Annotated in this window: 41 protein-coding genes, 2 tRNA genes and 1 pseudogene (1 of these 44 running past the window's edge); 20 read left to right on the plus strand and 24 right to left on the minus strand. The window is 58.4% G+C overall.

Annotation, left to right across the window (positions count from 1 at the left end):
- The first annotated feature begins 472 nt into the window (after positions 1 to 472).
- The 5 genes from BM234_RS15720 (at position 473) to BM234_RS15740 (ending at position 13,159) form a co-directional block, all read left to right on the plus strand.
- Positions 473 to 1,588 carry a TIGR03032 family protein gene (locus tag BM234_RS15720; RefSeq protein WP_092066743.1) on the plus strand — a complete coding sequence of 372 codons (1,116 nt, stop codon included), beginning with the start codon at positions 473 to 475 and terminating at the stop codon, positions 1,586 to 1,588.
- On the plus strand, positions 1,575 to 2,822 hold the full coding sequence (locus tag BM234_RS15725) for a glycosyltransferase (RefSeq protein ID WP_092066745.1): 1,248 nt from the start codon (positions 1,575 to 1,577) through the stop codon (positions 2,820 to 2,822). Before BM234_RS15720 ends, BM234_RS15725 begins: the two co-directional genes overlap by 14 nt.
- A 149-nt stretch (positions 2,823 to 2,971) precedes the next feature.
- Positions 2,972 to 11,278, plus strand: a complete 8,307-nt coding sequence (locus BM234_RS15730) for a Calx-beta domain-containing protein (RefSeq protein ID WP_175501295.1) — start codon at positions 2,972 to 2,974, stop codon at positions 11,276 to 11,278.
- Between the two features lie 58 nt (positions 11,279 to 11,336).
- Positions 11,337 to 11,882, plus strand: a complete 546-nt coding sequence (locus BM234_RS15735; RefSeq protein WP_092066749.1) for a VPLPA-CTERM sorting domain-containing protein — start codon at positions 11,337 to 11,339, stop codon at positions 11,880 to 11,882.
- 137 nt (positions 11,883 to 12,019) lie between these two features.
- A complete protein-coding gene (locus BM234_RS15740) occupies positions 12,020 to 13,159 on the plus strand; it encodes a lytic murein transglycosylase (protein ID WP_092066751.1) in 1,140 nt (379 codons plus the stop codon).
- 9 nt (positions 13,160 to 13,168) lie between these two features.
- On the opposite strand, the gene BM234_RS15745 is transcribed toward BM234_RS15740, so the two are convergent.
- Positions 13,169 to 14,503 carry an extracellular solute-binding protein gene (locus BM234_RS15745; RefSeq protein ID WP_175501296.1) on the minus strand — a complete coding sequence of 445 codons (1,335 nt, stop codon included), beginning with the start codon at positions 14,501 to 14,503 and terminating at the stop codon, positions 13,169 to 13,171.
- A 154-nt stretch (positions 14,504 to 14,657) separates the two neighbouring features.
- On the opposite strand from BM234_RS15745, the gene BM234_RS15750 reads away from it, so the two are divergent.
- Positions 14,658 to 16,589 carry a sensor histidine kinase gene (locus BM234_RS15750; RefSeq protein ID WP_092066754.1) on the plus strand — a complete coding sequence of 644 codons (1,932 nt, stop codon included), beginning with the start codon at positions 14,658 to 14,660 and terminating at the stop codon, positions 16,587 to 16,589.
- Positions 16,586 to 16,966 carry a response regulator gene (locus BM234_RS15755; RefSeq protein WP_092066755.1) on the plus strand — a complete coding sequence of 127 codons (381 nt, stop codon included), beginning with the start codon at positions 16,586 to 16,588 and terminating at the stop codon, positions 16,964 to 16,966. Before BM234_RS15750 ends, BM234_RS15755 begins: the two co-directional genes overlap by 4 nt.
- A gap of 102 nt (positions 16,967 to 17,068) precedes the next feature.
- On the opposite strand, the gene BM234_RS15760 is transcribed toward BM234_RS15755, so the two are convergent.
- Positions 17,069 to 17,458, minus strand: a complete 390-nt coding sequence (locus BM234_RS15760) for a response regulator (RefSeq protein WP_092066756.1) — start codon at positions 17,456 to 17,458, stop codon at positions 17,069 to 17,071.
- Positions 17,459 to 17,757: 299 nt separating this feature from the next.
- Between BM234_RS15760 and BM234_RS15765 the strand changes: the two are divergent.
- Positions 17,758 to 18,565, plus strand: a pseudogene (locus tag BM234_RS15765) (integrase core domain-containing protein).
- A 310-nt stretch (positions 18,566 to 18,875) separates the two neighbouring features.
- On the opposite strand, the gene BM234_RS15770 reads toward BM234_RS15765, so the two are convergent.
- From BM234_RS15770 to iscR, 14 genes are all read right to left on the minus strand, one after another.
- Positions 18,876 to 21,503, minus strand: coding sequence for a calcium-binding protein (locus BM234_RS15770; RefSeq protein ID WP_092066757.1), 2,628 nt, complete (start codon positions 21,501 to 21,503; stop codon positions 18,876 to 18,878).
- 549 nt (positions 21,504 to 22,052) lie between these two features.
- Positions 22,053 to 24,533, minus strand: a complete 2,481-nt coding sequence (locus BM234_RS15775; RefSeq protein ID WP_092066758.1) for a methyl-accepting chemotaxis protein — start codon at positions 24,531 to 24,533, stop codon at positions 22,053 to 22,055.
- 73 nt (positions 24,534 to 24,606) lie between these two features.
- Positions 24,607 to 25,581 carry a 6-bladed beta-propeller gene (locus BM234_RS15780; RefSeq protein WP_092066759.1) on the minus strand — a complete coding sequence of 325 codons (975 nt, stop codon included), beginning with the start codon at positions 25,579 to 25,581 and terminating at the stop codon, positions 24,607 to 24,609.
- 226 nt (positions 25,582 to 25,807) lie between these two features.
- A tRNA-Arg gene (locus BM234_RS15785) sits at positions 25,808 to 25,884 on the minus strand.
- Positions 25,885 to 26,069: 185 nt separating this feature from the next.
- Positions 26,070 to 27,290 (minus strand): cysteine desulfurase, encoded by a 1,221-nt coding sequence (locus BM234_RS15790; protein ID WP_092066760.1) that lies wholly within the window; start codon positions 27,288 to 27,290, stop codon positions 26,070 to 26,072.
- Positions 27,283 to 27,900, minus strand: coding sequence for a YIP1 family protein (locus BM234_RS15795; RefSeq protein ID WP_092066761.1), 618 nt, complete (start codon positions 27,898 to 27,900; stop codon positions 27,283 to 27,285). Before BM234_RS15795 ends, BM234_RS15790 begins: the two co-directional genes overlap by 8 nt.
- A gap of 11 nt (positions 27,901 to 27,911) precedes the next feature.
- Entirely contained in the window at positions 27,912 to 28,415 is a 504-nt protein-coding gene (locus tag BM234_RS15800) for a YIP1 family protein (RefSeq protein ID WP_092066762.1), read from the minus strand.
- Positions 28,415 to 29,701 (minus strand): SufB/SufD family protein, encoded by a 1,287-nt coding sequence (locus BM234_RS15805; protein ID WP_092066763.1) that lies wholly within the window; start codon positions 29,699 to 29,701, stop codon positions 28,415 to 28,417. Before BM234_RS15805 ends, BM234_RS15800 begins: the two co-directional genes overlap by 1 nt.
- Positions 29,701 to 30,456, minus strand: a complete 756-nt coding sequence (gene sufC, locus BM234_RS15810; RefSeq protein ID WP_092066764.1) for a Fe-S cluster assembly ATPase SufC — start codon at positions 30,454 to 30,456, stop codon at positions 29,701 to 29,703. Before sufC ends, BM234_RS15805 begins: the two co-directional genes overlap by 1 nt.
- A 25-nt stretch (positions 30,457 to 30,481) precedes the next feature.
- The gene (locus tag BM234_RS15815) at positions 30,482 to 31,072 is read right to left on the minus strand and encodes a hypothetical protein (RefSeq protein ID WP_092066765.1); all 591 of its coding nucleotides are present in this window, start codon (positions 31,070 to 31,072) and stop codon (positions 30,482 to 30,484) included.
- A 3-nt stretch (positions 31,073 to 31,075) separates the two neighbouring features.
- The gene (locus tag BM234_RS15820) at positions 31,076 to 31,390 is read right to left on the minus strand and encodes a heavy metal-binding domain-containing protein (protein ID WP_092066766.1); all 315 of its coding nucleotides are present in this window, start codon (positions 31,388 to 31,390) and stop codon (positions 31,076 to 31,078) included.
- Between the two features lie 60 nt (positions 31,391 to 31,450).
- Positions 31,451 to 32,974: a Fe-S cluster assembly protein SufB gene (sufB, locus tag BM234_RS15825; protein ID WP_092066767.1), complete on the minus strand. Its 1,524-nt coding sequence runs from the start codon at positions 32,972 to 32,974 to the stop codon at positions 31,451 to 31,453.
- Positions 32,975 to 32,992: 18 nt separating this feature from the next.
- A complete protein-coding gene (locus tag BM234_RS15830) occupies positions 32,993 to 34,036 on the minus strand; it encodes a cysteine desulfurase family protein (RefSeq protein WP_092066768.1) in 1,044 nt (347 codons plus the stop codon).
- A gap of 28 nt (positions 34,037 to 34,064) precedes the next feature.
- Positions 34,065 to 34,523, minus strand: coding sequence for a Fe-S cluster assembly transcriptional regulator IscR (iscR, locus tag BM234_RS15835; protein WP_092066769.1), 459 nt, complete (start codon positions 34,521 to 34,523; stop codon positions 34,065 to 34,067).
- A gap of 152 nt (positions 34,524 to 34,675) precedes the next feature.
- On the opposite strand from iscR, the gene BM234_RS15840 reads away from it, so the two are divergent.
- A complete protein-coding gene (locus BM234_RS15840; RefSeq protein ID WP_092066770.1) occupies positions 34,676 to 35,329 on the plus strand; it encodes an alpha/beta hydrolase in 654 nt (217 codons plus the stop codon).
- A 94-nt stretch (positions 35,330 to 35,423) separates the two neighbouring features.
- On the opposite strand, the gene BM234_RS15845 is transcribed toward BM234_RS15840, so the two are convergent.
- Positions 35,424 to 36,326 carry a collagen-binding domain-containing protein gene (locus BM234_RS15845; protein WP_092066771.1) on the minus strand — a complete coding sequence of 301 codons (903 nt, stop codon included), beginning with the start codon at positions 36,324 to 36,326 and terminating at the stop codon, positions 35,424 to 35,426.
- A 247-nt stretch (positions 36,327 to 36,573) separates the two neighbouring features.
- Between BM234_RS15845 and BM234_RS15850 the strand changes: the two genes are divergently transcribed.
- From BM234_RS15850 to BM234_RS15860, 3 genes are all read left to right on the plus strand, one after another.
- A complete protein-coding gene (locus BM234_RS15850; RefSeq protein WP_092066772.1) occupies positions 36,574 to 37,791 on the plus strand; it encodes an NADP-dependent isocitrate dehydrogenase in 1,218 nt (405 codons plus the stop codon).
- 118 nt (positions 37,792 to 37,909) lie between these two features.
- Positions 37,910 to 38,995, plus strand: a complete 1,086-nt coding sequence (locus BM234_RS15855; RefSeq protein WP_092066773.1) for a Hint domain-containing protein — start codon at positions 37,910 to 37,912, stop codon at positions 38,993 to 38,995.
- 71 nt (positions 38,996 to 39,066) lie between these two features.
- Positions 39,067 to 39,687 (plus strand): YitT family protein, encoded by a 621-nt coding sequence (locus tag BM234_RS15860; RefSeq protein ID WP_092066774.1) that lies wholly within the window; start codon positions 39,067 to 39,069, stop codon positions 39,685 to 39,687.
- Here BM234_RS15860 and BM234_RS15865 read toward each other — a convergent pair whose 3' ends face one another.
- From BM234_RS15865 to BM234_RS15880, 4 genes are all read right to left on the minus strand, one after another.
- The gene (locus tag BM234_RS15865; protein ID WP_092066775.1) at positions 39,688 to 40,275 is read right to left on the minus strand and encodes an HNH endonuclease; all 588 of its coding nucleotides are present in this window, start codon (positions 40,273 to 40,275) and stop codon (positions 39,688 to 39,690) included. It abuts the gene before it with no gap.
- A gap of 268 nt (positions 40,276 to 40,543) precedes the next feature.
- The gene (locus BM234_RS15870) at positions 40,544 to 41,209 is read right to left on the minus strand and encodes an alpha/beta hydrolase (protein WP_092066776.1); all 666 of its coding nucleotides are present in this window, start codon (positions 41,207 to 41,209) and stop codon (positions 40,544 to 40,546) included.
- Positions 41,206 to 41,853, minus strand: a complete 648-nt coding sequence (locus BM234_RS15875) for a DNA-3-methyladenine glycosylase family protein (RefSeq protein ID WP_245752704.1) — start codon at positions 41,851 to 41,853, stop codon at positions 41,206 to 41,208. Before BM234_RS15875 ends, BM234_RS15870 begins: the two co-directional genes overlap by 4 nt.
- Positions 41,838 to 42,572: a precorrin-6A/cobalt-precorrin-6A reductase gene (locus BM234_RS15880; RefSeq protein ID WP_175501297.1), complete on the minus strand. Its 735-nt coding sequence runs from the start codon at positions 42,570 to 42,572 to the stop codon at positions 41,838 to 41,840. The genes BM234_RS15875 and BM234_RS15880 overlap by 16 nt, the downstream gene beginning before the upstream one ends.
- An 84-nt stretch (positions 42,573 to 42,656) precedes the next feature.
- On the opposite strand from BM234_RS15880, the gene BM234_RS15885 reads away from it, so the two are divergent.
- A complete protein-coding gene (locus tag BM234_RS15885) occupies positions 42,657 to 43,862 on the plus strand; it encodes an MFS transporter (RefSeq protein WP_092066778.1) in 1,206 nt (401 codons plus the stop codon).
- Here BM234_RS15885 and BM234_RS15890 read toward each other — a convergent pair.
- Entirely contained in the window at positions 43,859 to 44,743 is an 885-nt protein-coding gene (locus BM234_RS15890) for an ROK family protein (protein WP_092066779.1), read from the minus strand. The genes BM234_RS15885 and BM234_RS15890 overlap by 4 nt on opposite strands.
- Complete coding sequence (locus BM234_RS15895; RefSeq protein WP_092066780.1) at positions 44,740 to 46,050, minus strand: ATP-binding protein; 1,311 nt, start codon at positions 46,048 to 46,050, stop codon at positions 44,740 to 44,742. The genes BM234_RS15890 and BM234_RS15895 overlap by 4 nt, the downstream gene beginning before the upstream one ends.
- Positions 46,051 to 46,095: 45 nt before the next feature.
- Here BM234_RS15895 and BM234_RS15900 point away from each other — a divergent pair, with 45 nt between their 5' ends.
- The 7 genes from BM234_RS15900 to BM234_RS15930 all read left to right on the plus strand — a co-directional run bounded on the left by BM234_RS15900 (position 46,096) and on the right by BM234_RS15930 (position 56,494).
- Positions 46,096 to 47,025: an MBL fold metallo-hydrolase gene (locus BM234_RS15900; RefSeq protein ID WP_092066781.1), complete on the plus strand. Its 930-nt coding sequence runs from the start codon at positions 46,096 to 46,098 to the stop codon at positions 47,023 to 47,025.
- A gap of 59 nt (positions 47,026 to 47,084) precedes the next feature.
- Positions 47,085 to 47,159, plus strand: a tRNA-Asn gene (locus BM234_RS15905).
- 131 nt (positions 47,160 to 47,290) lie between these two features.
- Positions 47,291 to 49,330 carry a tyrosine-type recombinase/integrase gene (locus BM234_RS15910; RefSeq protein ID WP_092066782.1) on the plus strand — a complete coding sequence of 680 codons (2,040 nt, stop codon included), beginning with the start codon at positions 47,291 to 47,293 and terminating at the stop codon, positions 49,328 to 49,330.
- Positions 49,331 to 49,552: 222 nt separating this feature from the next.
- Positions 49,553 to 49,804 (plus strand): hypothetical protein, encoded by a 252-nt coding sequence (locus BM234_RS15915; protein ID WP_139226816.1) that lies wholly within the window; start codon positions 49,553 to 49,555, stop codon positions 49,802 to 49,804.
- Between the two features lie 321 nt (positions 49,805 to 50,125).
- Positions 50,126 to 54,997 (plus strand): DEAD/DEAH box helicase, encoded by a 4,872-nt coding sequence (locus BM234_RS15920; protein ID WP_092066784.1) that lies wholly within the window; start codon positions 50,126 to 50,128, stop codon positions 54,995 to 54,997.
- A 511-nt stretch (positions 54,998 to 55,508) separates the two neighbouring features.
- On the plus strand, positions 55,509 to 56,048 hold the full coding sequence (locus BM234_RS15925; protein WP_092066785.1) for a hypothetical protein: 540 nt from the start codon (positions 55,509 to 55,511) through the stop codon (positions 56,046 to 56,048).
- Complete coding sequence (locus tag BM234_RS15930) at positions 56,045 to 56,494, plus strand: hypothetical protein (RefSeq protein ID WP_092066786.1); 450 nt, start codon at positions 56,045 to 56,047, stop codon at positions 56,492 to 56,494. Before BM234_RS15925 ends, BM234_RS15930 begins: the two co-directional genes overlap by 4 nt.
- A gap of 212 nt (positions 56,495 to 56,706) precedes the next feature.
- On the opposite strand, the gene BM234_RS15935 is transcribed toward BM234_RS15930, so the two are convergent.
- Positions 56,707 to 57,671, minus strand: the 3' portion of a protein-coding gene (locus BM234_RS15935; protein ID WP_092066787.1) for a hypothetical protein. Its footprint extends 64 nt past the window's final position; only the last 965 of its 1,029 coding nucleotides appear in the window; its start codon lies beyond the right edge, outside the window; it ends in the stop codon at positions 56,707 to 56,709.

The following is a 57,671-nucleotide window of genomic DNA, read 5'->3' on the forward strand; positions in this document are numbered from 1 at the left end:
CCGCAAGCAGTTTTTTCCAAAAATCTCACTTTTTTCGAAAAAACACAAATAATGCCCCAAAAACAATCAACTACACGATCACAACCGCTCCAAAACACCCCAACCCAACCCCAAAAACACCCCTCAACACCAACACCTAAACCTTATCCACACACTTACCCACAAAATCACGCCCGAGTCGGAGCAAAGTCAGGACGGTGAGACACGGAAATCCCGAAAAACCCGACATCTGAGTCCGCTACTTCGGAATCATCCCTTAGATGGCCACCTTCTCCTCACGGTTCCCAGCACCCTCTTTGCATTGCTCTGAACGGCGGAGCCCCCTGCCCCACTATCGAGGGCAAATTGGAACGTCCCCGCTTCTCAGCGCACCTGCCCCCTACATCCGCAGCGTTGACAGGTGGGGAGTTCGGCGACAGGCTGACCTGATCGATTTGATACGTAGTTTATTACATAGTGATTGGAGATCCGCGTGCCCGAAGGACAGGACAACGGCGGGGAGCTAGACGAAGCGGCCCCCAAATTCGACATCAAGGCTTCAAGGACATTTGCCCCCTGGCTAAGTTCCGTGGGTGGCACCATCGCCTTCACTACATATCAGGTCGGCAAGCTTTTCATGATCGGCCTTCATCCTGAGACTGGCCGGGTCTCTGTCTTTGAGAGATCCTTCCCTCGATGCATGGGGCTCGGCGTCGACAATCGAGACGGCAAGACCACACTCTGGATGTCTTCTCTCTACCAGCTCTGGAGAATGGAAAATTTCCTCGAACCAGGGGCAAAGACACCGGACGGCTTCGATGCCGTCTTTGTACCGGTGGAAGGACGCACCACAGGCGATATCGACATTCACGACATACACTGCCGCGCCGACAGCCGTCTTCCGACATTCGTGGCGACGCGTTTCAATTGCCTCGCGACGCTGGATAGAGAGCACTCCTTCAAGCCTGTCTGGATGCCTCCGTTCATAGATCGGCTCGCTGCAGAGGACCGATGCCACCTGAATGGTTTCACGATGGAAAACGGCGAGCCAGCCTATGCGACGTGCGTCGCCAAAACCAACGTCGGCGGCGCATGGCGCGATCATCGACAATCTGGCGGAGCGATTATCGATCTGCGCACTGACGAAATCGTGGCTGATGGCTTGAGCATGCCGCACTCGCCCCGCCTCTACGGAGGTAATCTCTACGTCCTTCAATCCGGTATAGGCGAATTTGGTCGGATCGATCGCACAACGGGCCAGTTCCAATCCCTCTGCTTCCTGCCGGGGTTTGTCCGTGGAGTGACCTTTGTTGGGGATCACGCCATCATAGGGGTCTCGCGTCCGCGCAAGGAGGAAACCTTCAAAGGACTGCCCGTCGATGCTCGGCTCGAGGCTGAGGGACGCTCCCCCAAGTCCATGCTGGCGGTGGTAAACCTAAACACGGGCGATATTGAACACACGCTAGAGATAACCGGGGTCATTCAGGAACTTTACGATGTCGCGTTCCTGCCCGGCATCAAGCGCCCCAAGATCCTTGGCTTCAAAACACCTGAGATACGGTTTCAAATCCGCCCAGCCCCCTTCTCTCGATCTGATGAGCCCCGCTAGACCCGCCCGCCGCCGGATCCTGTTCGCCTGGGAACTCGGCGCAAACTACGGTCATGCGGCGCAAATCGATCAGGTTGCCGAGGCGCTTCCAGGGAATGTCGATATATATGTGGCGGCCTCCGACCTCGCAGCGTTTCGCGCCATTGCGCCAAATCCGGATTTGCGCCTGCTGCCGGCCCCCCGAGCATCAGTGCGTCGCCCCACGACCGGGGATACCCCGGCTGTAAACCTGAGCGGGCTCCTCGCCACGGAGGGGTGGGACGATCCCGTCGATCTTGCTACACGGATTGAGGCATGGCGGACGATCTTCCGCCTCACGAGACCCGATGCCATTGTCTGCCAAGCAGCACCCACAGCCATGCTTGCCGCGCTCGGAGGCCCCTCGTTTCGCGTCACTCTCGGGGCGGGCTATGACGTGCCTCCGTCGACGGACCCACTTCCCGCCTTCGACAGAGAGGATGAGACCGCCAAGACTGCCGCGATCGCCGCCGATGCGGTAATGCTGGAGAACATCAATTACGCGCGCGCGCGCGTAGGAGAAGCGCCGCTGGCACGCCTGTCAGAAGTCTTTGATGCCGATCTTACCCTGCTTATGACATGGGAGGTCGCCGATCACTTCGCCCCCCGCTCCGAACTTGAGCCTCACCCGCCCCCCTATCTCGGCGCGCTCGCCACGACACAGACCGGTGCACGCGCCTCATGGCGAGGCGGCACCGCCCCAAAGATCTTTGCATATCTACGCCCAGGAATGCCGGGAACGGCAGCAGCGCTCGGGGCGCTCGATGCCTTGGCCTCATCGGCGGACATCATTCTTGCGATACCAGGCGTTTCCGCCACAGACCTCCAGCGCCTGCAGGCACGCGGGGTGCAGGTCTACGACGGACCGGTACGCCTCAAGGAAATTCTAGCCAAGTGCGATCTTGCCATCACCCACGGCAGCAACGGCCTTGGAACTCTTCTGCTCAGCCATGGCGTCCCGCAAATCTGCCTGCCCGGGCATATTGAACAAACCCTTTTCACCAAAGCGATCGCCAGATCAGGTGCCGGGCTCGGTCTGGGTGGGCAGTACACCTCCGCGACCGTTGCGAAACTTTGCCAAAAGTGTTTGCAGTCAAAGCGTATCAAGCAAAAAGCCGCGGAAATCAGCGCCGAGATCGGGGCCAAGACTCCATCACGCGCGGCCAAACGTGCGGCCGAATCAATCCTTGAATTGGTTAACGCGAAGCGGCCCTGACACCCTGCCTTTCGCAGTCGCAGCATGTGCAAGAAAGCCATAACCATTTGCCGTGGCTAGAAACTTTCTACCCTGCCAAAAACGACAAACAGGTTAAGATTGTTTCTTAGAATTGTATATTTTCGCAGTTATTTTCAAGGTGTATGGTTATGGGAAACTATGGTTCGCGTACAATTGCCGGCGAATCCGGGCAATATGATCAAGCTGGCTACCGCGTCTCGGGTATCGGGGACATCAACGGAGACGGGATAGACGACTTCGCGGTAACTGCAAAACGCGGTGAAAATTACTACGGTCAGGACACAGGTTCCGTCTTCGTGGTGTTCGGTGAAGAAGATGCCGACCTCGACTTTTCCCTCGAAGACATAGACGGCGACAATGGCTTCCAGATCCTCCCCGATTCCGATCTGAACTACGGTTCCTATTCTTCCACATTCGGCTCAAGCATTGTGGGACTGGGCGATGTGAATGGCGATGGCTATGACGACTTCGGAATCGCACACAACGCCACCGCATATGGCAGCTACGGGTACTACGGGTATTACGGGTATTCCGAATACGGCAGCGGCTATGGTGCAGGGCAAGGTGTCGCCTATGTCATTTTCGGTGGTCAGGATTTTTCGGGAACGACCCACATGGTGGACGATCTCGACCATGTCCGGCTTGACGTCGAGGGAGAGATTTCTGACCTGCTCAATCTCGGCGACCTCAACGGCGACGGATTCAACGATATTGGTGTCGTCGAGAGAACGCAGGACCGCGTCGTCGAACAGGAATTCCTCTATGTCTACGACGCCAACGACAATGGGGTCTATGACTACGACCCGGAAGAAAATCCGGACGAATATCTCTCCTGGTCGGATACACGCCAGACCCGCGTGGACACTCTCACAGGATACATCGTCTTCGGCACGAATGAAGACATCGAAAGCGACGACCCCATCGCGGATCAAGGCGGAAGCGATGTTGTATTCGACCTCACCGACCTCTCTTCAGAACGGGGTGCGTCCGTAGAACTCGGCGAACAGGCGAATACATACTACGGTGGATACTACTCTGAAGCCGCATTCACCACGTTCGCGGGCGGCGAGGTAGGCGGATACGACGACGATCCGGCGGGAATGTTCGGGGGTATCGATCTGAACGGCGACGGTTTCGACGACCTCGTGACGCGTCGGGGTAGCGTTTACTACGATACGGACGGAACCGTCTACTACTTCCGCAGCCCCGAATCCGATGGATATTACAGCTATTCCTACAGTTCTGGCGTCGAAAACTTCGGCGATGAGCCGACTGTGACGAGCGGCGACGACCAAGCGCAGGTTTTCATCAACACGCAAATGTCCGTCAACCAAGACATGGATATCCTAGCCGGGCTCGGCAACTTCTCCGGCGACGACGACGCCGAAGAGTTGGCCGTGGGCGGTTTCGCCTATGACGACGACTTCGAAGATTTGCCCGTCTTTACATGGGGCGTCTATGTCCTGAACGGCCGAAGCGACATTTTTGACTCTGCGGAGGTCAATCTCGATCCCACGGCTGTCGAAGCGGGAGAAGCCTCATTCTTCTTCTCGACGCAGACGTACGAGCTCGGCGAAACGGAATATTCCTCGCGGCTTGACGTCCAGATGGTGCTCGGTCTTGGAGACATGAACGAGGACGGCATCGACGATATGTTGATCGCCGGGACACGGTATCTTCCGGATTTTGGTACCCACGTTCAGGCCTACATCGTGCTCGGAACTGAAGCAGAGCGTTCCGGCCTCTTTGATCTGGATGAGATGGTGGACGAAGGGAGTGCCTATGTCATCATCGGCGATACCAGCAATTCATACGATCGTATCTGGATGGCGAACGCTGGTGATGTAAACGGCGACGGCGCTGCCGACATCATTATCGGCGATCCAAGTGACAACAGTGGGAACGGCGTTGCTCTTGTGATCCATGGCGGGGTCGACGCGCTGGAAGCGTCCGACAACGCGGATGGCGATGACGATAACCGGATAGCGAACGAAAATACTCGGGTGGATGTCGAAACCGGCCTCGTTGCAATCCAAATTACCATTCAGGATGGCTACGTCTCCACCACTGAGAAGGACAGCGAACCCAGCGAAGTGACTTTCACCCTCGGTCGGACAGGGGATCTTTCGGGCGAAGTCACCGTTAACTACGCTGTCGAGGGCGGTTCAACCAGCTACTACAGCTATTTGCAGGACGCTTCGGAAGCGGATTTCGAAGGCGGAGCCTTTCCGACTGGAACAGCGACTTTCGCCGCGGGCGAGGCTACGACCACAATCACCGTGCAGATCGCCGGTGATACCTTGAACGAAGGTACCGAAGATTTCTCGGTCGTCTTGTCAGATCCGGAAGCAGAAAGCGGCGCACCGGTCTCGATCGTCGAGGACAGGGGTCAAGCTCTTATCTACGATAACGATCAGCCGGTATCCTTCTACTCGTCTCATTCCTACGTGCTCGAAGGCGACGCAGAGAGTGACAACGTGGTGCTGCGCTTCACCGTCGTCAGGACGGGCAAGCAGGATACCGCAGCCAGCGTCGATTATGTTATTTCGCCTTACAGCGTTCCTTCTATTTCCGCAGACAATGACGACATTGAAGGTGAGTTCACCATTGAGGGAACGCTCGAATTCGCCTCGGGGCAATCGGTCGCCTACATCGACATTCCGATCGCAGAAGACACCCAAGTCGAAAGCACCGAATACCTCACCCTCACACTGAGCAATGCCTACGTCGAGACCGGGACCACGAACTTCACGAGCCGTGAGTACACCGGCGTCATCACCAACGACGATGTCCCTGCGCAATTCTGGGCTTATGACACCAGCGTAACCGAGAGCGACGATGAAACCGTCGATCTCATCTTCGAGATCGTGCGCGGAGGCGACACGACCGTTGATGCAACGGTCGATTACAGGCTGCAAGGGGTCTCCGCCATAGCAGCGGATTTTGAGAGCGGGTTCATCGACCCCGACACGGGGGAGCCCTATGAAGGAACCCTGGAATTTGCAGCAGGCGAAACCTCCAAGTTCGTGACACTCAAGGTCGTGGGTGACCAGTTGGACGAAGGGACCGAGAGGGTCAATCTATACCTCTCCAATGCCACAGCAGATAGCGCGGATCCCGCTGAGATCGTAGACAGTATTGGCAACGGCGATATTTACGACGATGATCAGCCTGTCTATTTCAGCGTGAACGACCCACGGGTAACAGAAGGCGATACCGGAGATGACCGGACACTTACCTTCACCGTTACCCGTTCCGGGGCGACGGAAGTCGCAGCTTCAGTAGAATTTTCTCTGGAGGCTTACGTCTCATCGAACGCGGCAGATGAGGACGACTTTGCCTCCGGGTTCCCGCAGTCGGGTATGTTGGAATTCGCGGCAGGTGAGACCCAGAAGACAGTAACGGCCGTTGTGAGCGGCGACGAGGATGTCGAGCCCGATGAATATGTCCAACTTATCCTGTCAAATCCCGATGCAGATGGAGAAAATGCGGAGATCAGCGATGCCTCGGGCATCGGCTACATCTACAATGATGATCAACCGGTCATCTTCCGTGCGAATGGCGTAACAGTCGACGAAGGCGACGAGGGCGACAGCACCACGATGACTTTGCGGGTTTTCCGCAGCGGTGAAACCGGGGTCGCTGCGACGCTCGACTATGAAATCGTGCCCTATACGTCTTCCCAACAGGCCGATGCGGACGATTTCTCCTCGACCTTCCCGACTGACGGCACCCTTGAATTCGCCGCTGGCGAAACCTTCAAGGATATCACCCTGACGGTTCAGGGCGATGATATTGAGGAAAGCGATGAGTATGCGCAGGTCTTGTTCAGCAACCCTACCGCAGATGGCGTCGCGACACGGCTCGATACAGGCTCAGTAATACTCACCATCCGCAATGACGATGAGCCGGTACATTTCAGCGCCAACTACGCCTCTGCCACCGAAGGCGACGACGGGGCGACCACGCCGCTCACCTTCACCATCTCCCGTACTGGCGACACAGACGTGGCCGCCTCCGTCGGTTATGATCTGACGCCTTACTCCTCTACGAGCTTGACTGCCGAGGCAGGAGATTTCGTCGGGGGGCTCCCGCGCACCGGAACGGTCGAATTTGCCGCTGGTGAGACGTCCAAGTCGCTGACCTTCGACATCATCGACGACAACGTCTTTGAGGGTACCGAATATGTAGAACTGCGCCTGAAGGATCCGAGTGCCCCGGGCCACCCCCAAGGCGCCACGGCGGCGACAAATACCTATCTCGGCTTCATCTCCGATGATGAAATCCCGGTCTATTTCCGCGTCTATCGTGCCACGACGACGGAGCGCGACACTGGCGAGACGTCGACACTCCAATTCCTCGTCCAGCGCAGCGGCGACACAAACGTAGCGGCGACTATCGACTATTCGGTCGACTCCTATCCGTATAGTGGCGCGACCGACGCCGATGTTGTCGGCAACTTGCCGAAAACCGGGACGCTCTCCTTTGCTGCGGGCGAAACATCAAAATATGTCGAAGTCGAAGTCGAAGGAGACGATGCCGTAGAGGGCACGGAATATCTCAAGATTGATATCTCCAACGCCGTTTCGGCCGATCCCAATGCTCTCACCATCATTCAGACGTCTCAATCCTACGGTACGATTATCGACGATGATGTTCCCACCTATTTCCGGGTATCTGGTCAGACTGTCATGGAGGGCGACACGGGCGACAGTAACCAGCTTTCCTTCACCGTGGTTAGGTCTGGCGATGTCTCTGCAGCGGCCAGCGTCAGCTATAACATTGCAGGTGGCACCGCGAACGGAGATGACTTCGACAGCGAATGGCCCACCTCAGGTGTCTTGTCCTTCGCCGCGTTCGAGACATCGAAGACCGTGACGCTTGGCATTTCCGGCGACGAAGACATCGAGGGCGACGAATATACCTACATGACGCTTTCGAACCCGACCTCCGCCGATAGCTCGATCGAAGCGCGACTGTCGAACACCCAAGCCAGTGCGATCATTCGAAACGACGATTTGCCTGCCTATATTTCGGTCAACTCTTCCGCCTACGTCACCGAAGGAAACCCCGGAGAAGCGACCGCACTGACATACACTGTCTCGCGGTACGGGGATACGACCTCAAGTGTCAGCGTGGAGTACAATTTTGCTGGCGATGGATACACGCCGCTTGACACTTCAGACTTCGAAGGCGGGTTGCCCCAAGCGGGAACTCTGACCTTCGCTGCGGGCGAAACGTCGCGCACTCTTTCCTTCGCCATTGCCGAAGACGAGGACATCGAAGGCCATGAGCGAGGGCGTCTCACCCTGTCCGATCCGACTGTGGTAAGCGGTGATCCCGACGCCACTGTGCAAATCACCCGGGCCGTGGGGTACGGCATCGTCTACAATGACGACTTCGCGCCCCGCATCACCATGACCGCAAATGGCTCCACTTGGGGCGCGTCGGTGGCAGAGGGGAATTCCGGCTATACCGACGTTGTCCTCGCATTCGTCCGTGACGGAGACACCGATGGCGAAGTGACGGTGAATTTCGATCTTCTCACTAACACCGGCTCCGTCTTCGCAGCGGACAGCAACGACATAGATGGCTTCCTTCCAAAAACCGGGAATTCCGTCACCATTGCCGATGGTGAGACCACGGCCACCTATACGGTCCGGATCAATGGCGACGGATTGATCGAAGCGAACGAAAGCTTCCGCGCCCAGATCACGTCGGTCGGTGCCGAACCCGGGAAGGAGTACCAACTGGTCAACAGCTCCTCCACCATCACCATTCGCAACGACGATGGCCGCCCGCCAATCCCTGAGCTTCCATTCGATGTGGATGGCGACGGCGTGATCGAAGACGGCGAATTCATCCGCGTCGAAGCGGATGTGTTTGGCGACCCCCATATCGTGACTCTCGACGGGCTTGGCTATGATTTCCAGGCGGTAGGCGAATATGTCCTCGTGGAAACCACCGACGGGGCGACAAACCCGTTCTCCGTTCAGGTTCGCTTCGAAGCCTTCCCGGGCTCCGACCTTGTATCCGTCACAACGCGTATGGCCGTAGAGGTCAAAGGAAAGGTCATCGAGATTGACGCGCTTGACGGAGACACGCCCCTTCTGATCGACGGCGTGCCTGCAAGCCTCACCGATGCCAAGCTATCGGGCATCGATCTGGACGACAGCGATGAGAACGGGCGCGACATCTTTGCCGAGGACGGGGGCAAATTCTTCATCAAGCTCAACGACGCCGGCGAGATGCTGATGGTCGGGCTGCTTGATGGCGCTCTCAACGTCTGCGTCTTCCTTGGCGATCCGGCGAAAGGCGGCAACGCGGGCGCGGTTCGCGGTCTTATGGGCAATGCGAACCAGGATCTCACGGACGACTTCGCCCTTCGCGATGGCTCCGATATCCCGGATTCTGTGATTTCCTTCGACGATGAAGGGGTCCCGAGCCTGACGTTCGACTACATCTACGGCAAAGGCACATGGGAAGGCGCGAGCTATCGCGAAAGCTGGGAATTGACGACGGGCGAAGCGCTCTTCAGCGGGGACACCCCCGACTTCCCAGAGGGCTTCCCGGCCGCACCGCTTTCGCTGGATAATTTGCCAACCAGCGTGCGCGACGCCGCTGAGCAAGCCGCGCGCGACGCCGGGCTAGATCCCGACGATACGGTAATCTTCGAAAGCGCCGTGCTCGACTTTGCCCTCACCGGAATGGGCGCATTCCTTGGGGGGGCGACACAGCTCGCGGCAACCCCCGAGGCGGCGTCGGTTGCGACAGAGGCGCCCGACGTCGGACCGACGGTGAGCGTTGCAGCTGATGCAACATCAATCACCGAAGGCGACGACGGGGTGAGCGAGGTGGCCTTCACCTTCTATCGTGCGGGCAGCAGCGAAGGCGCGCTCGAAGTCGATTACCAGATCGGCGGCGATGTGGATGCCAGCGATCTCGGCGACGATACCCCTATGTCCGGCACGGTCAGCTTTGATGACGGCGAGGACGAAGTGACGCTGACGATCATCGTAAAAGGCGACCTGACGACCGAAGGGTCCGAAGCGCTGAGCGTCGCGATTACCGGCACCAACAACGACGGTGTGCTTGTGGCCGGTGCGCAGGGCGAAACCACCATCGTTACCGACGACTTCGATCCCGAAGCTCAAGATGACGCGGCGTCGGGAGATGCTGGCGAAGAGATCACCGGCAACCTTCTTGATGATAATGGGCAAGGCCCGGATGCCGACGCGGATGACGACACCCTTACCATCTCGCGCGTCTTTATCGGGGCGCTGAGCTATGCGGTCGCCGACGGCGCCATCGCGCTCGGCGACGGACGGTCTCTGTCTGTCGAAAGCGATGGCAACTTCTCCTTCGACACGGGCACTTTCTACAACACCCTCGCAGAAGGTGCCGTAGATACGCTCGTCTTCGATTACGAGGTGCTGGATGGGAATGGCGGGCGGGACACCGCCACCGTGACCCTCTCCGTGTCGGGCACCGCGCAAGAGAATGGCGCGCCTGTGGCAATGGATGACGTCTACGACATCAACGAAGATGATCCGACGTATCTCTACTTCATGGAAAACGACACCGATCCCGACGAGGACGAGCTTGAAGCCACTATTGACGCGGAGCCAAGCAACGGCTCCTTGGTCTTCGATGGCGAGGGATGGATCTACACCCCCGATGCGAACTTCTTCGGCTCGGACAGCTTCACCTATGACATCAGCGATGGAAACGGCGGGGAATCCGGCGCGACCGTCACGATCAATGTCGCCCCCGTGCAGGACGCCCCGGTCTTTGATCCGGTTACGCCGTTCAGTATTGCCGAGAATACATCCGCCGTTGGGTCAGTCTCCGCCACCGATGCTGACCTTGAAGAACTGGTTTTCAGCATCGCGGATGGCGGAGACGGAGAGTTGTTCGACATCAATTCGTCCACAGGGGCCATATCCTTCCGGAATGCCCCGGACTTCGAGGCGCCTCTCGATACGGGCGGAGACAACACCTACGCCTTCGCTGTTGCGGTGACGGACGGCACTGCAGTCGTCACCCAAGCGGTCCAGGTCAGTGTGACCGATGTGGATGACACAGGCCCCGAGATCATCGAGATTGTCGGCACAACTGGACGCGACCTTCTGAGAGGCAGTGCAGAGGATGAGGTTTTCCTCCTCATGGGGGGCGTGGGCGACGTCGCCTATGGTCTCGGCGGGGCAGATGTTTTCGATTTCTCCGACAACCTCACCAACGGGCGACGTGACAATACCCGGATCGTTGATTGGGGAGATGACGACAGTCTGGCCGGGATCGTTCGCTCTGATGTGAATGAAGCGACTTTGCGCCAGTCCGCGACGACCCTGCGGTTCGCCTATGGCGACGATCAGGACATCCTGACAATCACCGGTGATGTTTCAGGGGGTCTGGCTGACATATTCGATCTTTGATCTGCTGCCCTATCGCATGAACCGGGCGCCTCATAGAGTTGTTTAGAAAGGGAAAGTAATGATTTTCAAGAATATTGCCGGCACACTCGCCATACTCTTTGCGTTTACCGGCGCCGCACAGGCTGCGACTTTGTCCAACGTAACACCAACATCGGATATCTACTTCGCCGGCGACGTCGAAGTGGACTACGATCCCGGCTTTTTGGGCTTGTTCATCGGTGATTTGGGGGGGTTACTCTCCGTTTCAGGGCCTGCTCCTTTTGATGGAACTACTAGTTTGGCAATCGTGGACGCAGGCTTCGCGACGGTGGCCAGTGGCACACTTACCGACTATGAGCTTTCCGCTGATGGCGGCGCTGGCGTGGATACGCTGCATATGCTCTTCGAACTGTCGACAGGCAGCCAGCCTTACGCCCTTGCGACATTTATGGGGGATTTCGATGGCGGCGGGACGACCGATTTCTTCACCAATGGTGTCGCCTTTGTCGGGGCAACTGCATCCGTGGTGGGGGCGACCGTGGTTCCCCTGCCCGCTTCGTTGCCGCTTCTGCTCGCAGGACTGGGCGCTGCGGGTTTCATAGGTCGTCGCTCTCGGGCTAGGTGACGTGGCGGCTCTCGCCGTGGGCGGATCCACCGGCGCGGGCGAGCCCACGACATTCGTGAGTTTTTCTTGCGTGTGTGATTGTTCCGCGCCGCTCTTCCGCTAGGTTGCCAACAAACTGGCACCCCGGGGGGAACGAGATGCAATTATCGCGGCGCACATTCGGTTTTGGCATTTTGGCATCGGGACTGGCGGGGTGCTCCATGGCGCCCCCTCAGTTACCCGATGTCGCCCGGTCGGGCCTTGCCGCAGACTTGCGTCCGATCCCAAACACTGGCTACGACTTATGGGTCGCCAGCTTTCTCCCCAGAGCCCGGCAACAGGGGCTGTCCGATGCGACCCTGTCATCCGCGTTCCGCGGCACAGGCTTTTTGCCCGGGGTCGTCACCAGAGACCGCAACCAGACGGAAAGCACCCGGACGCTGGAGGACTATCTATCCATCGCGGCGTCCGATGAACGGGTCGCGAAAGGACGCGCTGCCCTCCTCCGCCATGGCGCTACCCTTAGATCCATAGAGGCGCGCTATGGCGTCCCCGCTGAGGTCGTGACCGCGATTTGGGGGCTGGAAAGCTTCTATGGGGAACGACGCGGCGAAATTCCTGTCGTCTCCTCCACCTCCACCCTTGCATTTGACGGGCGTCGCGGCAGCTTTTTTGAGAAGCAACTCATCGCTGCGCTGCGGATTGTACAGAATGGCGACATCCCCGCGCACCGAATGACAGGGAGTTGGGCCGGGGCCATGGGCCATACCCAATTCATGCCAACCTCCTACGAGGCCTATGCCGTGGATTTCACGGGCGATGGACGGCGCGATATCTGGTCGGACGACCCGACAGACGCGCTGGCCTCGGCTGCGGCCTACCTCTCCCGATCGGGATGGCGAGCCGGGATCCGCTGGGGCGGGCTGGAAGGGACGACTTCGGGCGATAGAATAGTTCAGCCTCAGGATGGTGGGCCAAGATTTGCCGTGACCGGCAACTTTCAAGCCATCAAGCGTTACAACAACTCCGACCTCTACGCGATCGGCGTTGGGCACCTGTCGGACCGGATCGCTGGCGCGGGTCCGCTACAGGTGCAGTTTCCCCCCGACGAGTGGGGCCTTCGCAAGGCCGACCGGATCGCACTGCAGCAGCGATTGACGGCACGAGGGTTCGATACGGGCGGAACCGATGGCGTGGTAGGTCCGATGACCCGCGACGCCATCGCCCGGTACCAGCGCGCAACGGGTCAGACCGCTACCGGCGCGCCCTCTCTCACACTGTTGCGGGGCCTTGGGTGATCGCCCTGCTCAGCCGGTGGAGCGAAGTGCTGCCCACCGGCGCGCCTGTGAATCGCCGCCAAATTCCAGCGTGATGCGCCCCCATTCGATCTGCATCCGCTCAAGCGCGAGATCTTCCGAGAGATCTCCGGTAAGCGCCGCGTGGATATTTTCATTGAGCGCCGCCAGATAGTTTCCGTAGCCCGGAAGATAGATATCATGGCCGGCCGCCAGCATCGCAGAGCGATGCACCTCCAGAAAGGACGGAGAATAGACCTCCTGGATGACAGGATCGGAGTAATGCCGCTCGTGGAAAGGATCGAAATAGCCGTCGATCTGCTGCACTGCGGTGGTCGAAATCTCCGGGTCCATCGCGAGCGCCGAAAACAGGAAGGACAGTTCGGGATAAGGCGCACTCGTGGGGATGACGTATGACCAACCCCAGTTGAAATACCCCCGCCCGCTGCCCTTGCCACGCGGCAGCGCCGAGTAGCGCAGATTGCCCCGCAACGGAGATCCCGGAGCGTTGAAACTCTTCTGCGATCCACCCCAGCCGATATTTGCATAGACCTGATCGGACGTGAACCGATCCCAGTTCTCGAACAAGGTGCCGAAACCCGAGCCCGGGTGCAAATAGCTCGTAGCCTGTATCAAATCGCTCAGAACCTTTACTGCAGCCTCGCCGTTAAACTGGGGGCGGAACTGATCGTCGAAGAGTTGCCCACCTTCGGCCTCAAAGCGCGCAAGAAACTCCCACGCGAGATACCCGGGCGCACGAAACAGTGTCCCGCCATACATCTTTTGCTCGGGGCGATGAAAGAACCGCATCTGACGATCCAGTTCATTCCAGTCGGTTGGAATGTCCAGCGCAGTGCCGAATTGATCGGCATAGGCTTTCCCCTCCTCCGGGTCTTCCATCAGATTCTTGCGATAGAACATCAGGTACACGTCGCCGTCCGTCTGCAACCCGTATGTCTCTCCCTCGAAACGGTTGCCCACGGTGTAGAGATGCCCCTCCTCCGAATAGGCATTGGGACATTTCGCCAAGAACGGCTCCAGAGAAAGCACCGCGTTAGAATACGCCAGATCGGGCAACCCGAAGGTGGCCGGCAAAGCGACATCGTAGTCCGCCGTTTCGAGCAGAAGATCCTCTGCGATGCGAGCGTTGATATCGTCCACATCGCTCAACTCGTGCACGACCTCGAAGCCCGTCATCTTGGTCCAGGCCGCCTTGATCGGGGCCAGATTGGCCTCGCTGCCTTCTGGCAAAAGTAGCCGCAGGACCGTGCCTTGCGGAATATCGAGCTTTGCGACCGCGCGCTGAATTGCCGACATGTGCAAATCCGCAAACAGTGCGCGGGGCATCAGGGTTCCAGCCGCTCCCATTGCAAGCATGCCACGGCGTGAAAAACCTCTGACCGTCATAGTAAACCTCCTCGCACTCGTTGCTCTCATCGTATAGTCGTTCTACTTAACCGAATATACCGCATAGGTTGCAACCGTTGCTGAGCTTTAGTTCATGAGTATTACCAATAAGCTGCGGCTCGCGGTGTGCGGGGTTGCAGTCCTAGCGATCGCCACCGTGATATTCTCTGCATATGTGATCCACTCCCTTGGCAAGGATCGACAGATCCTGACCGAGCGCCAGGTTCCCCTCTTCATCGAAGTTGACGAACTTAACCGCGACACGTTCGAAGAGCTTTCGCTGGCAGCATCTCTCTTCGTAACGGGCCGGACCGGTGCCGACAACGCGTTGGTTGAACTGACCGCCATATCGGACGCGTTCACAGACAAACTCGAAGGACTTGATCGTTTCGGGGATAGCGAGTTCACAGGTGAACTGCTCGTTCGTCAGGAAAACATCCAGCGACAGATCCAGCGCCTGCAAACGCTCAGCTCCAACATCGACGGCGCGCGTGACGCGGCGGTGGCGGCGCTCGCCAGGGCAATTGACGGGATCATGCCCGCGCAGGAATTCCTGCTTCGCGATATCGAAAACTTCAGCATAGCGCCCGAAACACCGGGCGGAGCGCCCGCCATCGCACGTTTGCGGCGCCTTGTCTCAGTCGACTCCGACGTTCGCGCGATCATCGAAGCGCTCGATGAGCTGCGGCAAACCTCAGAAAAGGGCCGGGTGGAGCAAATCAAGTATCTTATGCTTGTGCGTCTGCGCGACATAACCTTTGCCCTGACCCGCTTGGAAGATCGTGAGTTGCGCTCCGCCCTTGCACGGCCAGTCACTTCCCTGCGGCGCGGCATTCTCGATGGCACAACGCTTGGTGCGAAGGAAGAAGAGGCAGGGCTCAACCAGCTTTTCCTCGACACGACCAGCAATCTGGTCGAAGCCCTGAATGAACAGCGCAGTGCCACGGTCGATCTCGTCAATACACAGCGGCTTGAGATCGCCGAGTCCAGCCGCGTGCTGAACGTGCGGACGCAATTGTTCAATACGGTGCTCGTCCTGCTCGCGATCGTCGCCACGCTTCTTAGTGTGAGCATCCTTTATTTCATCATCGAACGGCAAGTCGCAAAGCGGCTGGCAATTGTTGACAGCAACCTGCGAAATATCACGGCTGGCAACCTCGCTCCGTCCCGCGATATCGCAGGCAGCGACGAGATTGCCCGCATCAACCACGCCGTCGACAGTCTGCGTTTGAACACGCTCGTGCGAGAACGGCTCGAGAAGGAACTGCGGGACAAGACCGCTCTGGCCGAAGCGAGCGCCGCGGCCAAGAGCAATTTCCTGTCCATGATGAGCCATGAGGTGCGTACGCCACTAAACGCTATCATGGGGCTGTTCGAGTTGATCGAAGGCGCGGATATCCCAGAGAGACAAAAACGCAGGGCGGTGAACGGACGGCTGGCAGCAGAGGGCCTTTTCGAACTTCTGTCCAAGGTCCTCGACGCAGCCCGTCTTGAGGAGGAGCAAGTCCCCATCGACCGGTCGCAAGTCGAAACGGGAGAACTTCAGGACTTCCTGAGTGGAACCCTCGAAGGGGCTCTGGCCAAACACAGCAAAACCGACACAGTGACCGCCAGCGTAGAGATGGCGCCTGACACGCCGCGAACGGTTCTGACCGACTATGCCCGCGTCAAACAAATTTCCGTCAACCTGATCGACAACGCGGTGCGTTTTACCGATAGCGGCGCGATCAAGATTTCTCTCGCCCCCGGTGTGACCCCGCAACCCTCGCTCGCGCTAACAGTTCGGGACTCGGGGATGGGCATACCCTCCGATCAGTTCAAGCGGATCTTCGAAAGTTTTCAGCAGGTTGACGGAACAATCACCCGTCGCCAGGGCGGGAGCGGATTAGGTCTTGCTATTTCCAAGAATCTTGCGATCCTGCTAGGCGGTGATCTGTTGGTCAAGAGTGCCGTCGGTGAAGGGTCAGAGTTTACCTTGATCCTCCCCGTGAAACCCGTGTCGAATACAAAGGGTATGCAATCATGAGCCTTTCAGTACTAGTCGTAGAAGATGATGCCCAAAGCAGGTTCATGGTCACCGAGATGCTTGATGAGTTGGGATATGAATTCCACGAAGCATGTAATGGCGCTGAGGGAATTGAGCGGTCCTTGGATCTCAGCGACAAGATCGATCTGATCCTGATGGACATTCATATGCCGCTGAAGTCAGGGGATGAGGCCGTCTCCGAGATCCGTACAAGCCTCCAAGATCCGCCCAAGGGCATTCCGATCATCGCTGTGACTGCCGATACCGCTTGGCATAATCGGGACTACGTACAGTCGCGCGGGTTCGATGGCGTCCTGAGCAAACCGGTTTCCCTCTCGCGCTTGCGCTCGACCCTCGAGGCGGTTCGCGCTGCGTAGCGCAAAGGACTCAGCCAACTTCATGCATAAACGACACAAGCCGCTTCGTATGAAGCGGCTTTTTCAGTCTGCGGGGGAAGAAGCAGGTTGGGAAGGTGGTGCTCAGGCTGGGTGCTGAGAAACCTCCCTGCCCGATCGTCCCGCGAGATATTCCGCGACGGCTGCAAGATCTGAGACATTGATCGGCTTGCGCAGGAGCCACGAAACACCGGATGCAACCTGCGTATGGTCACCCTGAGCGAACATGCCGGATCCCGTGACCATAAGTATTGAGGCGCCCGGATGACGGATCGCGATCCAGTCCGACAGGCTCACCGTGTTTCCGTCTTCGACAAAGAGGTCCAGCACGTAAAGATCGTACCGCGCCCTCAGAGCGCACGCAGTGGCTTCCTTGGTGGAAGACACACAAAAGCACTCGAAGCCGGTATCTTCGAGCGTTTCCTTCCATGTGAAGGACAAGTGAGGATCGTCTTCAACTATAAGCGCTTTCATACAACTCGTCCCTACTACGTGTTGAAGCCTCGCAATTGTTCACTAACAAATCGTTACATTACCCCGCCGACCGTGGCTCTGACCTGACGGAAACAGGCAAATTTCTACCTTGTTCGCGCCTAACATGCAAAGGGATCAGGACCGCCCGGCAGAAAAATTGGTTAACGGCGGTTAACTCTTCTCATAACAAGGGAGAGATTTACGGCCTTTTCACTTTCTATCCAGCCGCGAGCCTGTGACCTGCCATGGGATATTTCCTCCGCCGTCGTTTAGAGTCGGCCCCAACTTGAGGACGAACAATCCAGCGATCGAGATTCACGGACGAACTGATCATCGGCAGCTTGGCCCAGCATGAGGCCGGCGCGAAGTGTGCCGACTTGTGCCGTAGAAACGGCATGTCGGAAGGCACTTTCTTCGACAGGAAATCCAGTTTCGGTGGCATGATGGTGTCGGAGGCCAAAGGGCCGAAGTCGCACAAGGATGAGGACGCGAAACTAGAGAATCTTCTGGTCGAGCAGATGCTGGACCTGGCGACGACGAAGGGTTCGGTGGAAAAGAATGGTAGGGCCGCCGTGAAGCACAAAGCGGTCGCGTACCTTTCGGGCCGGTCCCGGCCTTTCGGAGCTCCTAGCCTGCCGGAATATTGACGCGGATCGCAAGATGGTCTGCTAGCAGGCGCAGCGTACCCCGGATACGAAACTGCGCGGCCGCTCGCGCGAGTTGGCCAACGAACGCCGGCGGTTCGGCTACAGTCGGCTCTTCGCTGCTGCGCCGGGAGGACAGGCCTTCCGGCATCAACCGGGCAAGCCAATGCAGCATAGCTTTGTGGAAAGTTTCAACGGGCGTATGTGGGACGAGTTGCTCAATGAAACCATATTCAAGAATCTGGCTCATGCCCGTGTCGTGATCGCGGCATGGGCGGATCACTAGAACACCGAATGACCGCATTCAGCCTTGGATTACGAGGCACCAACAGACTATGCCCGGACCCTGCCCACCACAATCGCCCGCCCCGCGGCGCGAAATGAAAGCTTTGCGCGTCGGACGATTGCTCAACCCGCGCCAATCGACCGAAACACCAACCGGGCTCAAATCGCGGCTGGATAAAAGTTCAGTGGCAGGTCAGTTGCTCGCGGGATTGGCATGGAACAAACGCCGAAAAACCGAGCAACGGATCTGGGGTGGTGAGCAAAGCAAAGAGAGCGCCCTAAAGGCACGTGACGAAACACCTCATCGCTATCGCGGCTTCGGTGTACACGCAAAATGCGCTCAGCGGATGTTGTCGCAACTACGGTGAAACCTCCAATGTGCCCGCATCGCCGTTCAAAACGGTTAGTGAAGCCTGACTTGCTCGCCAAGTCGATCAACTGGATTACGATACCGAACCTCGAGTAAATAAAGGCTCTCCCTTTAGGTATCAAAGGAGATCTATGTAGATGTGAACAATATCACCCTCGTTGTTCAACATGGATATATCCAAGAAGCCTCCATCCAGTTCCCTTGCCTCCAGGTCCTGCACTACGCCACTAGGATGGAAAACCTGAATTCTATCTCCTTCAAAGGGATCAAAATCGGTGATCGTGGATCTGCCAGAAGAAAGGGTAAACTGAAAGGTGTCCGCACCAGATCCACCTGACAGCGTATCCCCACCGGCCCCGCCGAAGAGAATGTCATTTCCATCTCCTCCGTCGATCAGTTCCATGCCGGGCGTACCCCAGATAACGTCATCTCCATCGCCGCCATACAACTTGAAAAAAGCCTGATCACTGACTTCTTGGTACGAGGTAAGGTCAATCACGTCATCGCCCGCACCACCCTGAATTTCCTCGATTCCATCGAAGCGGTGCCTCGCATCGACTCCGGAGGGGGGGTCCAGCGCGACGGAAAGCGCGGAGGCGTCGAGAATAAGCGCTGTGCTCTCATCACTCAGAAAAACGGTGTCATACCCCTCGCCCCCGATAATGAACGAAGACACGACCATTTTTCCAGATAGATCCACATACTGGCCGGTTCCAAAGTGTGCCGAAGAAGACGCATTCAGCACGACTTCCTCAGCGTAGAATTCACTGCCTTGATGGAAGAAGCGGTCATTGTCCTCTCCGCCATCTAGAATGTCCGCAGAGCTATCGAAATAAAATGTATCATCCCCAAGGCCACCAAACGATTTGTCGTTTGCTGTCCCATCCGTGGAGTATAGCACATCGTTTCCGCTCCCTCCCGAAAGAATGTCCTGCCCCAGACCGCCATCAAGTATATCGTCTCCAGCCCCTCCCCAAAGGACATCGTTGCCGCTGAACCCGAAGGCCTCGTCGTTTCCAGCATTCCCGAATATATAATCAGATCCGGAACTACCATAAACCGTATCATGCCCCTCGGACGCATCTATAATGAAGTTCTGTACGGCTTGGATTGTGTCGCGGGTCTCTGTACCAACCAGTGTCATCAACGCGCCGTCGTGATGCTGTATAAGCCTCAATTCTTCGGAGCTAAGCGGAATCTCGAGCGAGAATGAAAGCTCTGATGTTGCTGAACCCGAAATGAGTGCCCCCACCTCACTTTCTTTCAGATCTAACGTCAATATTGCGGTATCCCACGACATCAAATCAAATTCAAATATTCCGCCCGTTTCAATTTTTGGAGAAGTGTATGAAGTTAATACAGGCTGGGAACTGGCATCCAAATTATCTAAGGTATTCCCGTGCAGGGAAACTAAGGACGCGCTCGCCGTGGCCATGTTCAAACCAAAAACGGCTACGTCAAGACTCACACCTTCCCAGCTTGTATCAAAGGCAGATATGAAACCGACTACCCGATCCGCATCACCGAAGAAATACGCCACCGCATCCGCGACCCCGTCCTCATCGAAGTCAAGAACACCTCCACCATCGAGCACGAAAAGATCGTTTGTCAGGTTGCGAAGAAGTGCAAACGCAGCCCCGCTATATGTCAATGTCTGTTGTTCGCCGGATCCGCGAATCAAACTGTTCTGAGATGTTTGCAATGCCGGCCAAACGTTCAATTCGTCCACCCCGCTTGAAACGAGATGGTGAAACTGGCTAATCAGTCCGATAGCCGCTTGCGAACCGGATATTTGGTTTGACTGGAACGCCGAATTTTTCTGATTCCACTCTGTCACTACTCTTCGAAGTTCGGACGAGCTTTCTCCCGAAGCCTCGGTCCATGCACCGACTCGCTCATCCCACATTTCAAAAAGGTATAGGTCACCCTCAACCTCATTCTGTCTTTCATCATAGTTTTCAAGCGTCGCTGTCGTGTAAGAGTGTACACTTATCCCGTCCAAGGCGGCGACAGCATCGGCGACAGACGCTACGTCTCCTCGCCCCTCCCCGACATCGGTGTCGAGAAATGAATTTATAAGTAAGTTATTTCCTTTATCCCCCCACTCAAAGAAGGCAGCTTGCCCGATAATATCTGGGTCGTCAGCAAGATTAAGTTCAGTCAGAGCCTCGTCGATCCATACCGAAAAATTTCGGAGGATATATGCATAATCTTCTGCAGTGGCGAAAATATCCCCGGCATGCCCATCTATCCACGCACCAAATTCATTACCAATTTCGAACTGAGCGATTTGACCACCGAATTCAGACTGGAAAATACTAGTGATGAAGGACTGTATTTCATGCTTCACCTGGCTGTAGCCATCGGCAGAACCGTCAGTGAGTTTCTCGAAGTACCGCGCCGTGGGTATCACGACTGTAACTGATGCATTCTCTTCTGAGGCATACTTCAGAAAGTCTGCCAGTGGCGTGATCTGGGTAACATCGTCGGGATCGTGAAAGTTGTGCGCATCTATGGTGTGCCCACCCGCGCCCGAGATATGTCTATCGTCACTGAGATCGAAGTACTTTTCTGAAAGAGTTCCGCCGGGATACCGTAGGTTCGTGATCCCGAGAGAACTGGCAGCGGATTTGAATCCCCCCGACCCTTCAATGGATTGCTCCATGAAATGACGATCGGCCAAATAGTTTGAACCGAAGTGATCTGTCCCGATCATTGCGGTGCCAAGTTGCAGGTCGATCTTCATATGGTCCCCCGGTTTTGGTCAGGACCATAATCGTCTTAGGGGGCATACTTTCGGTTACCGGAATGGGGCCAATTTGTGACCTTTCACGAAGCTTTTAAAGACCTGAGCCGCTTATGTCTAAGGCTCTGCGGTCGAAAAACTTGAGTTTTCATACTTTGCGCTGAGGCCGATGAGCAGGCACCTCTGCCTGCAAGCAGATGCGGCAACGCTTAACAGGTGAAAGGGAAATTTCCGCTATCAAGGGCGGCCACATGGGTACCCAGGCGCCCCAACCTCCTATCGCCCCACGCGGGGACACTGCAGATCGTAACAATAAGCAACGCTGTTCTTAAAAGCTCGGCCAAGTGGTATCGGGGAGATGAACCGTAGTTCAGCCTCCGATTTCGATACCTGAATGGCAGGCTGCCGTGCTCGCAAGCCGCAAGAAAGGAAAATTGGCCAGATAGCTTGTAACAATTGCCTCGGCCCGCCCTATCCAGACACTCGGCAAGTAGGCCGGCGAGACAGGTGCCGGCCAACCTGCGGATGATGGGCCGGGGTAAACGCCCTTTAGGCCACCAGGGCGCGAGGATCCGCGGAATGATCATCGCCCATGCTGTCCTGGCGTCCGTCTACCGAGGCACCATTGGCGGTAAATCGAGATACGGTAAGGGTAAGCTTCTGCGCTTCCTCCAACAGCTTTCTGGTGACGATCATAGTTGCCTCAAACATCCCTGCGTTCTGCTGTGTGGCACCGTCCAGTTCGCCAGTTGCCGTGCTGATTTCGGATATCCCGCTTGCTTGCTCTTTTGCCGAGGCAGAGATGTCGCCCACATGCTCGGACACCTCTATGATCGAGGTCACGATCTCTCTGAGGACTTCGCCGGTCTTGTCGACCATCTCCACACCACGTTTTACCTGTGTTCCGCTTTGGGAAATGAGCGTGTTGATTTGGCGCGCTGCGTCGGAAGAACGTTGTGCAAGTTCCCGCACCTCCGAGGCCACAACCGCAAAGCCTCTGCCCGCCTCTCCGGCCCTCGCCGCTTCGACACCGGCATTCAGAGCAAGAAGGTTGGTCTGGAAGGCAATATCTTCAATCACGCGGATAATGACGGAGATCGAATCCGACGAAGATTTGATCTCATCCATGGCCGCAACGGCCTGTTCAACGATGGCCGCGCTGTCTTCGGCACGTGTCTTTGCACCGCGCACGATATCATTGGCCTTGTTGGCCCCGTCGGCCGCTGACTGAACAGATGCCGTCAACTCGTGAAGAGCCGCCGCAGTTTGCCCCAAGCTCGCTGCCGCCGTTTCGGAACGCTCCGACAGTTCGGAATTGGAAATGGATATTTCATCCGTTCCCGCGTTGACCGCTTCGGCACTGCTGGCAATCGTGTCGATCACTTCCTTGAGGGATACGACTGCGGCATTGTAATCGAGCCGCAACTGATCATAGCCAGAGACGAAGGGCGTTTCGATGAGCGCATCAAGATCGCCTGCGGCAAGCTTCTGCAATCCGGTTGCGAGCGATGTGACAACCGCGCTCTGCTCTTCGTGGCGGGCGCGGCGCTCGCGCTCCGCCTCTTCGGCGATCTTGGCGAGCCGTGCGTCTTCGGCTTCCTTCGCTTCGCGCTCGCGTTGTTCTGTATCTTTTTCGCGTTGCAACTCGCGCTCGGCTCGTTTCTGCCGTTCGATCTCGGCCGCTTCCCGCAGCGCGAGTTCCTGCTCCTGCAAAAGCCTGTTCTCCTCCACGCTCTTACGGAAGATTTCAACTGTACCGGCGATAGATCCGACCTCGTCTCTGCGATCGCGGAAAGGAACGTCGACGGTGGTCGTACCCGCCACAATTGTCCCCATCGTTTCCACGAGGCGTCCGATTGGTTTCGCCAGTGAGCGCGATAGGATCAGCCCCAGGCCGAATGTAAACAGCAGTGACGCGACAACGATTGTGCCAACGCTGAACTGAGCCGCTGCCGAGGCGTTGCTGGCCGAGATCGACCCCGCTGCCTTGGCGGCGAGGACACGCTCCACCAACGATGCGGTGATATCGACGAACTCCAACACCTTGGTATCGAATGCGGCTTGAGTTTGCTCCGCATTTGCGGTCGCTTGCAACGCGCGCGTGTGGGCATCTACGATATTCGTGTCGCCAGCCAGAAACTTGCTGCCCTCCTCAAACGCCGCGAGAGCCTCTGTGAGCGCAGCTTTCTGATCGGGTGCCAGCCGGGGCATGAGCTTCTTGACCTCGCGCTCGAATGCTGCCCCGATTGCGCCCATCTTCTTGGCAAGCTTTTGAATATCGGCAGGTTCCGTAAGTGCGAGCATCTGACTCATGGTTTCGCTCTGAAGCACGATCATCGTGCGCAGGCCATATGCACCGCGCAGAGCAGGATAGGTATCACCCATGACGCCCTGAACCTCGGCCGACAACAGATCGACCGTCGCCTTTCCGCTCTGAACCATTGTTCGAAGCTCGTCTTCTTTTTTGTTCATCTGCGTCTCTGCAGATCGTGCAATTTTCTCAAGCGCCGTGATGGCTTCAGCGTCGAGATCTGCCTTTTGCGCCGTGATTGTATCGAGCGTGGTTTCCGCCGAAATTCTATTCGTCAGTGTCGTGACGAGTTGCTGGGCCAATGCAAAAAACTGATCGCTCTCAGTATGCGCGGTCGCGAGTGCAACTTTCGCCTCTTTCCCTCGGATAAGGCTGTCCAGCGTGGAAAGCTCGGCATTGATACCGCTCTGAGCTTCCTCAAGGTTCACCGCCTCACGACGCAGCAACTCAATATCGCTTGACGCGATCGCATTGGCCACACCTGCGCGAATGTCTTGGGCAAGGACCTCCGCCTCATAGGCCGCCTCGGTAATCGGATCGAGGTGTTCGGCGCTCTCTCGGCGTATCCCGTCAACAACAAAGAGCGACAGCAAACCTGCGCCACCAGCCATCACAACGAACCCACTTGTTACAACGTTGACCAGCAGCACTTTGGCTCGGATCGACAAATTGGCTAGCTTTCGCCCGAATGGCAGACGAAATTGGCGAATTGCTTTCATTGTGGGGCTCCACTCAATGCGGGTTGGCGCGAAAACGGGCGGCCGGCATCATGCCGCCCGCCCCAGCAGTCGTTTAGTTGGAAACGACTACGGCCTCAGACGGTTTGAACACCTGAACCCGGTTGTTCGCAGTATCCGCGACGTAGATGTAGCCAGTCGATGCGTCGACGGTCAGCCCGTGCAGGTTTCCGAACTGCATTACGCCATCGCCGGTTTCGCCAAAGGCGGTGATGAAATTCCCGTCCTTGTCAAATACGGAAACGCGGTCATTGCCGATCTCGGAGACGTATACGTTGTCGTCCGCGTCAAAACCGATACCAGCCGGTGATACCAACTCGCCGTCGCCGGATCCCGTGCTACCAAAGCCGAAGATGAAGTTGCCATCCGCATCATAGACCTGAACGCGGTCGTTCTTGAGGTCCGCTACATAGAGCGTGCCTTCGGAGTTGAACTTTGCCGATTCCGGGTTGTTCAAGAGACCCTCTGCAGCATCGGGTTCGATATTCCCGCCATCTCCGAACATATAGAGAAAGTTGCCGTCAAGATCGAAGACATTGACACGGTGGTTGCCCGCTTCGGGCATGTAATACTTGCCATCGCGAATGTCGGTAAACTCGGACTTGAAGTTCTGCCCGGCTTCGGAACCATACTCGCTGAACGTGCTCAGCCACTCATAGCCAGCATCATAGACCTTCACTTCGCCCGTATCGTAGTCGGCTATGAAAATGCGACCATCGTCAGCGATCGAGATGCCCTCGGGCTTGGTCAGGCTTCCGTCCTCGAACCCCTTGCCGCCGAAACGAGCCTTGAAAACGCCGGTCGTCTTGTCGAACACCTGAACATAGGCGTGCGCCGCGTCTGTTACGAGGATGTTGCCGGCAGCATCGAATGCGAAATCTTCGACATATTGGAACTGGCCTTCCCCATCACCTTCGGAGCCGAACGTCATGACGTGCTCGAACGTAGGTTGAGCGAGAACGGCAGAAGCGGCAAAAAGGCTTGTCGTGGCGGCTAGCGCGGCAAAACCGCAGCGGGCTGATGCGAACATGTATGGTGTCTCCTAGAGTTGATTTGCACCGTCCGCTCTAAGCATCATTTGTTAATGCAACATTCCGGCCAGAGTTCGATCTAGAGACAATTTTACTCGCGTCTGCGGGATTAGAAGGAGTCTAGGCCAGAGCCATTCATCCTCGCCGCACAGCTTTGAAGCGGGTGAAGTCGCACGCGCCAGAAGACGGCTTCGTACCAGTTTCTCTGTAAAAAATGTAGGGGGATGGTGGTCCCAGCTGGATTCGAACCAGCGACCTCTCGCTTCGGAGGCGAGCACTCTATCCAGCTGAGCTATGGGACCATCGAGTTCAGAGCGTTTTCAGCGGCATTCAAATGACCCGCCTCGGACACCCCGATATATCACGTACCTTTTACCATCTCACAAGCCCTAGGGCCTAAGGGTGATGCCGCCGAAACTCAGCGACGTCTGCCTTGGGCGCAGCGTATATGGCATCATGCTTTGGCCTGCAACGGTGTAAATCGCACTCAGGCGAAGAGATCGTGCGCCAACTCAAGCGCATCCACCAGAACGTCAACCTCGGCCTCCGTATTGTACATGCCGAAGGAGGCCCGACACGTCGCAGCGACGCCCAGATGGTCCATGAGCGGACCGGCGCAATGATGGCCGGCGCGGACCGCCACGCCCTTCTTGTCCAGAATGGTGGAAATGTCATGCGCATGCGCGGGGCCGTCCATCGTGAACGAGAATATCGCTCCCTTGCTCTCGGACGTGCCCTGAAGCTGCAACCAGTTCAGCCCCTTGAGTCGCGACATGGCGTAGTCTCGCAGCCCCGCCTCATGAACAGCAATGTCGCGCATCCCAATTGCCATCATGTATTCGAGCGCGGCGCCCAACCCGATCGCCTGAACGATCCCCGGCGTTCCAGCTTCGAATTTCATGGGCGCGTCGGCATAGATCACGCGGTCCTTGTGCACCTCCCGGATCATGTCTCCGCCCCCCATGAATGGTCGCATCTCGGCGAGACGGGCGGGTGCAACATAGATCGCGCCAGAAGCCGACGGACCATAGAGCTTGTGACCGGTGATCGCATAGAAATCGGCGCCAAGCGCGTCGAGATCCAGCGGAGTATGCACGGCCGCCTGACTTCCATCGACGAGCACCGGCACGCCTTTGGCGTGGGCCCCTTCGATGATGGCCTTCACGTCCACGAGCGTGCCAAGCACATTGGACATATGCGTCACGGAAACAAGCTTGGTGCGGGGACCGATAGCGTCGATGACCGCCTGCGGATCCAGATCCCCCCGGCTATCAACATCGACCCACTTCAAAACCGCGCCTTGTCGCTCTCGCAAGAAGTGCCAAGGCACGATGTTGGCGTGATGCTCCATGACCGACAGGACGATCTCGTCGCCCGGCTCAAACCGCGGCATGGCCCAGCCATAGGCAATCGTGTTGATCCCCTCCGTCGTCCCCGAATTGAGCAGGATGCAGCTTTCATCCGCCACCCCGAGAAAGCGTGCGATGGTGCCCCTCACGGCCTCATATTTCTCTGTCGCCAGGTTAGACAGAAAATGAAGCCCGCGATGCACATTGGAATACTCTTCCGCATAAGCACGGGTGATCGCATCGATGACGACCTGCGGCTTTTGCGCGGACGCGCCATTGTCGAGGTAGACGAGCGGCTTGCCGTTCACTTCGCGGGAGAGGATGGGAAAGTCCTCGCGGATAGCATGGACATCATACATTCGGGAAGGTTCCTTGCGGGGGTGCACCGATCAGATTGGTAACCGTGGCCAGCAAAAGCGACAATCCGACGAGCGCCAACAGAAACTGTGCGAGCGCGCGCGGCACAGTTCCAAAACGCTCGACTACCGCGAGCAGGACCAGAAACACCCAGAAAAGATAGAGCGAAGACGCCAATGTAAAGATTACGGACACGGCAGCTGGCGCGATGAGCGCGATACCGGTCTGCGCAAACTGAAAGACGATCATCAGGAATTGCTGCCAAACCACGAGAAGGGCGATGTCACCGAACCGCGCTTGACCGTTGAGAACCCGCCCGCCAAGGTACAGCGCGCCCGCGAATAGCCCCAGATTGACCAACAGAAACGCGGTCACGCCGATGGGCGTCAGTCGGGAGATGATAGACAGGGTCGCAGGCATCTCGGCGCCGCCGGAAACCAGGGACAACAGCATGTTGGACGCAAAGAAGGCCAAGGCGCTGAGAACCCCGACGAGGATGAAGGCAAGCCAAAGCACCTCCTTCCCCGGATTGACCGCAAGAAGAAGTCCCGCAGCGTCTCGAGGCTTGGTAAGTGTGAGGCGCAGGAGGCCACCGATATCGGAAAGATTCATATCGACATGCCTCAGATGCTTTCTGCAACGAGATCAGCGCGCGTTTCCGCAATCCGCAAACCCGAGAGCCAGAACCACAGGAAAACCCCAAGCCAGACAAGCCCCACTGTTTGGAGCGCGGGACCTGCGCCGACGAACCCCGCCGTCAGCCCATGCAGCAGCAAGATTGGCGCTGCCGCAAGCCAGGACCAGAAAAGAGCTATGCGCGTTCCGTAAAAGCTCCCCCGGCCGCCAAACAGACGCGCGACCAGATGGCTAACGCTAGCCAGCGCATAAAACGCGAGCGGTGCGATGAAGACCCAAGCCAACAGCGCCCCGCCCAAGGTCGGATTGATATCCGTCCCTTCTAGATGCGCGTCGCGCGCAAGTCGGGGCCACTGCGCGACAAAGGTAAGCACGCAGCCCCCCATGAGGTAGGCGAGCGCCCGGTCCTCTCGTGGCGGCCCTGCGAGTAGCCGGCGCATGACACGCCCGGGCCCGCGGTAGGTCGCCACAATATCGCTCGCCACAGGCATCAGCCGCGCCGGCGTTCGAGCCAGCGCTCGATGCGAGTGTTGATCTCTGCTTGCAGGTCCTGGTCCTCAATCTCTTGGACGGCCTCGGCCAGAAAGGCGAGCGTCAGAAGATCCGTGGCGATCCCATGGGGAAGACCGCGCGAGCGAAGGTAAAACAGCGCCGTCTCATCAATGGCCCCAGATGTGGACCCGTGCGAGCACGCCACGTCGTCGGCGTAGATCTCAAGCTCCGGCTTGGCGAGAAACTGGCTGTCTCCGTCGAGCAAGAGAGATTGAGAAATCTGGTAGCCATCCGTCTTCTGGGCTCCGGCCTTCACAAGGATTTTCCCCTGGAAAACCCCCACCGCGCCATTGCGAAGCACTTTCTTGAAGACCTGACGGCTTTCGCAATTCTCCGCATCGTGCGTGATAAAGACGGTATCGTCATGCACGAAATCGCCATCTCCGACACAAGCACCCGCCACGTGAGCAATAGCGTCATCGCCAGTCAACTCGATCACACATTCGTTGCGGGTAAGTGCGCCATTCGCCGTCATTGTAAACGACTTGAACGCAGATTCCCGCCCCAGACGCGCAAAGATATGCGTCGCCGCCCGGCGTTCGTGATCCCTGCCCTGCGCCCGGATGTGGTGGAACTTGCCGGTATCAGCGATGTCCACCTCCAGCACCTTGTTCAGACGCGCGGCAGCCGGGCCGTTCTCCAGCAGAGTGAACTCCGCGCCCTCTTCCACCTTTATGACGTGGTGAAGCAGTACATCCGATCCAGTCGCACGATGCTCGTAAATCAAATTGACGGGCTTCGACGGCGCGCCGGTCACGCGGATCACGATACCGTCCGCAGCATAGGCCGTATTCAGCGCCGCAAGGGGGCGTTGCACTGGCGTCTGACCATTTGTCTCCAGCGTCCCGTAAAGGTCCTTTGCCCAATGTATGTCCTGCGTGGCAACATCGGCCAGACGGGAAATCTCGATCCCTTCAAGCGTGAGATCATCGCTATCCTCAGCGGAAAACACCCCATCCACGAAGACGACCTTCAGCCGGTCGAACTCATGAAAGAGTTGTTCGTCATCATCGTCGAACGTCGCTGCTTGAGGTGCCTCGGGTTGAACCAGCGTCTCAGGGCGGGTGTATTTCCAATACTCGTCACGCGCGCCCGGAAGGCCCATGTCGCTTACCCGAGCGAGCGCGGCCTCCCGAATTTCCGTGATCCACTTCGCGCCATCGGGACGGGTCATCGCCGCGAGCCGCGCCTCCGTGGCGGTCTGTTTGACCTGCGGCAGAGCCATTACGCCACCTCCGCTTTCATATCGGCATAGCCATTCTTTTCGACTTCAAGGGCCAACTCGGGACCGCCTGTCTTGATGATGCGCCCGTTGGACATGATGTGGACCACATCGGGTTTAATGTGATCAAGCAGGCGCTGATAGTGTGTGATGACAAGGAAGCCGCGCCCCTGATCGCGCAGCGCATTCACGCCATGCGCCACCAGTTTCATCGCGTCAACATCAAGGCCCGAGTCCGTCTCATCAAGGATGCACATCTTTGGCTCGAGCATCGCCATCTGGAGGATCTCGTTCCGCTTCTTTTCCCCGCCGGAGAAGCCGACGTTGACCGGGCGTTTGAGCATGTCCGCGTCGATCTCCAGTGAGGCTGCACGCTCACGAACGAGCTTCAGGAAGTCGCTCGCGCTGATCTCGTCCTCGCCGCGCGCTTTGCGCTGTGCATTCACTGCGGTGCGCAGGAAAGTCATGTTACCGACGCCGGGGATTTCTACCGGGTATTGGAAAGCCAGGAACAGGCCCGCAGCGGCGCGCTCTTCAGGCTCCATTTCAAGGATATCCTCGCCGTCGAGGGTGGCGGTACCTTCGGTGACCTCATAGCCGTCCTTGCCAGACAGAACGTAGGACAGTGTCGATTTGCCCGATCCGTTGGGGCCCATGATGGCATGAACCTTGCCCGCCTCAACGGTCAGATCGACGCCTTTCAGGATCTGCTTGTCTTCTTCTTCAAGTTTCACGTGCAGGTTCTTGATTTCCAGCATGTTTCTTCCCTTCGTCTCTGCGCCTTCAAATCGGACGCTGTATCAGTTCCATGATCCGCAGGAGGTTTTCGGCCTCAATCCCGCGGGGCTCTATCTCGAAACGGGCCATGCGGCCCCGGATCTCGGTTGGGCGGATGAATTCCTCCACCGCCCGGTATTTTTCGCGTGTCGTATAGTCGTCGAAATACAGGGTGACGGGCTTCGGAGATCGGAACAGGGTCGCAAGAACACATCCGACCCGAAACCGCCCATCGACCAGAACCACATCGGGGTCGACACCTTTTTCATCCCAGATACCAAGGGGATATCTGGAAAAGTTACGCCATCCCTTCGGCCCCTCCGGCATTCCCCATTCCGTCGTCGGCCCCAGAGGCACATGGTGAACGATCACAGGCGACAAACCGGGGTGAGTTGTGATCCAAGCCCGCATCGACTTGGCCCATTCAGGATCGCTTTCAACCGTGTGTATGACCTTGCCGGACATGGACGCCGCCATAGCCGTGCTGCCGCCCGATCCATACTCAAGGATCGAGCCGGCACGCCCATAGGCTTGGCGCAGCCAATCTGCCTCTTCGGCAGGAAGCATAAGCTCCGGTTTGTCGATCACCGCCGCCATATCCTAGCCCAGCTTCACCGCCGTGCCCGACGCACTGACCATCAGCATTGAATCCCCGACGACCTCGTAATCGAGATCCACGCCGATCACGGCACTCGCCCCTAGCACCGCCGCGCGCTCCTCAAGTTCGCGCAATGCCGTGTCGCGCGCATCCTGAAGTTTGGATTCGTAGGCACCGGATCGCCCGCCGACCACGTCAGTAATCTGCGAGAAGAAATCGCGGAAAACGTTCGTGCCCATGATGGCCTCGCCCACAACGATGCCCAGGTATTCGGCCACCTGATACCCCTCAACCGAGGGAGTTGTCGTCACAATCATAACTCGCCTTCCCAAGTTTCGCTTCTATCGGGCCATCGACCCCATTGCGGGCAAACCTTATCAGCCCACCGAGCCTTCCAGCGAGATCGCCACAAGCTGCTGTGCTTCCATCGCGAATTCCATCGGCAGCGCTTGCAGCACTTCCTTGCAGAACCCGTTCACGACAAGTGCCACGGCCTCCTCTTCATCCATCCCGCGCTGGCGGCAATAAAAGAGTTGATCATCGTCAACCTTGGAGGTGGTGGCCTCGTGCTCGCAACGAGAGGAATTGTTTTTCACCTCGATGTAGGGGACCGTATGCGCGCCGCAGTCGCTGCCTATGAGCAGACTGTCACACTGCGTATAGTTCCGCGAATTGGTCGCCTTGGGGTGCATAGAGACGAGACCGCGATAGGTATTCTGCGCCTTGCCGGCGGAAATCCCTTTGGAAACGATACGGCTTTTCGTGTCCTTGCCCAGATGGATCATCTTGGTGCCGGTGTCGGCCTGCTGATGATTGTTCGTGATCGCGATTGAGTAGAACTCGCCCTGGCTCTCCTTGCCGCGCAGAATGCAGGACGGATATTTCCACGTCACAGCCGAACCCGTCTCCACTTGCGTCCACATGACTTTGGACCGATCCCCACGGCAATCCGCGCGTTTCGTCACAAAGTTATAGATCCCGCCCTTGCCGTTCTCATCACCGGGGTACCAGTTCTGGACTGTGGAGTACTTTACCTCCGCGTCTTCCTCGAGGATGATTTCGACAACCGCCGCGTGAAGCTGCGCCACATCCCGCTGCGGGGCCGTGCAGCCCTCAAGGTAGGATACATAGGAACCCTTGTCCGCTATGATCAGCGTCCGCTCAAACTGTCCGGTATTTTCGGCGTTGATGCGGAAATAGGTCGACAACTCCATGGGACAGCGCACGCCCGGCGGTACATAAACGAAGGATCCGTCCGAGAAGACAGCGCTGTTGAGCGTCGCATAGAAGTTGTCGTTCACCGGAACCACGGAGCCGAGGTACTTCTTCACCAACTCGGGGTGCTCTCGGATCGCTTCGGAAATCGAACAGAATATCACCCCGGCCTTCGCCAGTTCCTTCTGGAAGGTCGTGCCAACGGACACGGAATCGAACACCGCATCCACCGCGACTTTCCGTCCTTCGGCGGGCGCATCTTCCGCGCCTTCGACACCAGCGAGGATCATCTGCTCCTTGAGCGGAATGCCAAGCTTCTCATAGGTTTCGAGAAGCTTCGGATCCACCTCATCAAGCGATTTTGGCTTCTGGTCAAAGCTTTTGGGCCGCGCATAGTAATACTGGTTTTGAAAATCGATCTCAGGGTAATCGATCATCGCCCAGTCAGGCTCTTTCTTCTGGAGCCAGCGTTCATAGGCCGCCAGACGCCATTCGGTCATCCACTCCGGCTCTTCGTTCTTTTCGGAAATGAGGCGCACGATATCGGGGGTCAGCCCCTTCGGCGCATACTCCATCTCTACGTCAGTATTCCAACCGTACTTGTAGGTCCCGCTCAGCCCGCGAACGGCCTCGACGGTTTCCTGATCGACGCCTTCCTTGACGTTGACATCATCCAAAGCTGCCATGTCCTGTCTCCTTCTCGCTCACGCCGCGCGGGCGCAATGCCGTTCGTATTTCATCAGCCACGTTTCTGCGAAACGCAGCACATCCTCTTCCGTGGTATCCGGGCCCAGCGATACGCGGATCGCACTGGCAGCCTCGGCCTCATCGTATCCCATGCACCGCAGCACCCTGCTGGCCTTGACCTTGCCGCTTGAACAGGCGCTGCCGGCGGAAATGGCGAACCCCGCGAGGTCCATCTGCATCACTTGCGTCTCACCCTTCCAGCCCGGTGCGATCATGCAACTCGTGTTGGGCAGCCGCCGAGAATGCTTCCCGACAAACGTAATATCCTTTGCCGCCAACTCAATGGTCGCCTCCATCAGGTCGCGAAGTCCCGCCACACGGTCCCAAACCCCGTTGTTCAGATCCGTTGCGGCCGCTTCCGCCGCCGCCCCGAACCCCGCGATTCCGATGACGTTTTCCGTACCGGAACGACGCCCCATTTCCTGCCCGCCGCCGCGGATCTGCGCCGTGACATCGGTGCCTCTGGGAAACACGATCGCACCGATCCCCTTGGGCCCGCCAAGCTTGTGCGCAGAGACGAGCCCCATTTTCGCACCCGTCCAGTTAAACGCGAACGGCAACTTCCCGAAGCCCTGGGTCATGTCACATACCGCGATGCCCTCGGGAAACTCTTGCACAACTCCCGTCTCGGAATTGGCGAGTTGCAGCACACTGCGTCCGGGGTCTTCCACCTTCACCATACCGCCCCGATCGACGGCGAGGTCGGGGGTGATCCAAGCGGCCACCGCGTCATGTTCGATATCCGCGCCCGAAAGCTGCTGCCCGCAACATGCCAACGCTGCCGCTTCCGTCGCACCGGAGGTAAAGACGATATCCGCGCCTTCCGCCCCAAGAGCTGCGGCAACCTGACCCCGCGCACGTTCGACGATGGCCTTGGCCGCCCGCCCCTCTGCATGAACAGAAGACGGATTGCCGACGGCATCCATGGCGACGACCATCGCGCTCCGGGCCTCCGGCCGCAGCGGCGCTGTGGCATTGTAGTCGAGATAGACCCGCTTCATCAGCTACGTTCCACTCCGCCGAATGTGCTCATTCGTCCACAACCGCAAACAGGTTGGGCACCGCAGGACAGGGGGCGAGATCATTTCCGATCACATCCGACAGACGCGTCTGGTGCAGGAAGACATAGACATGTGCAGAAAGCCCTTCCCAAAGGCGGTTGGTCAGGCTCTGTGCGCGGCTTCCCGACACGCCGCCCGAAGCACCTGCCCCGGTGTGCATGGCCGAAACAGTCTCATCCACAGCCGCGAGCACATCCACCACCTTTATCTCCGTCGCCGGGCGCGCCAAGCGGTACCCACCGCCCGGCCCGCGCACCGACATCACCAGTTCGGCGCGCCGGAGCTTGACGAAGAGCTGCTCCAGATAGGGCAATGAGATATCCTGACGCTGGGACACATCTCCAAGCGTCACCAATGCCCCATCTGACTGCAGCGCCAGATCGGCCAGCGCCACCATAGCGTAGCGTCCTTTGGTCGACAGTTTCATTCCCGCATCCCCGCGACTCGTTGACCTCGCCCCTCAGAGTCCCTAAACCCCGTCGGGCTGCGGGGTGCAACGCCCCGCAATTAGAACAGTTCTAAGGTGTCCCAGCGAATTCGTCAAGAATTCACGGGACGCCGCTGAGGAGACACCGCTTTATGCCCGAGGTTATCTTCCCCGGTCCCGATGGTCGGCTCGAGGGCCGCTACCATCCCCAGCGGGACAATGATGCGCCGATTGCCATAATCCTTCATCCCCATCCGCAGTTTGGCGGGACGATGAACAACAAGGTTGTCTACAACCTGCACTACGCTTTCTACAACATGGGCTTCACGGTCCTGCGGTTCAATTTCCGCGGGGTCGGGCGCAGTCAGGGCGAGTACGATCAGGGCATTGGAGAGCTGTCGGACGCGGCTTCGGCGCTCGATTACTTGCAGTCGATGAACAACAACTCCAAGCATTGCTGGGTTGCGGGATTCTCTTTCGGCGCGTGGATCGGAATGCAGCTGCTGATGCGCAGGCCGGAGATTACCGGTTTCGTATCCGTATCGCCGCCCGCCAACATGTACGACTTCTCGTTCCTTGCGCCCTGCCCCTCTTCCGGGCTGATCATCAACGGCGCTGCCGACCGCGTTGCGCCGCCCGCCGACACGACCGCGCTTGTGTCGAAGCTGCATGAACAGAAGGGCATTACGATCACTCACGAAGAAGTCGAAGGCGCAGGCCACTTCTTCGAGGACCCGCATATGGATCCCATGATCAATACGGTCAGCGATTATGTGAAGCGCCGCCTGACGGAATCGACCCGGTAGGCTTCAGCGCAAGACCGTTGCTTGCCGGTTCAACTTCAATGGAAAAAGGGGCCCGAATGAGGCCCCTTTTTTACATTTGTGTCTTCGCTGAACCTCAGCCTTTGCGGCGCAACCGAAGCGCACCGAACGCGACAATGCCTGCACCGAGAAGGGGCAAGCCCGCGGGCAGAGGGACTGGTGTGGTTTCCGAAAAATCAAGCGGTTGGACATGGATTTGCGCCTGCGCGGTGACTGTGTCGGCGAAGAGCGAACCTTCGATGTCCGAGGAAAAGAACACATCAGACCCCTTGGCGAGGACCTGTCCGTAGATTGATCTCTCCAGACGCAGACTATCGAAGCCAAGGAAGTTCCAGATCACGTTTTGCGAAATGGACTTGTCCCCCAGAAAGTTCGACTGAAGCGCGAACTCCTTGTCGGTCGCCGTCGCACGGACATTTACAACGATACTGTCCGCGCCGTTGAGCTTGAGTTCGACGTCGCGGTGCGTGAAGTCTGCCTCGACGAGGTCGTAAACAGACACTCCGCCGATCGCTGCAGTATCGAGAATGATCCGGTTCGAGAAAGTCGTCTTATCAGCTGCTCCGGTCGCCACCACAACTCCAAGGGTGTCGGAGAACGTAGACATCACCGTGCCAAATGCCAGTGGCGGTACCGCCGGCGACGAACTGGTGGCCGCATCCATGAAGGTAGGAACGCCGGTAAAGCTCGCCGAACCGCTATTGAGAACCCGGACGCTCGATGCCGTCGCATTTACAAGGATCAACTCATCAAAGAGCGAAGGCACGATGGAGTCTATGTTGGCGTGATTGATTTCCGCAAGGTTCCCCGTCATCCCCCCTCCGATCAACGCCCGACCATGTACATGGAGCGAGTTTACCGTGACGTCGCCCGTAGTAATGAGCGAGAATTCACGGAGCAACTCCACGGCGGAAAGCGAGGCCGCTTGTGTGACCGCCGGAAACACCGCCGTGATTGCGGCTAAAATAATCTTCTTCATATGTAGTTACCTTCTAATGTCCGATTTCAGCAGGCATGTGTTGACAATTTTCAGCTAAACCAGAATCAGAAATATCAATTGATTTACCCTACGTAATATAGGCTTGAGTATACAGCAGACTAACCTTTGAGGTGGGCTGTCACGACCTTGGTGTAACAAGGTAAAGTATACAACTGTATGCCATCTTTCACTGCGTCTCGGCATGCGTTAAGAGGCATGTAATCGATTCACTCATGGAGACTGGCCAATGTCCAAGATCAAGGTAGCGAACCCCATCGTCGAGATGGACGGGGATGAAATGACCCGTATCATCTGGGACTTTATCAAGAAGAAGCTCATCCTTCCCTACCTCGACATTGACCTGCTCTACTATGATCTCGGGATCGAAGAGCGTGATCGCACGGATGATCAGATCACCATCGACGCGGCTGAGAAAACCAAGGAAGTGGGCGTCGCTGTCAAATGTGCGACGATCACCCCGGATGAGGGCCGTGTCGAGGAATTCGGCCTCAAGAAGATGTGGCGCTCCCCCAACGGGACGATCCGTAACATCCTCGGCGGCGTCGTGTTCCGCAAGCCGATCATCTGCAACAACGTGCCTCGCCTCGTTCCCGGCTGGACCAAGCCCATCGTCGTGGGCCGTCACGCTTTCGGGGATCAGTACCGCGCGACCGACATGAAATTCCCCGGGCCCGGCACCCTCTCGATGAAGTTCGTCGGCGAAGACGGCACGGTGATGGAAGAGGAAGTGTTCAAGGCACCTTCCTCCGGCGTGTTCATGTCCATGTACAACCTCGACGATTCGATCATCGATTTTGCACGGGCATCGCTGAACTACGGCCTCGACCTCGGCTGGCCGGTCTATCTTTCGACCAAGAATACGATCCTGAAGCAATACGATGGCCGCTTCATGGAACTGTTCCAGAAGGTGTTCGACGAAGAATTCGCGGACAAATTCAAGGAAGCCGGTATCACGTATGAGCACCGCCTGATCGACGACATGGTCGCCTGCGCGATGAAGTGGAACGGCGGCTTCGTCTGGGCATGCAAGAACTACGACGGCGACGTCCAGTCCGATACCATTGCGCAAGGCTTCGGCTCTCTTGGCCTGATGACCTCGCAGTTGATGACGCCCGATGGCAAGACCGTCGAAGCCGAAGCGGCCCACGGAACGGTCACGCGTCACTATCGCCAGCATCAGCGCGGCGAAGAGACCTCGACCAACTCCATCGCGTCGATCTTTGCCTGGACCGGCGGCCTCAAGCACCGTGCCAAGCTCGACGACAATGCGGAGCTTGGCCATTTCGCCGAGACGCTGGAACGCGTCGTGGTGGACACGGTCGAAAGCGGCTTCATGACCAAGGACCTCGCCTTGCTCGTCGGCCCAGATCAGAAGTGGCTCACCACCATGGGCTTCCTTGAGAAGGTTGACGAAAACCTGAACAAGGCCCTCGGCGCGGCCTAAGCTCTCCAGTATCTCGAATGATCGCAAACCCGGCCCCTGTGGCCGGGTTTTTCGTTTCCAGTTCGCGCGATCTTAACGGCTGCTCTTTACCGCTTTTGAAAAATGCCGGGGGAGCCAGATGCCAACAATCGCCGTCTACGATTGGAGCGTAGTTAGCCACGACGGAGCGATGACCACCTCCGAACTTGTCAACGACACCGACGCCAATGACCCTGGTGCGGCCAACTACGACGCCGGGCGATCCAGTTGGGTCGGCGTAAACTATACCTATGACGGCAATCCTCCGACCCAGATGATCATTTCCGACGACGACGCCTTTTTTCAGGACGGAACGGGCGACACAGCAGGCGACCAGTTCCTGCTCGAAGACGTCGTCGTGAACGGCAAGCTCTATCCCGCAGGCACAGTCGTGCAGAATGAGTTTGGCCTGCACCAAAACATCAACGGCAACATGGTCAACGTCTATGTTCTACGGTTGGGGAACGACAACGTAGGGCTCATCCCGGCGGCAGGTCTTCCCACGCCGCATTCCGGTGCCCGGTTCTCGCCCACCTCCAGCAGTGACAGCGATCTGGCAAACAGCAGTACCGGCTCCACGAATGAGACCTCATACGACGACGTGATCTGTTTCGAGGCGAAGGCAATGATCGCAACGCCAAACGGCGGGGTGGAGGCCCAAGACTTGCGACCGGGCGATATGATAGACACGTTGGATCGCGGCGCGCAGCCGCTGTTATGGACGGGCCACCAGAAGATCACCTTCTCCTCATCTGACGACAAACGGCGCCCAATCCGCATAGACGTGGATGCTTTCGGTCCCGGCCTGCCCGCGCGCGCGCTTCTTCTTTCTCCGCAACATCGGATATTGTTGACCGGCAGACCGGGAGAACCCGATGAGCTCGGTCCTGCGTTAGGGTTTCTTGACCTGCCGGGGGTGAGCCGTGTGCGGGGACGCGCATCCGTCACCTATGTGCATTTGCTTCTGCCCAGGCATGAGATCATCCGCGCGGAAGGCCTCGCCAGCGAGAGCTTCTTTCCCGGCCCGACCGCCATGAGAATGCTGCCTCCGTCTCAGAGGTCGGCTGTTCGCGCACAGTGGCACGAACTCCCCCCCACGGGTGCGGATCACACCCACGCCGTCCGGCCGCTTCTTACCCGGCGACAAACCCGGGATCGTCTCATGCGCTACGCAGTTGATGCCTAATTCGCGTTCACACCGCCGCCAGCGCACGGTTTCATATTGACCTTCCTGCCGGGTCCGGGCTCCCTCGGCGCATGCAGTTGCTGACCCATGCCCCATCCGATCGTCATACGCTGTGGGAAGATGTCCATGGCATCGTGATCGGTGCCGCCCTCGTGGCGCTGTCTATCCAGTTTCTCCGCTCCGCAGACCTTTTGACAGGTCAGATTGCAGGGCTCGCACTGGTGCTTAGTTATGGAGGCAACTGGCCATTCGGGGTGGTGTTCTTTCTGCTCAACCTGCCGTTCTATGCCCTCGCCTATACCCAGCTCGGCCCGCGCTTCACGTTCAAAAGCTTTCTGGCGGTCACGCTCATGTCGGCATTGGCAGAAACCATGCCGCTCGTGATAACCATCGACGTGAAACACCCGGCAGCGGCGGCCATTCTTTTCGGGATTTGCTCAGGGATCGGCGTTCTGTCCCTCTTCAGGCACGGCGCAACCCTCGGAGGCGTGGGGATCGTGGCGCTCTGGCTACAGGATCGGTCAGGCTACAAGGCGGGAAACACGCAGCTGATCTTTGATCTTTGCGTTTACCTGCTCGCTCTGCTGCTGTTTCCGATCGACATCGTCCTGTGGTCGCTGCTCGGGTCGGTCATCCTGAACCTGATTATAACGATCAACCACCGACGGGATCGCTACGTCGCGCGTTCCTGATCAAGGCTGCAGCTCGGCATCCCAGTAGAGGAAGTCGATCCAGCTATCATGCAGATGGTTGGGCGGAAATTTGCGACCGGTGTTCTGAAGTTCTTCCGGCGCAGGTCGGCGCGGTGGTTTTCGCAGGCTCATCCCCGCCCGCCGGAGGGATTTGGATCCTTTGCGCAGGTTACAGGGCGCACAGGCCGCGACCACGTTTTCCCAATTCGTCGTTCCTCCAGCGGCCCGGGGAACCACGTGGTCAAAGGTCAACTCTCCCTTTGATCCGCAATACTGACAGCGGAACTCGTCCCTCAGAAAAAGATTGAAGCGCGTAAAGGCTACGCGCTTCTGGGGTTTCACATAATCTTTTAGGACGACAACCGACGGTATTCGAATGTGGGTACTGGGGCTTCGCACCACATGGTCATACTGAGCGACAATATCGACGCGATCCAACCAAACGGCCTTGATCGCTTCCTGCCATGGCCAAAGCGACAATGGATAGTATGACAGGGGACGATAGTCGGCATTAAGGACAAGCGCCGGATAATGCCGCAGGCCCGAAGGCTCTCGTACAAATTCCGTCCTGAACTCGCCGTGGTTCACGATTCTGTCCTCCGCCGCATATATGGAGCAGCCCGCCCGGACGGGCGTGAAGCCCTTTCGATGTCACTATATATCGGCTCCTCGCTCTGGCAAGTCCCGCATATAGTGCTTCGTCAGCGACGATATAGCGAGGCAATGTAACAGCGGAATAAAAGGGCAAACGCTGAGGCGGAGCGCGCTTTGACCACGCCCGCGAAGTGATAAGGCATCTTGGGAAGAGCGGGCCAAAAGCGGATTTCAGCCCCTCTGCACTCAGATTACGCGAAATTTACAGACCGCATTTGTCACGCATGAAGGCCAACGCCACGGAAAGCCCATCTGGGGCAATTCCATGCGCAGTGCCCTTCATCACATGGGCGAAAACCTCTTTCCATCCGGCTTGCTGCAAGGCTTCTGCCGCGTCTGGCAGTGATTGGGGCGGGACGACGTCGTCCTGATCACCATGCACAAGGAGGACAGGCGGGCGACTTACCACCTCGTCGACCAACAGCTCCGGCTTCAACAGTCGACCAGAGAATGCGACGATCCCCGCCACCGCATCTTCGCGGCGCGGCGCGACATGGAGGCTCATCATCGTGCCCTGACTGAAACCAAAGAGTACAACCTGCTCCGGCAACAGGTCCTCATCCACCATCAACCCGTCCAGAAAGGCATCGAGGTCCGCTGACGCGGCAATCAGTCCTCGTTCGGCCTCCTCCTCACTTGACCCGTCGATCCACGGGATTGGAAACCACTGACGGCCCATAGGATGGCCCGGCACTTCTTCGGGCGCGTCGGGGGCGATGAACATGGTATCGGGCAGGTGATCCGCCAACGGCTCCGCCAGCCCGATCAAATCAGCACCGTTAGCGCCGTATCCATGCAGAAAAACGACGGCGGAACGCATGGTTCCTGATTTCGGCTCAACCCGTTGTGCTTCCAACGCTCTTGTCATCTGATCCCTTCCCTGTCCTTGGCCACGTGGTAGTAGGCCCACAGGATCCTCGCGGCAACCGACCGCCACGGCGACCAGTCCGCCGCCATCTCGCGCAAAGCGCGCTCCTTGGGCCGTTCGGAAAGATCGAAAAGCAATCGCGCCGATTCCTGCAAGGCCAGATCCCCGGGCGCAAAGACATCCGCCCGGCCCAGCGAGAACATCGCGTAGATTTCCGCCGTCCAGACACCGATCCCCTTGATCGCGGTCAATTGTGCGACCACCTCCGCGGTGGGACAGGCGCGCAAGGCCTCATAGTCGAGCCCCGCCTCCGCAAGCGCCTTGGCGTATTTGATCTTCTGGCGGGACAGGCCCGCGGCGCGCAACTCTTCCTCGGTGGCGCCATGCACGCCCTCGGGCGTCGAGAGCCCCGCGGCTTCAAGACGCGACCAGATCGCCGACGCCGCAGCCACGCTGACTTGCTGACTGACGATTGCGCTCAGGAGTTGGTCGAACCCATCGGCGCGCAGCCGAAGCGGCAAAGCGCCGGTCTGTTCCAGAGCAACCGCAAAGCGAGGCTCCGCCCTTGAAAGCCATAACGCCCCTTCCTCAACGCAGGCGTCGCTGGAAATAATGCGTCCTACCTGCGTCAACTCATCGCCCACTCAAGTGCCTCCGCGACCGTTTGCACCTTCGGTTCAGGCAGAGTTGGCCGACGCACCATGACGACCGGAAGCCCAAGCTCCCTCGCTGCTGCTAGCTTGGGGAACGCCCCCTCGCCGCCAGCGTTGCGGCAAACCAACCAGTCGATTTCAGCGCGGCGCAAAAACGATTCTTCGCTTGCCACGGTGAACGGCCCCTTTGCCGGGACATAACGTATGTGCCGCGCCGCGCCTGTCTTTCCACCATGCTGACCCAGAACCCGAAAAAGGACCTCTCGCCCTTCGAGGTTGGCAAACTGCGCCTCCGTACCCCGACCAGTCGCGACAAAGACCCTTGCACCGGGCGAAATATGCTCCGCCGCTTGGGACTCCGTTGCCACATCTATCCAGCGATCCTGCGGCGCCGCCACCCAAGGCGCCCGCGTCAATCGCAAGTAGGCGCAACCTGCCTCCACACTGAGTTCCGCAGCGCGGTGTGAGAACTTTCCGGCGAAAGGATGCGACGCATCGAGCACCCGCCGAATGCTGTGCTCCTCAAGGAACCTGACGAAATCCGAAGCCGAGTCAAACGCGCCGACATGCAATGGGAGGGGGTAGGTTTCGCCCGTTCTGGGCGGCCGTCGCTGTGCCATCAGGGCCGCTACGCCCGCCTCTGCCAGCCCGGCAGCAACGGACCGAGCCTCTCCGCTTCCGGCCAGTATCAGGACGTCATATCTCTCCATTTGATGCACCCTAGAGAAACGCATTGGCGAACCCAAGCCCCGCACGGCTTGCGCCTTTCCAGCGACAGGAATAATCCTCTCGCCATGAGTCAATCAACCACCGCCCGCGCCAAACGCAATGTAACGATCCTAGTCGCCGCGCAGGCGGTACTGGGTGCCCAGATGCCGATGATCTTCACCATTGGTGGCCTTGCGGGGCAGTCACTTGCACCCAACCCCTGCTTCGCGACGCTTCCCATTTCCCTCATCGTGCTTGGCTCCATGCTTTCGGCCACCCCCATTTCTGCCATCATGCAGCGTTTCGGGCGGCGCACCGGATTTTTGATCGGGGCGCTGGCCGGCGCGATAGGTGGTATGATCGGGGCCGCAGGGCTTTACTATGCGTCATTTCCGATCTTCCTTTTGGGCAGCCTTCTGACGGGAATATACATGTCCGCTCAGGGCTTTTATCGCTTTGCCGCGGCCGACACCGCGTCAGAGAGCTTTCGCCCCAAGGCCATCTCCTATGTCCTTGCAGGCGGGCTCATTTCTGCGATCATCGGGCCACAACTCGTCAAGGTCACAGCCGGCGCGATGGTGATCCCCTTTCTCGGAACCTACCTTGCCGTGATCGCGATCAACGTGATTGGCTCCCTCCTGTTCCTCGGGCTTGATATCCCTACCCCGCCCCGTCCACACGCCGACGCGCCCCAAGGCCGAACCCGGATGGAACTGCTCGCCACGCCGCGCATTGCTGTCGCGGTGATCTGCGGAATGGTGTCCTACGCCTTGATGAACCTCGTCATGACGTCAACACCTCTCGCCGTCGTTGGATGTGGGTATGGTACCGAAGCAGCCGCCGATGTGGTGACTGCGCACGTCCTGGCCATGTTCGCGCCCTCCTTCGTCACGGGGCACCTGATCCTGCGCTTTGGGGTGGAACGTATCCTGGGAATTGGCCTTCTGATACTTGCCGGTGCGGGGGCCGTGGCCTTTGCAGGTGTCGACCTGATGAATTTCTTCGGCGCGCTCATTCTTTTGGGGATCGGCTGGAACTTCGGCTTTATCGGTGCCACCACCATGCTCGCCTCAGCCCACAGCGCGGAGGAACGTGGCCGAATGCAGGGGCTGAACGACCTCATCGTGTTCGGTGGCGTCACGGTCGCATCGCTGGCATCCGGGGGGCTGATGAACTGTTCCGGGGGCAGCCCAGTCGAGGGGTGGATGGCGGTAAATCTCGCCATGGCGCCCCTCCTTGTACTGGCTGGCGGCGCGTTGATCTGGTTGATGTTCCGGCCGGTGCGCGCCTAAGCCCCGTCCGCCTCCAGAGCCGCAAGCGCGGCGCCACGTGCGCCGCTTTCGGCTCCTCCTTCTGCCAATCGCAGGAGGGGCAGATCGAAACCGGGAAGACTACGCCGCGATTTTTCGACGTCGGCCAGTAGCTCCGGTGCCCGGCTCACCCCGCCGCCGATGACAAAGACCTCGGGATCAACGGACACTTGCACGCTCCAGAGCACCTCCGCGAGCAAGGCGCAGAAAACCCCCCAGACCGGCCCGCGCTCTGCGGAAATCATCTCAGCAGCCCGGGCGCCCCCGGTCATCGCGCGATCCAAGCGCGACAGCCCCGCCCCGCTGACATAGGTTTCGATGCAACCCCGCCGCCCGCATGAGCAGTCGAGAACCGGCAAACCATATTTGCCGACGATATCTGCCGGAAGCGCTGCGTGTCCGACCTCCCCCCCAAGACCGGTGCTACGCGCTAGCGGGTGCCCCCCCACAACGTGAGCCGCGCCAAGCCCGGTTCCGATCACCAACCCGGTAATCGAGGTGGCCCCCCGCCCTGCGCCACACCGCGCTTCGCTCAAGGCAAAGGCCTGCGCGTCGTTCAACCACGTGACCGGACGGCCAAGGGCGCAGGTTAGATCACGCTTGATCGGCTTGCCAGTGGCGCAGAGGTTTGCGGTAAGCGTCACCTCCGTCGCCGGGTGGAGTTGACCCGCCGCGCTCACGCCCAAAGGCAGATCACCCGCCAAACTACCAAGATAGGCCAGCGCATCAACAAGCCCTCGGTAGTCTTTCGGTGTTGCGATGGTCTCGCCCCCCACAAGGGCAAGGTCGCGACCGAAGTGACGCAATGCGATTTTCGTCCCCCCCAGGTCGATGCCCGAGGCAATATGATGGAGCGCGCTCATCGTCCGATCACCAGATCCACACGGAGCCCCCCGAGCCGTTCGCTCTTTGAAAGACGAAGGGCGCCCCCGTGGGCACGGGCAATATCCGTGGCGATGGCCAATCCAAGGCCGACCCCCGCGCCGCGGTTCTGGTTGCGACCCGGCTCTAGCCGGGAGAAGGGCTTGATGGCCTCGGCCCGCTGCGCTTCGGGGATCCCCGGTCCGTCGTCTTCAACAGAAATGCGCAATGCTTTTGCTGTCAGAGCAACGGAAATCTCCGCCTTGGTGCCATAGCGTACGGCATTGCCGATGAGGTTTTCCACCGCACGGCGAATAGCCCCGACACGCAGCCGCACTTCGCCCGTTCCCTCCGACGAAACGATCGAAACGGACCGGCCCGAACGCCGTGCATCGTCCACGATCATCGCGACCAAAGCGACAGGATCGACCGGCTCCGGCGGGCTTTCAGCTTCCCCGCGCGCAAAATCAAGAAACGCATCCAGCATTTCCCGCATTTCGTCGACATCACGTTCCAAGGGTTCCCTGTCCACGTCATCAAGCAGCGATAGCCCAAGTTTCAGCCGTGTCAGCGGGGTGCGAAGATCGTGGCTGACCCCAGAAAGCATCAACGTGCGCTGTTCGATCTGCCGTTCGATCCGCGCCCGCATATCGAGGAAGGCATTGCCCGCAGCGCGCACTTCAAGCGCACCCGTCGGGCGGTAGGGCACATGCCGCCCCTTGCCGAACGCCTCTGCTGCGATCCCGAGCCGACGAATGGGCCGCAACTGGTTACGCAAAAACACGAAGGAAACAACCGTCAGGATCGTGCCCAGCACAATCATGATGACCAGAAGTTGGTGTGGATTGGAGGCCGACAAGCGATCGCGGCGAAAACGCAACTCCGCCAGCCCAGCATCCGTCTCCAACCAGAGCGTCACGCGCCTGTCATTAGGCAGCGACACCGCGCGGACGCCCGGCAATCCACCGCGTAATTCCGCGAAAACGCGCCGCCCCGTGAGGTCGTACCAGGTTCGATAATCCTGTTCAGGCGCAGATTGCGCGACAACAAAATGCCCCTCCATCTCGAATGCCCGAGAGAGACGGGCAAGAGCAATGTCTGGCGAGACGCTGTTTTCCACCTCGTCCCGAAGGTATTCGAGTTCCAACACCACCGCGGCGGTCAACTGTTCCGTCACCGTCGCGAAATGCCGCTGGATGAACGCCACCGAAACAGCCAATTGCAGCGTCACAATCGGCAGGAGCAGGATGAGCGCGGCCCGGCCATAAAGGCTGCGGGGCATATAGCGTTTGAGCCACTGAAAAAACATGGGTAACGCTATGCACATAGCGAGGCGAAGGGAAAGCAGGGAAGAATGACCGACGCGGCAAATTTCGATCCCAAGCCCGGTCAGGTTGTCACGCTCCGGGAGGACCTTCGCCTCATCCTCGCACCCAACCCCTCCCCAATGACCTTTCGCGGGACCAATACCTATCTGCTCGGCTCTACCGAGCTTGCGGTGATCGATCCCGGGCCGGACGACCCCCGCCACCTCGACGCGATCCTGCGGTCGCTTCAACCGGGCCAGAAAATATCGCACATTTTCGTAACACATGCCCATCGCGACCATTCCGCCCTCGCCCGCCCCCTCGCCACCAAAACCGGAGCCCCCATTTTGGCGTTTGGTCCCGCGCATGCGGGGCGCACTCCCCTTATGAAAGACCTCGCCAAAAACACTGAACTTGGCGGGGGCGAAGGCACCGATCCCACGTTTCAACCAGATCAAACCCTGCGCGACGGAGAGGTCATGCAGGGCGAGAATTGGCGTATTGAAGCTCTGTGGACTCCCGGCCATCTTTCCAATCACATGAGTTTTTCGGATGGCGAGGCGCTCTACTGTGGGGATCATGTCATGGGCTGGTCGAGTTCCATCGTGTCTCCCCCCGATGGTGATCTCGGCGCGTTCCTGGCGTCCTGTGCTCGCCTTCGCGCACGCCCCGAACCTGTTTTCCTCCCCGGACACGGTCCTGCGCTTACGTCCCCCCAAGCGCGGCTTGACTGGTTGCTCAACCATAGAAAATCGCGGGAACGTTCCATTCTGGACGCTCTCCGCAAGACACCGGAATCCACGCCCCACGCCCTCGCAGCCGAGATCTACACCGAGACGCCGCGCCAACTCCTACCGGCAGCAGCGCGCAACGTTCTGGCCCACCTCATCCACCTGACTGAGCGCGGCCTCACCTCTCCAAAAGGCAATCACGGGCCAACGGAAACCTATCAATTGACGGGTCGCGAAGAATTCTGAAATTCATGCAAAAACGCTCTGGACGCCCCCCCAAACGCTTGTTATATCGCCCGCTGTGTTCCGGCGTAGCTCAGCGGTAGAGCAGTTGACTGTTAATCAATTGGTCGTAGGTTCGATCCCTACCGCCGGAGCCAAAATATAAGGAAATCCAAAAATATCATAGACTTGTCCGGGGTCGGTGCGACTCCATACAAGTTTAAGCGTCCTCTGTGCCCATACCTGTGCCCGTGGCGATGGCCCGGGCCTGTGCCCGGAGACGACCGACATGCCGAAGATTCCCTACCTCGAGAGGCGTGGCCACATGTTCTGGTGGCGGCGCCGCAAGCCGGTGTTCATCCTTCCGCAACCTTCCCGTGGCAATGACAAATCCGGCGTCGTGGCTGCCGGCGGCAAGTCCGACGGGTCCGGGCATTTCGCGATCACTCTGCGCACCGCTTGCCCCCGGGAGGCCGGCCGCCGCGCCGCCCGTCTGAACCTCCTGTTCGAGGAGACCCGCCGCAGAATCGAGACCGCCATGTCGAGCGACGACCGACCGAACGATCCAAGATATCTCGACCGCGCGATGGCGGACATGGCGGCGACCTTGCGCGCCCAGGCGGAAATGATGGCCCGGCAAATGGCCATGCCGGCACCACCTGTCGGCGCCGCTGTTCCGCCGACATCGAGCCCCGGCCCCGTTCGAAATGGCGCACCCGCTCCGGCGCCAGCGCTCGAACGAGCCGCGCCGGGCAAAAGCGCTCTCGACGATCCGGAATTCGAGCGCGCGGTGCTCGAGATGGCGGGCCAGGAAGGCTGGTGGCACGACGATCCCGACGAGATCGTCGCCCAGTTCGACATGATGCTCACCGGACTCTTCACCCTTCAGGAAGAATACCTGCGTTACTGCGTGCGTAAGGGTCTGGACCCGGCTTCGGCCCTGCCGTCCCTCGCACCACTGGACGACGCTCTGTCTGCCGCGACGCAGGTGCTTCGCGGAGGCGACACCGGCGATGAGAGCGCCGCCCGGTCGAAGAAAGCCGACCACGAGAGGGTGCCCCGCGCCGCGAAGCGCAAAGGGGGTCGCAAGTTCTCCGTGCACGCTCAGCGATTCCTCGACCTCCGCTCCGAGGGCTTCGATCTGAAGCGGCGACACGAGGTTCCGGACACGAAGGCTGGCCAGCGCTTCACCAAGACCAGCCGGGCGAATTTCGAAGGAACGGTGCGGCTGTTCCTTCAGGCTCATGGCGATGTGTTCGTCGAGGACATCGACGAGGCCACGCTGAACGATTTCTTTTCGCTCCTCGACAGGATACCGGCCAGCCACGGAAAATCGTCGAAAGACCGGAGGTCCGTCCGCGAGGTCATCGAGGAGACCGATCGTGCCGAACGAAGCGAAATCGCGCGCCGTCAATCTGAAATGCGGCGCGACGGCCTCAGTTCGGGCGAAATCGAGGAAGCGCTGGACGCGCTACGGGTTCGGCGTCTGAGAACGAATACCTGCAAGCGACACATGGACACGATGGACAAGATCCTTGCGTTTGCACAGTTCGAAGGGTTGCGGGATGACAACCCCGTAAAGCACGTCAAATGGACCCAGAAGGAGATCTCGCGACGGCTCGCCAACGAAGAGGACGCCGATCGTTTGCCCTGGGGCGATCGGCTGCCGACGCTCCTCGGCTCGCCGATCTACACCAGCGAGCTTTCCGAACCCGGAGATCCGCTCTTCTGGGCGCCGCTGCTCGGTCTGTTCGCCGGCTTCCGCATGGAGGAGGCCCTGCAACTCGGCACCGAAGACTTCGATACGATCGAAGGCGTGCCGGTTATCAGGGTCCTGATCACCGGCGCACAACAGAGCCGGAAGTCGAGGGCGGCGAAGCGCGGCATTCCGATTCATGACGGACTACTGGAGCTTGGGCTGCTCAAGCTCGTGCAGTTCCGGCGGGATTGCGGCCACGGCAGGCTTTTCACCTTCCTCGAGCGCGGCCAGGCCAAGGGCAAGTTCAGCGAGATCTTCTCAAAGCGGTTCACGCATTACCGCAAGAGATGCGGGATTTATGACCGTGCGCGCGATTTTCACTCCCTGAGAAAAGACTTCCAGACGAAGCTCACGCGGGCGGAAGTCCCGTATCACTCGCGAAAATTGCTGATGGGCCACGAACTCAGCGACGTGACGCACAAGCATTATTACCCGGAAGGCGACACGATCGAAATGATGCGGGACTATATCAACCGGATCGATGTCGACTGCTCGCGAATATTGCGCCCGTTCGACCAGGTCGACGAAACGAATGTGCACACCCTATCGGCCCAAGCCTTTCGCGCTTGATCAATAGTGACCGTGAAGGCTTCCAAACCGCCGCCTCCGGGTCGTGACCGGGGCGATCAACCTGAGTTGTCTGGAAACGATGTGATACAGCGAACTGGCATGACGCCTTCATGGCCCCTGTTGCTTAACCTGAGCCTCAAGGTTCCACCGAAATCTTCTTCCGCGTTCAAGGAAAGATACACACATCTTCCCTACGACCTTCGCTCAACACAGGACACGATCATGAAACGCTCCCCGATCCAGCATATTCTGGACGACGTCACCCCGATGAAGCAGGATGTCTACGGCTTTCCGCGCTATCACATCCCCCATATTCATTTTCCCGTTGGTCCTGGTTCTCGAGAAGCGAACGATATTGGGCTCTACAAGTATCGCGGATACAAGCTGGGACAGGGCTTTGTGTTACCAACCCGTTCCTTGGAAGCAGATGTGATCAAAGTGCTGCGCGCGCTTGGCGTCAAAACTCCAGATTAGGGATAGGCGCTTTAGGATCAAATACGTCCGGGTCACGGACCAAGCTTCCATTCATCGCTCGCATGCGTGATCCCGACGGATTCATTCAGGCAAACCGAAGATTTTCCTGGTGACTAAGAGCTCTCCCGTCCCTCGATGCTGCGTGATGGTGGGAGGCGAGATCCTTCGCAGCCCTGTCCGAACTATACGATTCGCGCGTCGTCGTCTCCGGATCGTCGATCGGCGGATTGATTGGTGTTGAGAGACCAGAAAACTTCTGCGTAGGGTGCGCAGGAAGATACCAGAAATTGGATGATTACATGACGTTGCAGAGAGTTTCGCATGACTGCGCTTGACGACCTGCTCCAGTCATACCGCAACGCGGCCGCAACAGAGCGAGAAAAGGGAACCTACCTTGAGCGCCTCGCCTGCGCTTACCTGACCACCGACCCCGTGCAGGCAGAAGAATACTCCAGGGTCTGGTCATGGTCGGATTGGGCCGCCAAGCACGGCTGGAGCGGCAGGGACGTGGGCATAGATCTTGTCGCGAAGCTGCGGAATGAAGATGGTTTCGCCGCAATCCAGTGCAAGTTCTACGGCGCGCAACACCGCATCCAGAAGGGCGACATCGATAGCTTCATCTCGGCGTCGGGCAAAGAGCCTTTTGTTCGGCGCGTCGTCGTCGACACTACGGAGGTCCCTTGGGGCGACAACGCCGAGGCGATGATCGCGGGTCAGAGCATCCCAGTGGTGCGCCTGTCGCTTACGCACCTACGCGAAAGTCCCATTGACTGGACGATCTTCGGCATCCGCGGGGAAGCTGTCCTTTCGGACAAGAAGACGATCAGGCCTCACCAGATTGAGGCGTTAGAAGCAGTGCGCACTGGCTTGGCCGAGGCCGATCGCGGCAAGCTCATCATGGCCTGCGGAACCGGCAAGACCTTCACCTCTCTCAAAATTGCGGAGGATCTTGCCGGCAAAGGCGGCCGGGTTCTCTTCATGGTGCCTTCGTTAGCGCTGATGTCCCAGACGGTCCGGGAATGGACCAACGACACGGAAACGCCGCTTCGCTCCTTTGCTGTGTGCTCGGATGCACAGGTTGGCAAGCGCCGCGTCTCGAATGACGACGCGGCCGAGATCGAGGCGCATGATCTCGCATTCCCAGCCACAACCAATCCGGAACGGCTCGTTCACAGGGCCGCGCAGCATGACCCGGAACGGATGACGGTTGTCTTCTCGACCTACCAGTCAATCGGAGTCCTGGAAGCCGCCCAGAAGGCAGGACTTCCAGCCTTCGACCTGATCGTCTGCGACGAGGCACACCGCACGACCGGTGCGACCCTGGCGGGCGAGGACGAGTCGAATTTCGTCCGCATCCATGATGATGCCTGTGTCGAGGGGCGCAAGCGCCTCTACATGACCGCGACGCCACGGATCTTCGGCGACGCCGTGAAGACGCGGGCCGACGAAGAATCGGCCGTTCTGGCCTCGATGGACGATGAGGACCTCTACGGCAGGACGCTGCTCCATAAGGGCTTTGGCTGGGCGGTTCAGAAAGGCTTGCTGACGGATTACAAGGTGATCGTCCTGGCCATGGACGAGGGCATCGTGAGCGCCGGCGTTCAGAAGCGCCTGGCGGACCAGAATTCGGAGCTCGACCTCGACGATGCCACTAAGATTATCGGTTGCTACAAGGCGTTGACCAAGCAGGACCTGCAACAGGACATCTCGTTCGATCCGCAGCCTATGAAGCGGGGGTTGGCGTTCTGCAAGAGCATCGCCGCCTCCAAGCTTATCCGGGACGAGTTCGCCAATGTCGTCGCCGAATACACTGGCGACGACGCGATGATCGAGGCTGATGCGCCCTCATCGCCGGACCGCCTCGACATCGAGATCGAGCATGTCGATGGCACCTTCAACGCCAAGTCCCGCAACCAACTGCTCGACTGGCTCAAAGCCGATGCAGAGGGCAATACCGCGCGCATCCTCACCAATGCCCGCTGCCTTTCCGAGGGCGTCGACGTGCCGTCCCTCGACGCAATCATGTTCCTTCACCCGCGGAAATCTCTGATCGACGTGGTCCAGTCCGTCGGGCGCGTAATGCGCCGCGCTGAAGGCAAGAAGATGGGATACGTCATCCTCCCGGTCGGCGTCCCGGCGGGCGTGGAGCCCGAGGTCGCTCTGAAAGACAACGAGCGCTACCGAGTCGTCTGGCAGATCCTGAACGCTCTGCGCGCCCATGACGAACGCTTCGACGGAACCATCAACCAAGCCTCGCTGGGCCAGAATGTCTCCGACCGGATCGAGATCGTCGGAGTCACCAGAGAATCCGAGGAGATCAAGTCCATCACCCACGAGGTGACCGAACTACCTACACGCAAGGCGCAGCCGCAAGCCAACTTGGGCCAAGGAGGCGAGACCGGCGACATCGTCATCCAAGGCCCCTCGGCCGAGCAATACGATCTCTTCATCGACGAATTCTCCAAGGCCATCATGGCCAAGATCGTCAAGAAGTGCGGCACCCGAGACTATTGGGAGGACTGGGCCACCAACATCGCCGAGATCGCGCAGCGCCACATCTCGCGCATCACTGGCATTTTGGCCGAACCCGAAACCAAGGCCCGCAAGGCCTTCGACGATTTCCTTGCTGAGCTCCGCGACGACCTGAACGACAGCATCACTGAACAGGACGCGATCGAGATGCTGGCGCAGCACCTTATCACGCGCCCCGTCTTCAAGGCGCTCTTCGCCGGGCACCAGTTCACCGACCAGAACCCCGTCTCACGCGCCATGCAGCAGGTGCTGGACGTGCTGGACGAGAACCGCATCGACAAGGAATCCAAGGACCTTGAGAAGTTCTACGACAGCGTCCGCAACCGCGCCCATGGGATCACCGATCCCCAGGCCAAGCAGCGCCTGATCGTCGAGCTTTACGACAAGTTCTTCCGCAACGCCTTCCCCCGCACGACCGAAAAGCTGGGCATCGTCTATACCCCGGTCGAGATCGTCGATTTCATCCTGCACTCGGTCAACGAGATGTTGCAGGAGCACTTCGGCCAGTCACTTGGCTCCAGGGGCGTCCACATCATGGACCCCTTCACCGGCACGGGCACCTTCATCACGCGGCTGCTGCAATCCGGCCTGATCGCGCCCGAGGAGCTGGAGCACAAGTATCGTCACGAGATCCACGCCAACGAGATCGTCCTGTTGGCCTACTACATCGCCGCGATCAACATCGAGGCGGTCTACCAGGGCGAGGCAAAGAAGAACGAGTATCTGCCCTTCGAGGGGATTTGCCTCACCGACACCTTCCAGATGTATGAGGGCGACGACGAGCTGGCGCTCTACATGCCCGACAACTCCGAACGCCGGACCCGGCAGAAGGAGCTGGATATCCGGGTGATCGTGGGGAATCCACCGTATTCGGCAGGGCAAGCAAGCGCCAACGATGACAACGCGAATGTCGCCTACCCCGGTTTGGACACTCGAATTGCGGAAACCTATGCAGCGAAATCATCTGCAACGCTGAAAAACTCGCTCTATGATAGCTACATTCGGGCGATTCGATGGGCCACCGATAGAATTGGAGACGCAGGTGTCGTGGCTTTCGTCACAAACGCTGGCTGGGTTGAGGGCAATGCGGCGGACGGAGTTCGAGCATGCCTGAAGGACGATTTCACTGATCTCTACGTATTTCACCTTCGTGGAAACCAGCGCACCAGTGGTGAACTATCTCGAAAAGAGGGCGGCAAGATATTCGGATCTGGTAGCCGCGCACCCATCGCCATCAGCGTCTTCGTCAAAGATCCTAAGGCAGCTGAGCATGGCCGAATCTTCTTCCATGACATCGGAGACTACCTTGATCAGAAGCAGAAGCTGCGAAAAATTCGTGACTTTGGGTCCATTACCGGATTGACCAATCAAGAGCTTTGGACGCAGATTTTACCCGATAGCCAGAATGATTGGCTGAATCAGAGAGATGAGAGCTTTGATGCTTTCATTCCGATAGGAGACCGGAGGAGTCTCAGCGCCGTTTTCTCGGACTTTTCGCGTGGTTTTCTCTCAAATAGAGATGCGTGGTGTTACAACCCTTCAACGCAATCCCTTGTGAGAAATATCCGGTCTATAATTCAAGAATACACTCGTCATCTGAAACAGATTGGGCCAGATGGCGGAGATTTGAAGCTTAATAATGATCCAAAGAAAATTTCTTGGTCTGCGGATTTGCGCAGGCGGCTCTCAAATGGGCAATCGATAGATTTCCGCGAGCAAGATGTCTCGACGGCAATCTACCGTCCTTTCAGCAAACAGGCAGTCTACACAGATCGGAGGCTTATCGAACGCCCCGGCAAACTCCTTGCAATGTTTCCCGAGGTGATCAGTTCTAACCGAGTAATTACGATCAAAGGAAATTGGCGTAAAGATGGTCAATTTGCGCTGATGGTTGACTCGGTCTTTACCGACCAAACAGACGGAGGCGCCCAGTGCTTCCCCCTCTACCTCTACGACCAGCAGGACGAGGAGTCCGGTGGCCTTTTCGAAGGCCAGTCCTCCGGCCTCCAGCGCCGTGACGCGATCACCGATGCCGGTCTTGCACATTTTCGGGCGGCCTATTCTGGCGAGGCGATCACCAAGGAGGACCTCTTCTACTACGTCTACGGCCTGCTGCATTCGCTTGACTACCGCGACCGCTATGCCGACAACCTGACCAAGGAACTGCCCCGCATCCCGGCGGTGAAGACCTACGCCGACTTCCGCGCCTTCTCCAATGCCGGCCGGCGCCTTGGCGATCTGCATGTGAACTACGAGACGGTGGAGCCATACCCTGTCACCTACAAGCAGGGCACCCCCACGCTGTGGAAGATCGACGACCCCAAGACCTTTTACCGTGTCACTAAGATGAAGTTCGGCGGCAAGGCCCGCGACAAGGACAAGACCACGGTGATCTACAACGCCAACATCACCATGACGGACATCCCGCTGGAGGCCTACGACTACGTCGTCAACGGCAAGCCCGCGCTGGAATGGGTGATGGAGCGCCAGGTTGTGAAAACCGACAAGGCCAGCGGCATCGTCAACGACGCCAACGACTACGCCAACGAAACCATAGGCGACCCGGCCTATCCGCTGGACCTGTTCCGGCGCGTGATTACCGTGAGCTTGGAGACGATGAAGATCGTCCGCGCCCTGCCGAAGCTGGACTTGCCGGCGTAAAGAGCGAGGTTCTCTTAATCGGTTCGCGCTGCTCCAGTTGGCGTAACGGCATCGCATAGCCTCGCGTATCGCCTCATTATTGCGACAGGCGCTCGAGCGACCGGTGCTATTCCACCGAACGTCAACCCGGACAGCCAAGGAACCTGCTCCGCAAGCCAACTGCACTATCGGACTTCTATGGTCGCGTGAGGCTGGCTGCCACACCCAAGAAAAACCCGCGGACCGCTATTGAGATTATTCATAGCGGCGTGCGGGTTCTTTGCTCGTATCTGCTGGGATCGGGAGAAAGACAGCCCATCACGACAACATCCAGGTGATAACCCTGCACGCATATTAGTCGCATGTTCGATTGTTCCGGGCGATTTGTCAGTGCGAGGCGGAGATCCACTTGAGCGTGGGAGGCCGGGCACAGTCGTCTTCTTGCGCATTCCGGGTGTCGCGCACGAAGACGATGCCCCGGCCCTCGGGGAGAGATCGGGAGGCGCGGCGATGATATCGCAAGGAGGTCGAGATGCTCGACAGCGCACCCATAAACCCCACCATGACCGCAGCCTGGCGGAACGAGGTTAGCTACGGCGACATCGTCTCGTTTCGTTTCCCCTTGGCCGAAGAGGACCATCGCGGACGACCCAAGGCGCGACCCTGCCTGATCCTCGACACCGAGGAACGCGGCGGCCAGCGCTACGCGTTGCTGGCCTACGGCACCACGTCGCGGCGCCGATCCAACATCGGCTACGAAGTGCATGTCAGGCGGCGCGCCGACTGCATCGACGCCGGCCTCGACAAGCCAACGCGTTTCGTCGGCGCGCGGCGAGTGTGGGTCCCGCTGACGCATGATGGTTTCGTCGTCTGCGGCGCTACCGGTTCCGCTGTGCTTGGCCGCATCGACGGAAATCCGTTCGAGGCAATGAACGCGGTGCGCGGCCGCATTCACGCGCAGCGCGACATCGCCGAGGATCGCCGTCAGGAGTGCCGGCAGAACTCTCCGGCAACTTCGGCGAGACGACCCACGCGCCCGTCGTTCCTGGGACGGAAGGAGGTGCGGGCATGACCTATCCAATGACCCGAACTCCTTTTCAGGAGCAAGTTGATCTTGTTCGGGCTCTCATCGGGCTCTCGCGCGGTCTGGACCGACACATAGAGACCTCGGTGTTTCCGCATGTCGGAGAGCGCGAGCGGGACATCATCAGCGATCTGGTGGATCACCTGCGGGATGAAACGGTCGCCCACCCGGACTTTTGCGTTTACCTCGACACGGCGATTGTCGAGATCCGGAGGGCAATAAGCTCAGGAACGCACGAAGCGCGCGTGCCCATCCCGAAAGAGCGGCTTCTTTGCGGGACCGAAGCTTACGATGTTGAACGTAAGCTTACGCCGGAGGCCGACGCGCTTCGAGCTGCGCTACCACGGATCGAGGAGGTCTATCGTGCCGCCGTCGTGGTGCAGGATTTCGCCGAGGCTGTGCGTATCAGCCTCGATTTGCTCGACAAGGAATGATCAAACGGCGCGTCTCGCACGCGCCGTTCTTGAGGCTCACGAGCCCTGCTTCCGGATCGGATCACCCGGAGGCCGGCGCGCCGACATTCATCCTTCTGCTGCGGCCGTCGGCGCGCCCCCTTCCTCAAGACGCTGCAATGCAGCTTCCATTGAAGTATTCCATGTCTCGTCATCCTTTCTTGAATAGCGCCTCCAAATGCCGGATTATTTTTTCAAGGTCGCTCTCGCCGGAATGCACATGCGCGGATGCTTCTCCCGGAACCGCACGGACAGTAGTCATCCTTCGAGAAGCACGCTATCTGCCTTTTGACCACCTTGTGTGCGCACTTGCGGTTGACGCGTCTCACCGTGTTCAGCAGATTGCCATACTCCAATGTTACCTTTTCAGCCTCCCTTATCAGCATAGTCCCAAAGGCATACGCCTTTGAGAATAAAATAAAGAAATCTCGATCGTCCTTGGAGATTTTAGATGGGTCTTCGTGATATTTCGTCTTATAAGCAAGCTGGCCGCCCTGCGTTTTTATAATTTGTTTCTCCGACGTGGTCGCCAAGATATCGCCGATGTTTGGATGAACGAACTCGCAGCAAAAATTATAGAACGGCCTTATCCCTTTATACCTTTCTTTCTTCTGGAGTTTGTCGATCTGGTTAAGAATATTTCTGGCCGAAAGATCCACTCGAGTCTCGGCAGAATCGTGAAAATAATCGGTCTTTGAGGGCATTTTCGAAAAATCAATGAGCTGAAGCTTCGACCAATCAAATCTGGTTCCAATCAACGTAGAAACAGCTTCTCGCACTTCAATTAGATCATCGAAAGTTTTAATCTTTTCTGGCCTTACAGTGCGTGACATTGCTTCAAGAGCCGCCTCCAAGACCGCAAGCCTCTCAATCAAGGAGCGGAAACAGTTCAGCTCTTCTTGAGGTGACAGCGTTCCATGAGAAAGACGCTCAATACTCAAGGAAAGAGCCAAAACTTTTGGAGTGATTGCCATGCACGTGTAGCAATAGTTTTTACCGTTCTCCCGCGCAATCCGCCTAACTTGTTCGGAGGTTAGACGTGCATCGTGAGCTTTCTCAATCGGAATACCAAAAATACTATTTGCTAACCCCTTGTCCATTTGCCATATAAATGTCTGACGATGCGCGTCTACTTGCCGCCTAACAGCAGGAAGAACTT

Origin of the sequence: Poseidonocella pacifica, from assembly GCF_900111875.1 — a bacterium.
Classification (GTDB): domain Bacteria; phylum Pseudomonadota; class Alphaproteobacteria; order Rhodobacterales; family Rhodobacteraceae; genus Poseidonocella; species Poseidonocella pacifica.

Excerpts from the sequence above, each read along its gene's own strand:
- BM234_RS15725 (WP_092066745.1), top strand. The coding sequence starts at position 1,575 with ATGAGCCCCGCTAGACCCGCCCGCCGCCGGATCCTGTTCGCCTGGGAA.
- BM234_RS15730 (WP_175501295.1), top strand. The coding sequence starts at position 2,972 with ATGGGAAACTATGGTTCGCGTACAATTGCCGGCGAATCCGGGCAATAT.
- BM234_RS15735 (WP_092066749.1), top strand. The coding sequence starts at position 11,337 with ATGATTTTCAAGAATATTGCCGGCACACTCGCCATACTCTTTGCGTTT.
- BM234_RS15740 (WP_092066751.1), top strand. The coding sequence starts at position 12,020 with ATGCAATTATCGCGGCGCACATTCGGTTTTGGCATTTTGGCATCGGGA.
- BM234_RS15745 (WP_175501296.1), bottom strand. The coding sequence starts at position 14,503 with ATGCCCCGCGCACTGTTTGCGGATTTGCACATGTCGGCAATTCAGCGC.
- BM234_RS15750 (WP_092066754.1), top strand. The coding sequence starts at position 14,658 with ATGAGTATTACCAATAAGCTGCGGCTCGCGGTGTGCGGGGTTGCAGTC.
- BM234_RS15755 (WP_092066755.1), top strand. The coding sequence starts at position 16,586 with ATGAGCCTTTCAGTACTAGTCGTAGAAGATGATGCCCAAAGCAGGTTC.
- BM234_RS15760 (WP_092066756.1), bottom strand. The coding sequence starts at position 17,458 with ATGAAAGCGCTTATAGTTGAAGACGATCCTCACTTGTCCTTCACATGG.
- BM234_RS15770 (WP_092066757.1), bottom strand. The coding sequence starts at position 21,503 with ATGAAGATCGACCTGCAACTTGGCACCGCAATGATCGGGACAGATCAC.
- BM234_RS15775 (WP_092066758.1), bottom strand. The coding sequence starts at position 24,533 with ATGAAAGCAATTCGCCAATTTCGTCTGCCATTCGGGCGAAAGCTAGCC.
- BM234_RS15780 (WP_092066759.1), bottom strand. The coding sequence starts at position 25,581 with ATGTTCGCATCAGCCCGCTGCGGTTTTGCCGCGCTAGCCGCCACGACA.
- BM234_RS15790 (WP_092066760.1), bottom strand. The coding sequence starts at position 27,290 with ATGTATGATGTCCATGCTATCCGCGAGGACTTTCCCATCCTCTCCCGC.
- BM234_RS15795 (WP_092066761.1), bottom strand. The coding sequence starts at position 27,900 with ATGAATCTTTCCGATATCGGTGGCCTCCTGCGCCTCACACTTACCAAG.
- BM234_RS15800 (WP_092066762.1), bottom strand. The coding sequence starts at position 28,415 with ATGCCTGTGGCGAGCGATATTGTGGCGACCTACCGCGGGCCCGGGCGT.
- BM234_RS15805 (WP_092066763.1), bottom strand. The coding sequence starts at position 29,701 with ATGGCTCTGCCGCAGGTCAAACAGACCGCCACGGAGGCGCGGCTCGCG.
- sufC (WP_092066764.1), bottom strand. The coding sequence starts at position 30,456 with ATGCTGGAAATCAAGAACCTGCACGTGAAACTTGAAGAAGAAGACAAG.
- BM234_RS15815 (WP_092066765.1), bottom strand. The coding sequence starts at position 31,072 with ATGGCGGCGGTGATCGACAAACCGGAGCTTATGCTTCCTGCCGAAGAG.
- BM234_RS15820 (WP_092066766.1), bottom strand. The coding sequence starts at position 31,390 with ATGATTGTGACGACAACTCCCTCGGTTGAGGGGTATCAGGTGGCCGAA.
- sufB (WP_092066767.1), bottom strand. The coding sequence starts at position 32,974 with ATGGCAGCTTTGGATGATGTCAACGTCAAGGAAGGCGTCGATCAGGAA.
- BM234_RS15830 (WP_092066768.1), bottom strand. The coding sequence starts at position 34,036 with ATGAAGCGGGTCTATCTCGACTACAATGCCACAGCGCCGCTGCGGCCG.
- iscR (WP_092066769.1), bottom strand. The coding sequence starts at position 34,523 with ATGAAACTGTCGACCAAAGGACGCTACGCTATGGTGGCGCTGGCCGAT.
- BM234_RS15840 (WP_092066770.1), top strand. The coding sequence starts at position 34,676 with ATGCCCGAGGTTATCTTCCCCGGTCCCGATGGTCGGCTCGAGGGCCGC.
- BM234_RS15845 (WP_092066771.1), bottom strand. The coding sequence starts at position 36,326 with ATGAAGAAGATTATTTTAGCCGCAATCACGGCGGTGTTTCCGGCGGTC.
- BM234_RS15850 (WP_092066772.1), top strand. The coding sequence starts at position 36,574 with ATGTCCAAGATCAAGGTAGCGAACCCCATCGTCGAGATGGACGGGGAT.
- BM234_RS15855 (WP_092066773.1), top strand. The coding sequence starts at position 37,910 with ATGCCAACAATCGCCGTCTACGATTGGAGCGTAGTTAGCCACGACGGA.
- BM234_RS15860 (WP_092066774.1), top strand. The coding sequence starts at position 39,067 with ATGCAGTTGCTGACCCATGCCCCATCCGATCGTCATACGCTGTGGGAA.
- BM234_RS15870 (WP_092066776.1), bottom strand. The coding sequence starts at position 41,209 with ATGACAAGAGCGTTGGAAGCACAACGGGTTGAGCCGAAATCAGGAACC.
- BM234_RS15880 (WP_175501297.1), bottom strand. The coding sequence starts at position 42,572 with ATGGAGAGATATGACGTCCTGATACTGGCCGGAAGCGGAGAGGCTCGG.
- BM234_RS15885 (WP_092066778.1), top strand. The coding sequence starts at position 42,657 with ATGAGTCAATCAACCACCGCCCGCGCCAAACGCAATGTAACGATCCTA.
- BM234_RS15890 (WP_092066779.1), bottom strand. The coding sequence starts at position 44,743 with ATGAGCGCGCTCCATCATATTGCCTCGGGCATCGACCTGGGGGGGACG.
- BM234_RS15895 (WP_092066780.1), bottom strand. The coding sequence starts at position 46,050 with ATGTTTTTTCAGTGGCTCAAACGCTATATGCCCCGCAGCCTTTATGGC.
- BM234_RS15900 (WP_092066781.1), top strand. The coding sequence starts at position 46,096 with ATGACCGACGCGGCAAATTTCGATCCCAAGCCCGGTCAGGTTGTCACG.
- BM234_RS15910 (WP_092066782.1), top strand. The coding sequence starts at position 47,291 with ATGCCGAAGATTCCCTACCTCGAGAGGCGTGGCCACATGTTCTGGTGG.
- BM234_RS15915 (WP_139226816.1), top strand. The coding sequence starts at position 49,553 with ATGAAACGCTCCCCGATCCAGCATATTCTGGACGACGTCACCCCGATG.
- BM234_RS15920 (WP_092066784.1), top strand. The coding sequence starts at position 50,126 with ATGACTGCGCTTGACGACCTGCTCCAGTCATACCGCAACGCGGCCGCA.
- BM234_RS15925 (WP_092066785.1), top strand. The coding sequence starts at position 55,509 with ATGCTCGACAGCGCACCCATAAACCCCACCATGACCGCAGCCTGGCGG.
- BM234_RS15930 (WP_092066786.1), top strand. The coding sequence starts at position 56,045 with ATGACCTATCCAATGACCCGAACTCCTTTTCAGGAGCAAGTTGATCTT.